This is a genomic window from Allomuricauda sp. CP2A (assembly GCF_001683915.1).
Taxonomy (GTDB): domain Bacteria; phylum Bacteroidota; class Bacteroidia; order Flavobacteriales; family Flavobacteriaceae; genus Flagellimonas.
The window spans coordinates 1-57,671 of sequence record NZ_LXTT01000143.1 but is presented as its reverse complement, the minus strand read 5'-3'; the positions used below and the strand labels follow the sequence as shown (position 1 = coordinate 57,671).

The 57,671-nt window shown below is 43.2% G+C and carries 53 protein-coding genes; 12 read left to right on the top strand and 41 right to left on the bottom strand.

Annotation, left to right across the window (positions count from 1 at the left end):
• Window positions 1-6: 6 nt before the first annotated feature.
• From A7D14_RS17310 to A7D14_RS17255, 12 genes are all read right to left on the bottom strand, one after another.
• Window positions 7-381 carry a hypothetical protein gene (locus A7D14_RS17310; protein WP_067037412.1) on the bottom strand — a complete coding sequence of 125 codons (375 nt, stop codon included), beginning with the start codon at window positions 379-381 and terminating at the stop codon, window positions 7-9.
• Window positions 382-447: 66 nt separating this feature from the next.
• Window positions 448-1,821 carry a 30S ribosomal protein S6--L-glutamate ligase gene (gene rimK, locus A7D14_RS17305; RefSeq protein ID WP_218058550.1) on the bottom strand — a complete coding sequence of 458 codons (1,374 nt, stop codon included), beginning with the start codon at window positions 1,819-1,821 and terminating at the stop codon, window positions 448-450.
• Between the two features lie 11 nt (window positions 1,822-1,832).
• A complete protein-coding gene (locus A7D14_RS17300) occupies window positions 1,833-2,618 on the bottom strand; it encodes an RMD1 family protein (protein ID WP_067037410.1) in 786 nt (261 codons plus the stop codon).
• A gap of 3 nt (window positions 2,619-2,621) precedes the next feature.
• Window positions 2,622-3,038, bottom strand: coding sequence for a VOC family protein (locus A7D14_RS17295; RefSeq protein WP_067037408.1), 417 nt, complete (start codon window positions 3,036-3,038; stop codon window positions 2,622-2,624).
• Window positions 3,004-3,456, bottom strand: a complete 453-nt coding sequence (locus A7D14_RS17290) for an NUDIX hydrolase (RefSeq protein WP_067037407.1) — start codon at window positions 3,454-3,456, stop codon at window positions 3,004-3,006. The genes A7D14_RS17295 and A7D14_RS17290 overlap by 35 nt, the downstream gene beginning before the upstream one ends.
• A 52-nt stretch (window positions 3,457-3,508) precedes the next feature.
• Window positions 3,509-3,820 (bottom strand): hypothetical protein, encoded by a 312-nt coding sequence (locus tag A7D14_RS17285; RefSeq protein ID WP_067037405.1) that lies wholly within the window; start codon window positions 3,818-3,820, stop codon window positions 3,509-3,511.
• A gap of 50 nt (window positions 3,821-3,870) precedes the next feature.
• A complete protein-coding gene (locus tag A7D14_RS17280; RefSeq protein WP_083158148.1) occupies window positions 3,871-4,185 on the bottom strand; it encodes a hypothetical protein in 315 nt (104 codons plus the stop codon).
• Window positions 4,186-4,187: 2 nt separating this feature from the next.
• Complete coding sequence (locus A7D14_RS17275) at window positions 4,188-5,162, bottom strand: deoxyhypusine synthase family protein (RefSeq protein ID WP_067037403.1); 975 nt, start codon at window positions 5,160-5,162, stop codon at window positions 4,188-4,190.
• Window positions 5,155-6,093, bottom strand: a complete 939-nt coding sequence (gene speB, locus A7D14_RS17270) for an agmatinase (RefSeq protein ID WP_067037401.1) — start codon at window positions 6,091-6,093, stop codon at window positions 5,155-5,157. The genes A7D14_RS17275 and speB overlap by 8 nt, the downstream gene beginning before the upstream one ends.
• A 19-nt stretch (window positions 6,094-6,112) precedes the next feature.
• On the bottom strand, window positions 6,113-7,567 hold the full coding sequence (locus A7D14_RS17265) for an arginine decarboxylase (protein ID WP_067037399.1): 1,455 nt from the start codon (window positions 7,565-7,567) through the stop codon (window positions 6,113-6,115).
• Between the two features lie 485 nt (window positions 7,568-8,052).
• Window positions 8,053-10,257 carry a xanthine dehydrogenase family protein molybdopterin-binding subunit gene (locus A7D14_RS17260; protein WP_067037398.1) on the bottom strand — a complete coding sequence of 735 codons (2,205 nt, stop codon included), beginning with the start codon at window positions 10,255-10,257 and terminating at the stop codon, window positions 8,053-8,055.
• A 23-nt stretch (window positions 10,258-10,280) separates the two neighbouring features.
• A complete protein-coding gene (locus A7D14_RS17255; RefSeq protein ID WP_067037396.1) occupies window positions 10,281-10,736 on the bottom strand; it encodes a (2Fe-2S)-binding protein in 456 nt (151 codons plus the stop codon).
• 204 nt (window positions 10,737-10,940) lie between these two features.
• Here A7D14_RS17255 and A7D14_RS17250 point away from each other — a divergent pair, with 204 nt between their 5' ends.
• The 9 genes from A7D14_RS17250 to A7D14_RS17210 all read left to right on the top strand — a co-directional run bounded on the left by A7D14_RS17250 (window position 10,941) and on the right by A7D14_RS17210 (window position 17,147).
• Window positions 10,941-11,792: a bifunctional helix-turn-helix domain-containing protein/methylated-DNA--[protein]-cysteine S-methyltransferase gene (locus A7D14_RS17250; RefSeq protein WP_067037394.1), complete on the top strand. Its 852-nt coding sequence runs from the start codon at window positions 10,941-10,943 to the stop codon at window positions 11,790-11,792.
• 12 nt (window positions 11,793-11,804) lie between these two features.
• Window positions 11,805-12,518, top strand: a complete 714-nt coding sequence (locus A7D14_RS17245) for a 2OG-Fe(II) oxygenase (protein ID WP_067037447.1) — start codon at window positions 11,805-11,807, stop codon at window positions 12,516-12,518.
• A gap of 1 nt (window position 12,519) precedes the next feature.
• Window positions 12,520-12,768 carry an Ada metal-binding domain-containing protein gene (locus A7D14_RS17240; RefSeq protein ID WP_067037392.1) on the top strand — a complete coding sequence of 83 codons (249 nt, stop codon included), beginning with the start codon at window positions 12,520-12,522 and terminating at the stop codon, window positions 12,766-12,768.
• On the top strand, window positions 12,752-13,363 hold the full coding sequence (locus A7D14_RS17235; RefSeq protein WP_067037390.1) for an alpha-ketoglutarate-dependent dioxygenase AlkB family protein: 612 nt from the start codon (window positions 12,752-12,754) through the stop codon (window positions 13,361-13,363). The genes A7D14_RS17240 and A7D14_RS17235 overlap by 17 nt, the downstream gene beginning before the upstream one ends.
• Window positions 13,364-13,589: 226 nt before the next feature.
• A complete protein-coding gene (locus tag A7D14_RS17230; protein ID WP_218058549.1) occupies window positions 13,590-14,603 on the top strand; it encodes a transporter in 1,014 nt (337 codons plus the stop codon).
• The gene (locus tag A7D14_RS17225) at window positions 14,593-16,134 is read left to right on the top strand and encodes a phosphatase PAP2 family protein (protein WP_067037387.1); all 1,542 of its coding nucleotides are present in this window, start codon (window positions 14,593-14,595) and stop codon (window positions 16,132-16,134) included. Before A7D14_RS17230 ends, A7D14_RS17225 begins: the two co-directional genes overlap by 11 nt.
• A 121-nt stretch (window positions 16,135-16,255) precedes the next feature.
• Window positions 16,256-16,591: a YtxH domain-containing protein gene (locus tag A7D14_RS17220; protein WP_067037385.1), complete on the top strand. Its 336-nt coding sequence runs from the start codon at window positions 16,256-16,258 to the stop codon at window positions 16,589-16,591.
• A complete protein-coding gene (locus A7D14_RS17215) occupies window positions 16,592-16,948 on the top strand; it encodes a hypothetical protein (protein ID WP_067037383.1) in 357 nt (118 codons plus the stop codon).
• A complete protein-coding gene (locus A7D14_RS17210; RefSeq protein ID WP_067037381.1) occupies window positions 16,941-17,147 on the top strand; it encodes a hypothetical protein in 207 nt (68 codons plus the stop codon). Before A7D14_RS17215 ends, A7D14_RS17210 begins: the two co-directional genes overlap by 8 nt.
• Window positions 17,148-17,166: 19 nt before the next feature.
• Here A7D14_RS17210 and A7D14_RS17205 read toward each other — a convergent pair whose 3' ends face one another.
• The 14 genes from A7D14_RS17205 to A7D14_RS17140 form a co-directional block, all read right to left on the bottom strand.
• On the bottom strand, window positions 17,167-19,572 hold the full coding sequence (locus A7D14_RS17205; protein ID WP_067037379.1) for a hybrid sensor histidine kinase/response regulator: 2,406 nt from the start codon (window positions 19,570-19,572) through the stop codon (window positions 17,167-17,169).
• A gap of 313 nt (window positions 19,573-19,885) precedes the next feature.
• Window positions 19,886-20,512: a hypothetical protein gene (locus A7D14_RS17200; RefSeq protein WP_067037377.1), complete on the bottom strand. Its 627-nt coding sequence runs from the start codon at window positions 20,510-20,512 to the stop codon at window positions 19,886-19,888.
• 113 nt (window positions 20,513-20,625) lie between these two features.
• Window positions 20,626-22,785 (bottom strand): TonB-dependent receptor, encoded by a 2,160-nt coding sequence (locus tag A7D14_RS17195; RefSeq protein ID WP_067037375.1) that lies wholly within the window; start codon window positions 22,783-22,785, stop codon window positions 20,626-20,628.
• 128 nt (window positions 22,786-22,913) lie between these two features.
• Entirely contained in the window at window positions 22,914-23,276 is a 363-nt protein-coding gene (locus A7D14_RS17190) for a transmembrane 220 family protein (protein ID WP_067037373.1), read from the bottom strand.
• Between the two features lie 2 nt (window positions 23,277-23,278).
• Window positions 23,279-24,652 (bottom strand): alkaline phosphatase family protein, encoded by a 1,374-nt coding sequence (locus A7D14_RS17185; protein WP_067037371.1) that lies wholly within the window; start codon window positions 24,650-24,652, stop codon window positions 23,279-23,281.
• The gene (gene eboE, locus A7D14_RS17180) at window positions 24,649-25,839 is read right to left on the bottom strand and encodes a metabolite traffic protein EboE (RefSeq protein ID WP_067037369.1); all 1,191 of its coding nucleotides are present in this window, start codon (window positions 25,837-25,839) and stop codon (window positions 24,649-24,651) included. The genes A7D14_RS17185 and eboE overlap by 4 nt, the downstream gene beginning before the upstream one ends.
• The gene (locus A7D14_RS17175) at window positions 25,836-27,005 is read right to left on the bottom strand and encodes a 3-dehydroquinate synthase (RefSeq protein WP_067037367.1); all 1,170 of its coding nucleotides are present in this window, start codon (window positions 27,003-27,005) and stop codon (window positions 25,836-25,838) included. The genes eboE and A7D14_RS17175 overlap by 4 nt, the downstream gene beginning before the upstream one ends.
• Window positions 27,006-27,008: 3 nt before the next feature.
• Window positions 27,009-27,908: a UbiA-like protein EboC gene (gene eboC / locus A7D14_RS17170; RefSeq protein WP_067037364.1), complete on the bottom strand. Its 900-nt coding sequence runs from the start codon at window positions 27,906-27,908 to the stop codon at window positions 27,009-27,011.
• Window positions 27,908-28,816, bottom strand: coding sequence for a TatD family hydrolase (locus A7D14_RS17165; protein WP_083158145.1), 909 nt, complete (start codon window positions 28,814-28,816; stop codon window positions 27,908-27,910). Before A7D14_RS17165 ends, eboC begins: the two co-directional genes overlap by 1 nt.
• Before the next feature lie 4 nt (window positions 28,817-28,820).
• Entirely contained in the window at window positions 28,821-29,666 is an 846-nt protein-coding gene (locus A7D14_RS17160) for an EboA domain-containing protein (protein ID WP_067037360.1), read from the bottom strand.
• Window positions 29,667-29,954: 288 nt separating this feature from the next.
• Window positions 29,955-32,216, bottom strand: coding sequence for a xanthine dehydrogenase family protein molybdopterin-binding subunit (locus A7D14_RS17155; protein WP_067037444.1), 2,262 nt, complete (start codon window positions 32,214-32,216; stop codon window positions 29,955-29,957).
• A gap of 20 nt (window positions 32,217-32,236) precedes the next feature.
• Window positions 32,237-32,698, bottom strand: coding sequence for a (2Fe-2S)-binding protein (locus A7D14_RS17150; protein WP_067037358.1), 462 nt, complete (start codon window positions 32,696-32,698; stop codon window positions 32,237-32,239).
• 64 nt (window positions 32,699-32,762) lie between these two features.
• Window positions 32,763-33,215 (bottom strand): nuclear transport factor 2 family protein, encoded by a 453-nt coding sequence (locus A7D14_RS17145; RefSeq protein ID WP_141673434.1) that lies wholly within the window; start codon window positions 33,213-33,215, stop codon window positions 32,763-32,765.
• 15 nt (window positions 33,216-33,230) lie between these two features.
• On the bottom strand, window positions 33,231-33,683 hold the full coding sequence (locus A7D14_RS17140; RefSeq protein WP_067037438.1) for a nuclear transport factor 2 family protein: 453 nt from the start codon (window positions 33,681-33,683) through the stop codon (window positions 33,231-33,233).
• A 168-nt stretch (window positions 33,684-33,851) separates the two neighbouring features.
• On the opposite strand from A7D14_RS17140, the gene A7D14_RS17135 reads away from it, so the two are divergent.
• Both A7D14_RS17135 and A7D14_RS17130 read left to right on the top strand, forming a co-directional pair.
• On the top strand, window positions 33,852-34,763 hold the full coding sequence (locus A7D14_RS17135) for a helix-turn-helix domain-containing protein (RefSeq protein WP_067037436.1): 912 nt from the start codon (window positions 33,852-33,854) through the stop codon (window positions 34,761-34,763).
• A gap of 20 nt (window positions 34,764-34,783) precedes the next feature.
• Window positions 34,784-35,212: a putative quinol monooxygenase gene (locus A7D14_RS17130; RefSeq protein ID WP_067037356.1), complete on the top strand. Its 429-nt coding sequence runs from the start codon at window positions 34,784-34,786 to the stop codon at window positions 35,210-35,212.
• A gap of 183 nt (window positions 35,213-35,395) precedes the next feature.
• Here A7D14_RS17130 and A7D14_RS17125 read toward each other — a convergent pair whose 3' ends face one another.
• Genes A7D14_RS17125 through A7D14_RS17100 form a run of 6 tightly spaced genes read right to left on the bottom strand, consistent with a single transcriptional unit; the run spans window position 35,396 to window position 45,009 of the window.
• Entirely contained in the window at window positions 35,396-38,110 is a 2,715-nt protein-coding gene (locus A7D14_RS17125) for an alpha/beta hydrolase-fold protein (RefSeq protein WP_083158144.1), read from the bottom strand.
• Between the two features lie 32 nt (window positions 38,111-38,142).
• The gene (locus A7D14_RS17120; protein ID WP_067037354.1) at window positions 38,143-39,891 is read right to left on the bottom strand and encodes a glycoside hydrolase family 43 protein; all 1,749 of its coding nucleotides are present in this window, start codon (window positions 39,889-39,891) and stop codon (window positions 38,143-38,145) included.
• Window positions 39,892-39,918: 27 nt separating this feature from the next.
• Entirely contained in the window at window positions 39,919-41,478 is a 1,560-nt protein-coding gene (locus tag A7D14_RS17115; RefSeq protein WP_067037352.1) for a carboxylesterase/lipase family protein, read from the bottom strand.
• 24 nt (window positions 41,479-41,502) lie between these two features.
• On the bottom strand, window positions 41,503-42,696 hold the full coding sequence (locus A7D14_RS17110) for an esterase (protein ID WP_067037350.1): 1,194 nt from the start codon (window positions 42,694-42,696) through the stop codon (window positions 41,503-41,505).
• Between the two features lie 32 nt (window positions 42,697-42,728).
• Window positions 42,729-43,868: an alpha/beta hydrolase-fold protein gene (locus tag A7D14_RS17105; protein ID WP_067037348.1), complete on the bottom strand. Its 1,140-nt coding sequence runs from the start codon at window positions 43,866-43,868 to the stop codon at window positions 42,729-42,731.
• A 25-nt stretch (window positions 43,869-43,893) separates the two neighbouring features.
• Window positions 43,894-45,009 (bottom strand): alpha/beta hydrolase-fold protein, encoded by a 1,116-nt coding sequence (locus tag A7D14_RS17100; protein WP_067037346.1) that lies wholly within the window; start codon window positions 45,007-45,009, stop codon window positions 43,894-43,896.
• Window positions 45,010-46,227: 1,218 nt separating this feature from the next.
• Here A7D14_RS17100 and A7D14_RS17095 point away from each other — a divergent pair.
• A complete protein-coding gene (locus A7D14_RS17095; protein WP_067037344.1) occupies window positions 46,228-47,070 on the top strand; it encodes a helix-turn-helix domain-containing protein in 843 nt (280 codons plus the stop codon).
• 16 nt (window positions 47,071-47,086) lie between these two features.
• Here A7D14_RS17095 and A7D14_RS17090 read toward each other — a convergent pair whose 3' ends face one another.
• From A7D14_RS17090 to A7D14_RS17050, 9 genes are read right to left on the bottom strand one after another with little or no spacing between them, the layout of a single operon-like run.
• Window positions 47,087-48,589: an FGGY family carbohydrate kinase gene (locus tag A7D14_RS17090; RefSeq protein WP_067037342.1), complete on the bottom strand. Its 1,503-nt coding sequence runs from the start codon at window positions 48,587-48,589 to the stop codon at window positions 47,087-47,089.
• A 28-nt stretch (window positions 48,590-48,617) separates the two neighbouring features.
• A complete protein-coding gene (locus A7D14_RS17085) occupies window positions 48,618-49,589 on the bottom strand; it encodes an ABC transporter permease (RefSeq protein ID WP_067037340.1) in 972 nt (323 codons plus the stop codon).
• 34 nt (window positions 49,590-49,623) lie between these two features.
• Window positions 49,624-51,144 carry a sugar ABC transporter ATP-binding protein gene (locus A7D14_RS17080; protein WP_067037338.1) on the bottom strand — a complete coding sequence of 507 codons (1,521 nt, stop codon included), beginning with the start codon at window positions 51,142-51,144 and terminating at the stop codon, window positions 49,624-49,626.
• Between the two features lies 1 nt (window position 51,145).
• Window positions 51,146-51,763, bottom strand: a complete 618-nt coding sequence (locus A7D14_RS17075) for a DUF2291 family protein (RefSeq protein WP_067037336.1) — start codon at window positions 51,761-51,763, stop codon at window positions 51,146-51,148.
• A gap of 2 nt (window positions 51,764-51,765) precedes the next feature.
• The gene (locus A7D14_RS17070; protein ID WP_067037334.1) at window positions 51,766-52,713 is read right to left on the bottom strand and encodes a D-ribose ABC transporter substrate-binding protein; all 948 of its coding nucleotides are present in this window, start codon (window positions 52,711-52,713) and stop codon (window positions 51,766-51,768) included.
• Window positions 52,710-54,149, bottom strand: coding sequence for a DUF1593 domain-containing protein (locus A7D14_RS17065; RefSeq protein WP_067037332.1), 1,440 nt, complete (start codon window positions 54,147-54,149; stop codon window positions 52,710-52,712). The genes A7D14_RS17070 and A7D14_RS17065 overlap by 4 nt, the downstream gene beginning before the upstream one ends.
• Before the next feature lie 4 nt (window positions 54,150-54,153).
• The gene (locus A7D14_RS17060) at window positions 54,154-55,131 is read right to left on the bottom strand and encodes a transketolase family protein (RefSeq protein ID WP_067037330.1); all 978 of its coding nucleotides are present in this window, start codon (window positions 55,129-55,131) and stop codon (window positions 54,154-54,156) included.
• 6 nt (window positions 55,132-55,137) lie between these two features.
• Window positions 55,138-55,962, bottom strand: a complete 825-nt coding sequence (locus tag A7D14_RS17055; protein ID WP_067037328.1) for a transketolase — start codon at window positions 55,960-55,962, stop codon at window positions 55,138-55,140.
• 8 nt (window positions 55,963-55,970) lie between these two features.
• A complete protein-coding gene (locus A7D14_RS17050; RefSeq protein ID WP_067037326.1) occupies window positions 55,971-57,380 on the bottom strand; it encodes an L-fucose/L-arabinose isomerase family protein in 1,410 nt (469 codons plus the stop codon).
• Window positions 57,381-57,671 lie beyond the last annotated feature (291 nt).

Below are 57,671 nucleotides of genomic sequence, written 5' to 3'. Positions count from 1 at the left end.
CCAATGTTATATCCTGATAGGCTCTTTACTGGTCAAATTTACATCTTTGAGAAGTGTGTCGGTAAATTTGAAATGCCCTTTGGTGGTAATGATCTTAAACCGGTTAGAACGTAAACGTGCCACAGTATCCAAGAGCAGCCATTTTGACTTCAACTTACTTGGGTCAAATGATTTAAGGCTAATGTCAAAGAAATACTTTCTACCATTCTTATGTGCAGATATATCGGCCGAAAGATTGGTTCCACCCTTCTTTTTCACAAAGGTCTTGGGTGATTCGTATCCCGGCAAATCTGTTTTGATATTGGTAAACCCTCTTTCCTTGAGGTAGTTTATTGCTCTTTCCAAAAAATCTTTATGTTCGTCTATTTCTTTTCCAACCATACCTTGTAATATAAAAGAAAAAATCAGAAAAGCAAATTATTTAACAAGAAATACCTTCGGTATCAATCAATTATGGTATTTCAACTTTCGTTCTATGGTCTCGATCATGACATTGGCAATATCCATCCCGGTTGTGTTTTCAATACCTTCCAAGCCCGGAGATGAATTTACTTCCAAAAGCAAAGGCCCCCTATTAGATCGGATGATGTCTACCCCGGCAACATCCAAATTAAGGACCTTGGCAGATTTTACGGCCAACTTACGTTCCTCAGGTGTTATTTTAATCTTGGATGCTGCGCCCCCTTGATGAATGTTTGCCCTGAATTCCCCTTTCTGTGCCTGACGCTGCATGGAAGCCACCACTTTGCCGTTCACCACAAAACAGCGAATGTCCTGCCCATTGGCTTCTTTGATAAATTCCTGCACCAAAATATTGGTCTGTACACTTTTAAAGGCATTGATCACACTTTCCGCCGCCTTATTGGTCTCGGCCAGAACCACTCCTTTGCCCTGGGTACTCTCCAATAATTTTATGATCAATGGGGAACCATTGACCATCCGTATGAGGTCCTTGGTGTCCATGGGAGACTTGGCAAAGCCTGTAATGGGAATATGGATATCGTTCTTGGAAAACAGTTGCGAGGCAAAGAGCTTGTCCCGCGACTTGCTAATGGAATCGGCGGAATTAAGGCAGTACACGCCCAACGTATCAAATTGCCGCAATAAGGCACAACCATAAAATGTGACGGCTGGCTTTATTCGGGGAATCACCGCATCAAACTTGTCCAAGACATTCCCTCCACGGTACCGGATTTCCGGAGAACTTGCATCCAGTTTCATGTACGCATTCTCCACATTCAAAAAGACCACTTTGTGGCCCCGCATCTCCCCGGCCTCTATGATTCGTTTATTGCTGTACAATTCAGGGTTACTGGCCAAAAGCCCCAAGGTCAACCCCGATTTCTCACTCATATAGGGTTTGTACTTTTTGGAAATCTCTTCGGTGGAAATATCTCCCTGACAAAAACTCTGGGCTGGATCTACCAAATATCTGTCATTGATGGCTTCCCTGCCCAAAAGCATTCGGTATTCCATGGTGTCCCTATTGGCCAAGGTCAACTCTATATCAAAGGTCTTGCGGCCAATGGTGACCGGTGTCTTGATCACAGGGCGCTCCTCCGATATACCTTGCGAGCTCTTCACGCTTCTTACATCAAACAATTTGGCTTGACACAGAATGGAAATGCTACGGTTATCTTGAATGGGATTGACCTCAAAACGCACCCAATCCTCTAATCCCTTGGTAAAAATCTTTACTTTGCTGGCCTGAATGGAAGAGGTTTTTGCCCCTGAATCGACCCGGGCTTTGATAGCAGGAATGCCCATTTCCTCCAAACGGCACCACTCTTCGCTGCCCAATATTTTAGTACTGTCCAAAATAAACTATATAATTAATTGATCAATCGCATAATAAACAGGTCCACTACCTCAACCAAGATCAAGATAATGATGATCCACTCCAATCTACTGCTCTCCCGGTGATCCATAATGTCCTTAAAAAGGCTCAGGTTTTCTTTTATAATGTACCCTTGCTCTTTAATGGTACGATATCGTTCCTTCAAATCAAAGATTTGCTTCAAGTTTTTGTCCAATCGGTCCAAATCCTCATCTTCCCAGACCACCTCGTGCGAATCAAAAATATAGAGGTTCTCTGAAATCTGGTTGTTGATGTTCAGCACCCTGCCGATGTGTTTTTTTAGTCTTCTGCCTCCAAGATCTAATTTTCCCTTCACTTCCAAATGGTTGGTGTGTTGACGGGTCTCCTTCATGATCTGTTCCGAAAGTCCTGAAAAATAATCCAATGCCACGGATTGGGACAAATGGAGCAATGTTAATCGCATGGCCTCAATATCGGATTCGGGCAAAATGATCTTATTATTGGTGACCTTGGGCTTGGCATTGCCCGGCAAGAGTTCTATATCTATTTCCTCAGTGAGTTCAGACTGCTGCCATCCTTCGCAAAAGGGCTTGATTTCTTCGGTAGTGGCCGCAATGGATGCCTCATCAAACCCAAAAAAGGACACAATACCGTACCTGAAAATATATACGTATCCTCCCTCATCGGCATAAAACAGTTCATCCCGATCTCCAAACAATAATTTTTTGTGAAACGCCTGTCTACAACCAAAAATATCAATGTTTCCGGCAAGATGAAGCGCTATGGCCTTAAAGTCCATTCATTACTCTGTTGCAAAAATCTCAGTGGTCTCCTTAAAGCTTTTGAATTCCACCATATAGCCATTGGGATCCTGTATAAAAAAGGAAAGGTGCTCCCCAATTTTATCCTGCATAAAAGTGGCCTCGGTGGTAATTTCCAAATCCATTTGGAACAATCTTGTGTAAAGTTCGCCCCAAACATCCACGGGTACAATGATCCCAAAGTGGAACGACGGCAAGATATAATCCTCCAAACGGTAGTTCTTAAAATCGAAATTAAAATTTCCCGATTGCGTAAACGTCAATTGATGACCAAAAAGGTCAACGTCCAACCATTTTTCAGCATGTCTGCCCAAATTGGCCTGGATGACCTCTTGATAGAAGGTCCGGGTCTCTTCTATGTCCTTACATGGCAAGGCGAGATGAAATTTGACCTCCATTTTTTCTGTTTTTCTTTGTTTTTCTTCCAAAACTTTTAAAATATGATCTTACTGCCAACCTGTCCGATTTGTCCATAAAGGGCAGGGCTTCTTTCCAATCTACCCAAAAGGCCGCTTCAAACTTGTGCTTTTCCTTGACCTTGATGGCCGATGGTTTCAAGTGGATCAGAAAATAATTTTTAATAATGGGCTTGATTCTGCCTTTTTTGATGTGGGACAGATAGAACTGGACCTCGCCGGGCGACAGTCTTAATTTTATTTCCTCCCCCACTTCCCTGATCAGGGTCTCTTCCTCCGTCTCCTTCTTTTTCTTTACGCCCCCGGGCAAGGTGTACCGAAGCGGTCTACCCACTTTTTGCAGCACCAATACCTTGTCCTTGTGCAAGGCGATAAGACGTGATTTGACCAATCTTTTCATATTGGCTAAGTTACTATGTAAAAGGGGCAGGGGTCGCCTGCCCTTTCCATAATTAATTCCTTAGTTCTAAATCCACTATGACATAAATGTCATATTCATCATCATTCTCATCAAATGCTGTGTCGATGGTGTAGGTGACCGTAAAGTCTTTCCCTACAAAATCCTCAGCATCCAAATCGTACTTCTTTGCTGCTTCTGAATCAATCTCGGAAAATTCATAGACCGAACCATCTGCATCAACAAATGTGTAGTTGCCCCCCACGTAACCGTTGTAGGTAGCTTCCACCACAAGATCAGCGTCCTGTGTGGCAGGTACTTCCAAAAATGCCGCTAAGGACAAGAACATGAAAAAAACAATTTTCATACTCTGGAAATTTGATTGTTGTTATGTGTGTTTGGACATTTATGGCCAAATCATTCCTCTTCGGAACTTTCCAACCCATCCGTATCCAGGGATGTTTCTTCGTCGCTATCGTCACCATCATCATTAACATCAAAGTCTTCCATTGCCATGACCAAGCGTTTGCTCACCTTGATGAGATATGCGGTATCCTCAGTGCGTACCTCTATACACTCCACCACTTCATTGCTGGCGTTTCGGTAGGTGACGATATCATCATCATCGTACCCATCTGGATATTTTTCCACCAAGAGGTTGAGCATGTGGTTGTCCAACTTCTTGTAATCCACGATTACGCGTTTCAGCGCCAATGATTGTCTGTTTTTCATCATTACATGTTTAGGAGGTAAGCAAAAATCAACGGTGCTACAATGGTCGCGTCGGATTCTATAATGAACTTAGGGGTGTGGATGTCCAGTTTTCCCCAAGTGATCTTTTCATTGGGCACCGCGCCGGAATAGGACCCAAAACTTGTTGTGGAATCACTGATTTGGCAGAAATAAGACCAAAAAGGGATGTCGGTCATCTCCATATCTTGGTACAACATCGGCACTACACAAATGGGAAAATCACCGGCTATGCCTCCTCCAATTTGAAAAAAGCCGATACCGTTATCAGAGTTTTTGCTGTACCAATCCGCCAAAAAGGTCATGTACTCAATTCCGGATTTAACGGTACTGGCCTTTAATTCCCCTTTAATGACATAGCTGGCAAAAATGTTGCCCATGGTGCTGTCTTCCCATCCAGGAACCACAATTGGGAGGTTTTTTTGCGCCGCAGCATACATCCATGAATCCTTAATATCGATTTCATAGTACTCTTCCAAAACCCCGGACAACAAAAGTTGGTACATATATTCATGCGGAAAATAGCGTTTACCTTCCTCTTCGGCATTTTTCCAAAGTTTGAAGATGTGCTTTTGCAAGCGACGGAATGCTTCTTCCTCCGGAATACAGGTATCGGTTACGCGGTTCAATCCCTTTTCCAACAATTCCCATTCATCCTGGGGAGTTAAATCCCTGTAATTGGGTACCCGTTTGTAGTGCGAGTGCGCCACAAGGTTCATCAGATCCTCTTCCAAGTTGGCCCCGGTACAGGAAACAATGTGCACTTTATCGGTACGTATGATTTCTGAAAAAATCTTGCCCAATTCGGCAGTGCTCATGGCCCCCGCCAAGGAAACCAACATTTTGGAACCCTGGTTCAACTGTGCTTCATATCCTTTTGCGGCATCCACTAGGGAAGCTGCATTGAAATGAAGGAAGTATTTTTCAATAAATTGTGTTATTTCTCCTTTGTCACTCATCGTAATCATCCATTATTGAATTGGATTTCTTGAAATCTTCGTCTCCTTCAACAAATCCATCTTCGATATATTCATTTTCATCGGCGTACTTATAGCTCAACATTTTGTAATACAGCTTGGCTGCCAGAAAATCTGAAGAGCGCTCATTTTTATTGGGACACAGTTCAACAATGTCAAAGCCCACCACATTCTTTTCTTCAAAGACCCGCTTTAAAAAATCCAGGGTTTCATACCAGAGCAGTCCGCCTGGCTCGGGAGTCCCTGTCGATGGCATTATCGAGGGGTCAAATGCATCCAAATCAAAAGTAATGTACACATTGTCCGTCATTAATTCTATTGCATTGTCCATCCAGAAATCATCCGTTACCATTTCATGGGCAAAAAACACCCTGTCCCGGTCCATGACCAAGGTTTCGGCATGGTCCATACTGCGTATGCCCACTTGCACCAAATTTGTGGTCTCATTGGCCTCGTAAAGGGCACAGGCATGATTGTATTTTGAGCCATTGTATTCTTTTCTGAGGTCGGCATGCGCATCAATCTGGAGTACTGTAAGGTCTTCAAAACATTCGTTGAATGCTCTGATCGCCCCAATGGAAATGGAATGCTCCCCACCTACCATAGTCACCAGTTTGTTCCGATTAATGAACTCCTTCACGGTTTTGTGCACCGCATCAACCATGGTGTCCGGTGATTCAAAATCATCCACGGCATCTGCCAAGTAAATCCCTTGTTTATACACTTCGCTATCTGTTTCAATATCGTAAACCTCCATATTTTCCGAGGCTTCCAAAAAAGCCTCCGGACCTTTGTCAGCTCCTTTTCCCCACGTACTTGTACCATCGTAGGGAACCGGCAACAACACCACTTTTGCCTTTTCAGGCGACCCGTATTCCTTGGGAATACCAGCATACATTCTATTCGTTTTCATTTTAATTAATAATTCGTAATCAGTTTTTGCTGGAAACCAGCAGTTTTTTGGGGTCTAAAAGACCATTTTCATCTTTTTTTGGACCATACCCTAAAATGGACAAGAAATCTTCGGCGGTTTGCTGTTCAGCGAACACCGTGGTTTTCAAATTCCCTTTCTCATCTTTATTAATGAGTATGTGTTTGGGGTGGGGAATGAGACAGTGCTGCAATCCCCCAAAACCTCCAATGGTTTCTTGGTAGGCCCCAGTATTGAAAAAACCGATATAAAGTGGCTTGTCCTTTTTATACTTGGGCATGTAGATGGCGTTCATGTGTTGCTCGGAGTTGTAATAGTCGTCACTGTCACAGGTAAGCCCACCCAATAAAACACGCTCATACTCTTCGTTCCATCGGTTAATGGCCAATGTGATAAACCGTTTGCTGATCGCCCATGAATCTGGCATGGTGGTTATGAATGATGAATTGATCATATTCCATTTTTCACGGTCGTTCTGCTGTTTTTGGTATAAAACTTCATAAATGGTGCCACCACTTTCGCCAACCGTGAAGCTTCCAAATTCGGTGAAGATATGGGGGACATCCACTTCGGCCTCGTCACAGGCTTGTTTGATCTGATGGATGATCTCATCGACCATATACTCGTAATCGTACTCAAAGGCCAATGAGTTTTTAATGGGAAATCCTCCACCTATATTAAGGCTGTCCAAGGTTGGGCACACCTTTTTAAGGCTGATATAAACCTTTAAGCACTTTAAAAGTTCGTTCCAATAATAGGCTGTGTCCCTAATCCCCGTATTAATGAAAAAGTGCAACATCTTCAATTCTACTTTTTCATTGGTTTTTATGGATTGGTTGTAAAACGGAACAATATTTTTGTACCCAATACCCAATCTTGAGGTGTAGAACTCAAATTTTGGCTCTTCTTCCGAAGCAATTCGGATGCCCACTTTGTATTTTCCGTCAATAGCACTGCTCAACAATTCAATTTCCTCGTAATTGTCAATGATCGGAATACAATTGGTGTGTCCTTCATTGATCAGTTTGGCAATGTTCCGCACATACTGGTCCCTTTTAAACCCATTGCAGATAACATAGGTATTCTTGGAAATTTTGCCTTTCTTCTTTAAGTGTTCAACAATATTGATATCAAAGGCCGACGAGGTCTCTATATGAATATCGTTTTTGAGCGCTTCATTCAAAACATGCTCAAAATGGGAGCTTTTGGTGCAATAGCAATAATGGTAAGACCCCGCATAACCATGCTTGGCCATGGCTGCGCCAAACCATTCTTTTGCCCGTTGTATGTTTTTGGATATTTTGGGCAGGTATGTGAACTTCAAAGGGGTTCCATAGCGTTGGACCAGATTATATAGGTCTACACCGTGGAACTGTAACTTGTTGTCCTTTAATTGAAATTCCTCTTGGGGAAAATCATAAGTCTGCTCGATCAAGTCGATGTATTTCGTTTTCATTTGAATTTCGCTGTTTTATTAAAAGATAGTGAGAAAAATAGAAGTCTGGAAATTAAAATTTCTCAGATGCGAAATTCAAATACGGTATAGGCCACAAAGAATGGACTCCGTGAGAAATCACGGATTACGGAGTGCACTTCGGAAGTCAGCCCTACTATTCGGTGTCTTAATCGTAAGACGGCTTTTTGGGTAGACTTCCTTATTCCCAAAAGCCCGAACATGAAAAAAGTTTTCAACGCTATAGGCAATGCGTCCTTTTAGAGGGACTCATTCATGGGGTAAACATAAACAAAAAATAAATACGCCAACTTTTTTAACGAAAAATTATTTTCGCTCACAATATGTTGCAAATCAACAATTTAATGTCAAAAAATCACACCATGCCACAAAGAGTCTTTTATGGGAACCTGAGAAAAACTGCTACAAAACTTCTATTGCATTGCGGATTATTCGTCCAAACACAGATCCCAAACCAACACCCTTCTTTATCCTACCAATGGGGGCTTGTCATTGATCAAAGGCTGATTGTAATGACGTCTTCCCGTTGCCTTGTACATTGCATTGGACAAAGCTCCCACAATTGGTGGCAATGACGGTTCGCCCAAACCTGTCGGGTCAATGCCGTTGTCCACAAAAAAGGTTTCTATTTCCTTGGGCGCCTCCATATTTCGAATTAGGCGGTATGTATCAAAATTGGATTGTTCCGGTACTCCATCCTTGAAGGTCAACGCGCTATAGGTAGCATGACCGATACCATCCACAATTCCACCTTCAATTTGGTTTTTTGCACTCAATGGGTTGATCACGATTCCACAATCCACGGCACACCAAACTTTGTCCACGTTGGGCGTATTGCCGTTCATGGTCAAGTCCAGCACTTGGGCCACATAGGAATTGTGGCAATAGTAGGCCGAGACACCTCTGGATTTTCCGTTGTCTCCATTGGTCCAATTGGATTTCTCTTTCACCAATTTCAACACACCCGCGTAGCGTTCTGGGTCATAATCATTTTGTTCGGGATCGCCAACAGGGTTTGATATGGCCCGATCAAACAACTCCAAACGGAATTCAATGGGATCCTTACCGGCGGCTTCTGCCACCTCATCCATAAAGGCCTGCTCCGCACCAGCAATGAAATTGGAACGGGGAGCGCGCCAAGCCCCAGTGGTCACATTGGTCTGTAAACTGTGTTTTTCTGCCAAGTAATTGTCCACGGCACCTGCAGGGAAACGGTTTTCAAAAACGAGGTCGTCATTGGTTCCTGCTCCACGAACATGCCATGCAATCAAATTGCCGTTTTCATCCAGACCGGCCTTATATTTTACCTTGTAGGAGGGTCTATAGGTTCCCTGGGTCATATCATCCTCTCGGGTATACACCAATTTAATGGGAGCACCCATCTTTTGGGAAATCATCGCGGCTTCCACCGCAAAAGTTCCATACAAACGACGGCCAAAGCCTCCCCCCATTCGGGTCATCATTATATCTATTTTCTCTTTGGGCATGCCCAAGACCGAAGCTAAGGTCATTTCCAAGAACTCTGGGGTCTGGACAGGGCCCAATAACTCCGCCTTTTCTGAAGTTACGTGTGCAAAAAAGTTCATGGGCTCCATGGTATTGTGCGCCAAAAAGGGTGCACTATAGGTACTTTCCACAATTTTCGCAGCCTTTTTGAATGCGGCGTCCACATCTCCATCTTTACGGGCAGCTTCTTTCGGGGCCGTGTTGACCAATTCGGTCAATGTTTCATCATGGTATGCACTGCTTTCCAATTTGGAATCTTCTTCCCACTGTACCTGCAAAGCCTTTTTGGCTTGCATGCACTCCCACGTACTATTCCCGACAACAACGGCCAACTCTGCAATGGCTCCACCATCAGACCATTGTTTTTCCGCATCTTCAGGATAGACCACGATGGGGAATACATCTTTGATTCCCGGCATGGATTTTACGGATTCGGCATCCATATCCTTCAATTTCATACCAAAGGCAGGCGGGTGCACGATCATGGCGATGAGCATTCCCTCGCGTTGAACGTCCAAGCCAAACAGTGGTTTTCCCGTCACAATTTTTTCACCGTCCACATTCTTGCGGTCGGTACCGATGATTTTAAAATCTTTTTGTTCCTTGAGTTCGACTTCTTCGGGCACTTCAATTCCGGCTGCCGCAGAGGCCATTTCTCCATATCCGGCAGATTTGCCACTCGCTTCATGGGTCAGCATTCCTTCGGAAGTAATAATTTCACCCACAGGAACCTGCCATGCTTGGGCAGCGGCCTCCTTCAACATTTGTCGGGCTGTGGCCCCGGCCATACGGAGACCTTCCCAGCCTTGGCGAATGGATTGGCTTCCTCCTGCCAATTGACGTGTGAATATATCGGTGTTCAACGGAGCTTGTTCCACGATGACATCTTTCCAAGCCACATCCAACTCCTCGGCCACGATCATGGGCATGGCTGTTTTTACGTTTTGTCCTATTTCTGGGTTGGGCGACATGATGGTCACCAAACCGTTGTCCCCTATTTTCAAAAACCCATTGAGTTCAAACCACTCTTTGGGCATACTGTTGACTTGCTCCGGGGTCATCTTACAGGAAGCCAACCAACTGAATCCGAGAACGAGCCCACCTCCGGCCAAACCTGTATTTCGTATGAAAGCACGTCGTCCTATTTTTGTCTTTACAAGCGTCATTGTTGTATGTTTTTAAAGGATGGTTATGATTGTGATGCTGTTTTAACAGCTTTCCTTATTCTTAGATATGTTCCGCAACGGCAGATGTTACCGTTCATGGCGGTCTCTATTTCCTCATCCGTAGGGTTTGGATTCTGTTCCAAAAGTGCGGAGGCCGTCATGATCTGCCCTGCTTGGCAATAGCCACACTGGGGCACATCCACTTCCAACCACGCTTTCTGTACGGGATGATCGCCATTTTCCGAAAGTCCCTCAATTGTTGTGATTTTCTTATCGCCGATACTGGATACCGGCAAAGCGCACGATCTTGTGGCCGTACCATCCAGATGAATGGTACAGGCACCGCATTGTGCAATACCACAACCGTATTTTGTCCCTACTAATTTTAAATGATCTCGCAAAACCCAAAGTATGGGCGTGGAAGGATCTGCATCCACTTCTTGCGTTTTTCCGTTGATGTTGAGTGTAAATGTTGCCATATTGTCTAAAATTCCATTGAATTTATGGCTTTTTTAGTAAAGACCCATTCCAAATTAGGGCATCTTGAAAAAAATTAACATTATGTTCTTAAATTCTTCATAAATGCTACAACTTGCACCTTACTTTAAAAGAAAGATGAGCAAGATTCGGGTTTCATTGCCTTGATGGACCACATACTTTTGTTATCAAATAATTTGTAAGCCATGACAGCACAAGCCACATACAATTACAACAGGATAGCAAAGGCCATTGAATTCATTGCCACAAACTTTAAAGAGCAACCTTCCTTAAATGAGATTGCCGAATCGGTTCATTTGAGTCCGTACCATTTTCAACGCCTGTTCACGGATTGGGCGGGGGTAAGTCCTAAAAAGTTTATGCAGTACATCAGCATTGAATATGCCAAACAATTGCTGAAGGAAAGACAGGCCACTTTGTTCGATACCGCCCAGGAAATGGGTTTTTCAGGGACAAGCCGGCTTCATGATCTTTTCATCACCATAGAGGGAATGACCCCGGGGGAATATAAAAATGGCGGCGGGAACCTTAAAATCAACTACAGTTTTGCCGAAAGTCCCTTTGGCAACTTGATCGTGGCCTCCACCCCAAAAGGAATCTGCCACATGTCTTTTATTGATGATGAACAGAAGGGATTGGAAGATTTAAAACTCCGTTTTCCCAATGCGCAGTACCATCAACTATTGGACAAAAACCAACAGGATGGATTGTTTATTTTTCAGCACGATTGGGCCAAATTGGATCAAATAAAATTGCACCTGAGCGGCACACCCTTTCAACTGAAAGTCTGGGAAACCCTCCTCAAAATACCCCAAGGAAGTTTGACCACCTACGGCTCCATTGCCCAAAAAATTGATAGCCCAAAAGCATCCAGGGCAGTGGGTACGGCCATTGGGAACAACCCTGTTGCCTTTTTGATTCCCTGTCACAGGGTGATTCAATCCTCTGGTAAACTAGGCGGGTACATGTGGGGCAATACTCGGAAGAATGCCATTATTGGATGGGAAGCCGCACAAATGGATTCGGGGCAATACTAAATTATGGAAAAGATGGAAGAAACCTCATCCCAATTGAAACCTTTGAGTTGGTCTTTGGTTCACGAGGACCTACATGAAAAAGGATATGCGACTGTTCCCGGTTTTCTAAGCCCATCGGAATGTGAGGAGTTGATACAGCTTTATCAAAAACCCAATGGGTATAGAAAAACGGTGGTCATGGAGCGCTACCGATTTGGTCTGGGTGAATACAAGTATTTTGATTATCCGCTTCCGGAGAAAATTCAAACGCTGCGAACTGAGCTTTACCCGCATTTGGTTCCTGTGGCCAATCTTTGGATGAAGGCCTTGAAAATTGATACGGTTTTCCCCGAGACACATCAAAAATTATTGGAACAGTGCAAAGAGAAAGGTCAGCTGAAACCCACTCCACTGATACTCAAATACGGCGAAGGCGGATTCAATACCTTGCACCAAGACCTCTATGGAGACATCTACTTTCCCATGCAAGCTTTGCTTGTGTTGAGCGAGCCAGAGGTGGACTTTTCCGGAGGCGAGTTTGTGATGACCCAACAAATCCCAAGGGCACAATCCAAAGCCATTGTGCTAAAACCCAAACAGGGCGATTTAGTGTTCTTTACCACCAATTTTAGGCCTATGAAAGGAAAAAAAGGGTACTACCGTGTGAACATGAAGCATGGGGTAAGTGAGGTTACCCATGGAAATCGATATGCGATGGGCATTATTTTCCACGACGCGGTCAGCTGATATGGAGCAGCATTCATTGATTAGTGATTTAGCAGTCAAAAAGGGAATCAAAAAAGGAAGAATCCTCTTCGCTGGAAATAAAAATCTAAAGATTTATGGTACCTTGAAATGTGCTTCGGGCAAACGCATGAAACGTGAAAACCGTGTATTTTTCGGTTCGGAAGAAGAAGCACTTTCAATGGGATACAGACCCTGCGGGCATTGCATGAAGACGACTTATCAAAAATGGAAAAATGGATTTGTTCAGTAGCCAAATAGACTCTAACAAAAACTGGTTGCCTTGTGATGGCATTGTCAATTACCATGGCCCAATTTTGGATTATGACGAAGCGAATGCGTATTATGACAACTTATTGAATACCATCGCTTGGAAAAATGATGTGGCCATAATTTATGGAAAGCGGATTGAAACCAAACGAAAGGTGGCCTGGTACGGAGACCGCCCTTTTGAATACACCTACTCCAATACCACCAAAGAGGCCTTGCCGTGGACCAAAGATTTATTGGAGTTGAAACGATTGGTGGAAAAACAAAGTGGGGAAACCTATAATTCGTGTTTGCTCAACCTGTACCATTCTGGGGAAGAAGGCATGGCATGGCACAGTGATGCCGAAAAAGACCTCAAAAAAGATGGTGCCATCGGTTCGCTGAGTTTTGGGGCCGAGCGACGATTTTCCTTTAAACACAAAAAGACCAAAGAAAAAGTAAACCTACTTTTGGAACATGGCAGTCTGTTGGTCATGAAGGGTACCACGCAAACCCATTGGTTACATCGACTCCCTCCTACCAAAGTCGTACATAAACCACGGGTAAACCTCACTTTTAGAACCATAGAATCCTTTTAAGAAAAGTGATACAACACTTTATTATTAATGCATTAAGCATAGACCAACCCATTTTAGCCTTTTCTTAGCTTCATTATCCTTTGCCTAGTTTTTCTTAGTCTTTCCTTAATCCACTTGTTTTAGGCATACATCTATTTTAGCCCGCATCTTTGGCATTGCAGAAGCAAATCTCTCAATGCAATGAAAAATCAATCTATTAAAAACCAATTTCAATCAAACTTTAAACATGATTCAAACGAAGAATGTCTGCAAACCTATACGCAGGCACAAAATTGGCTTCTTCGGGACTTGTACGTTTCTACTTCAAGTCCTATTGTATGTTGCTCCAACAGCATCCCTTGAAGCACAGACACCCAGCGACGCCCTTATGATGCCATCCAAGAACATCTGTGTCTTGTTTGCCTATGACATGGGTTCTTTTGACCGATATTGGGAGGGTGATTATTTAAGGTCCAACGAGACCATCGCAACCGTTGACCGCAATACGGTGCTTCCCATGGCCGCCATTGGCATTTTGGATGACCTCAATTTTTATATTGCGCTGCCCTTTATAAGAACCGAATCATCGGAGCCCAATGGAGGAAAGTTTACGGGGGCCCGTGGTTTTCAGGACCTGGGCTTGGCCGTTAAATATCGAGCCATTCAAGAAACTGTGGTCAATGGGGAACTTACAGCCTTTGCCACTGCCAGTTTCTCCACCCCTTTCACCAATTATCTTTCAGATTACATGCCCTATAGCATAGGTTCTGGTGCTCCTGAATTCGCCCTGCGGGCCATTAGTCAATATCAATGGAATAACGGATTTTATATTCGAGGTTCCATTGCCCATTTGTGGCGCGGCTATACCGAAGCGGAACGCGATTATTATTATGCTGATGGCAGTTATTACACGGCATGGATGGACGTGCCCAATGCATGGACCTATGATGGCGTAGTAGGAAAATGGCTGTTCGATTATTCCCTGAAACTTGAGTTCAGCTATACAGGATTGGCCTCAACCAGCGGAGATGATATCAGGGCCTACAATGCGGCTCAACCCACAAACAGGGTGAAATTTGACCGAATTGGCTTTTCCGCCCAGTACTATTTTAAATCATTGAAAGGTTTGGGCGTTGTGGCTTACCATAATAGAATTATTGACGGACGCAACATGGCCAAGCTAAGCAACACCGGTTTTGGTGTCACCTATCAGTTCAACCCATTCAAGAAATCAATCCAAGTAGAAGAAAATGAACAATAAAATATATACACTGTTATTGGCCATGGGGCTTACCATTTTAGCTTCATGTGAAAAAGATACACCAAGGTACCTTCCTTATGAGGGGTATGCCTTCACCGAACTTGATGAGAACGGAGGGGATTGGACCCCGGTTTTATTGGATGCCGGGGATGCCATTGACATCAATGCTCCAGACGCTACAGATTCCCAAGCGTATCAAGATGAGCTTGATGCTGCAAAAACGGCCATGCTGGGCATGACATCCGAACAAAGGAATGCCGTAAAATATTGGACCAATAATCCCACTGTGCGTTGGAACGAGATCGCACTGGAACTCATTGCCAAATACAACCTAATTCCAGGTCCCAATGCAGATGGCACCTACACCTTGCCCAATCCTGCAAATCCGGAAGGCCCACCGGCATTTCCATTTGCGCATCCACCGTATGCATGCAGGGCGTTGGCGTATATGTCAGTGGCCCAGTTTGATGGCCTTATCAGTGCTTGGCATTACAAGTACCAATACAATAGGGCTGCCCCTTATCAAGTGGATGAAAGCATCAAGTATGCCTATGAAGAAAATGACATTCCTTCCTATCCTTCGGATGGGGCAGTAATTGCAAGAGCTTCGCGCAATATCTTAACCGCCATGTTTCCATTGGAAGCAGAATATCTACAAAATTTAGAAGAGGAACATTTGGAAAGCCTTATACTCTCCGGCGGAAATGTACAGAGTGACATTACAGCAGGGGTCACCATCGGTGATGCCGTATCGGCCATGGGGCTCTCCCGTGCCAGCAACGACGGAATGAAGAATGCACAAACTCCCAAAGCAGTTTCCGATTCCATCAAACAAGCTGCCCTTGATCGATTTGGTTGGGCTTGGGACAACCTTGAAATTCCTGAACGTCCAGTAGGGTTAACTCCGTTCTTCAGTAAAGTGACCATGTGGAGCATAGACGATGTGGAGAGTGTTCGGCCTATCCCGCCGCCCGCATTGGATTCCCAGGAATTCTTGGATGATGTGGAGGTATTGAAGGATCATGCCCGCAACATGACCGATGAAAAACGAAGGATTGCCAACTTTTGGCAAGACGGCTTGGGTACCTATACCCCGCCCGGACATTGGAACCGAATCGCCAATGAATTTATTGTGGAATATCGTCTCAACCCATTGCAAACTGCCCGAACCTTGGCCTATATGAACATGGCCATCATGGATGGTGGTATCAGCTGTTGGGATGCCAAATATTACTACCACTATCCAAGGCCCATTCAACTCATTGAAGGATTTGAAACTATAGCTGGGACCCCAAATTTCCCAAGCTATACTTCAGGGCACAGTGTGTTTTCCGCTGCGGCATCCGAAGTACTGGCCTATATTTTCCCAGAGGAGGCATCAACAGTAAGGGCATGGGCCGAGGAAGCCGCAGTATCACGTGTTTATGGTGGAATCCATTGGAGTTTTGATGCTACCGTAGGTACAGATCAAGGTAGAGAGGTTGCCCAATATACCATTGACCGAGCAAGGGCAGATGGAGCAGACAATTAATGTAGTGCTGTACAAAATCAGTAAACCCTAAAATTGGATTGAGTCAATCATTAATTGCATTGCACTAATACATCGCTCAGAAAGCTCATAGTTTTGTTATGAATCAATAAAACAATACAACATGAGCGATAGTAGTAATACAATTTTAGGAATACTGGCCGGTACGGCCATAGGAGCAACCTTAGGGATATTGTTCGCTCCGGATAAAGGAACGGCAACACGCAAAAAATTGGTGGAACAATCCAATAGCTTGGTAGATGATGTTACGCAAAGTACCACACAATTGAAAAACCAAGTCGTGGATAAATTTAGTTCCAAGACCAGTTCTTTAGAGGACGAAGTGGAATCCTTGGTCACCTCCGCAAGCTATAAGGCAGATGATGTAATCTCAACATTGGAAGCTAAGCTAAAGGAGCTCAAGGCCAAAAACAAGAAACTTCAAACCGCCTCTAAATAGATGAGTTCCCTAAAAAAAATAGGCTCAGTTACAGCTGAATCCATAGATAACTCCCAGGAATACCTGAAACATTCTTGGGAGTATTACAAGTTAAAGCTGTTCATGCACACCGCCGAGCTCAGCATCGGTAGCGTGAAACTGGTTTTTTTCTCGATTTTGGGAATGATGGCATTGGGACTCTTCTCCATTGCCCTGGCCATTTATCTGGGAGATGTGCTGGAAAATTTGGCACTGGGCTATGTGCTCACGGGTGCATTGTATATCCTGTTGATGTTCGTTGCCTATGCCCTATTTAGAAAGAAAATTGAAAAAAGAATCATCAAGAAACTCTCAAAAACCATTTTAAGGGATGAATAAGACCGATTTTGCATCCATGAAGGAAATAAAACAAGAGTTGAAAATCTTACGGCTCAAGAAAGACATCAACTTGGAGGCACTTAAATCCAATAAGAACACATTTGAGGGCTTTTTGCAACCCTTGACCGTTGCCAACCGAATTCTTGGCCCTTTGAAGGGCTTTGTATTCGCCTATCTTCTTAAAAGATTGTTCCGTTAAATAAGGATGACGTCCATTCTTAAGCCACTTTGACAGCTTTGGGAAGATTCTTATTGATTTTTGAAAACAGCAATTCGCCGTTAACAGGCTTTGTAATAAGATCATTCGCCCCCAACCTAAAGATTTCTTTCCGTGTTTTGCTGGTGTTATCGGCAGTAAGCACAAGTATTGGTATATCGGGAGAACAATTGGCTCTTCCGCCCCGAATCATGGAAGTGGCCTCAAAACCGTCCATTTCTGGCATTTGAAGATCCATCAATACTAGGTCAAAAATTTCTTTTTCCATAATTTCCAGTGCCTCCTTTCCATGATTGGCAATGGTTAAACTCACATTTTCCCATTTTTTGAACAACAACTTCACCACGGTTTGGTTCATTTTGTTGTCCTCGACCAAAAGAATGCGACTTGGCTCCAAACCATCCCCTATCATTTGGGAGGACTGCACATTCTCGGTGAGTTCCGTATTATTTTCCTCCACTTCAAACCCAAGGCTCAACATACAAGTTGTTCCCTGTTGGGGATTGTTTTTGATATCGATGGTGCCACTTTGCAGGTCCACATACGTTTTAACAATATAGAGTCCCAATCCCAAACCACTGAATTCCCGCTTGTCCATAAAGGATTTTTTGGTGAAAGACTCATAAATAGTGCTCATTTTCTCCTTGGAAATCCCAATGCCCGTATCCTTTATCTCAAATTCAAGATTAACACGATCATCACCTTTTCGTTTGGAATGGATTTTAACCTCTACACACCCTTGGTTGGTGAATTTGATGGCATTGTCCAACAAATGGTTCAAAATCTGGACTAATTTTCCCTTGTCCCCAACAATTCTGGTGGGCAATGCATCAGGAAGCACAAAATTGAAAGTCAAGTTTTTGGCTTCAGCTTTTGCCTGTTGCACCTTTTTGACCTTTTCCAAGGTTGATGGAAGATCAAAAGAGACTTCTTTTAATTCTTGATTGCCTTTTTCAATGACGGTAAAGTCAAGAATATCCTCAATATAGCCCAATAGGTTCTTTGACGAACTCAAGATAAGCTTGCATTTCTCTTCCAAATCCACCTCTTCCTTATTTTGCTGTAGCGAAGTGGCCACTCCCATAATCAGATTCAATGGTGTTCGGAGTTCATGGCTGATATTGGACAGAAAAGATGATTTTATCTCGTTCATATCCTCTGCCCGTTGAAGGGCGAGCAACTGATTTTTCTCATTTTCCATCCGCAGATTCCGGATTCTATTGCTCATGGAGATGGACAGGAAGATAATCTCCAATCCAATACCAAATTTTGCCCCATTATTGGTGAAAAATGAATTTTCAATGGTATTGAAGTTATTAAGGATAAAGACCACAAATCCAAAAACCAAAAAAGAAATACCAATAACAAAATAAGGGTCCACTTTCACTTTTTTGCTCTTGACCACTGCAATGGAAGCAATCATGTGTACCAAGACCAGAATACCAATTGCGTTGGCCAGTGGGTAACAATACTCCAACAAAGGTGGTACGGCAACCAACAAAAATGTCCCAAAGGCAATACCTATGCCCAGAGCTTTACTGGAGGCATGCAAAAATGTACTGTGCTCCCTTAAATTCAGGAATTTATCCCCGTACTTTCCAAAGAAGAAAAGCGAAATGAAGGCTGTGAGCAATACCGCCCTGTCTGAAAGCCAACCAGCTTGCGGGGTAAAGTACTGGTGAAAAAAACCGTCCAACGAAAACTGCATCAGGGCAATGAAAAGCACATAAAGCCCATAGTAGATAAAGGCACTGTCCTTCAGCGCAAAAAAGAAAAAGAGATAGATGATACAGGCCAAGATCAAGATGCCGTAAAAGAATCCATAAAAAACCTGTTCCTTATAGGTCAAATTAAAGAATTGATCTTTTTGATACAGTTTTAAGGGCAACATCACCACTTCCCCGTCGCTTTTCATATGAATGAATGCCTCCACTTTTTCATTTGGCTTCATCTGTATATCAAAAATGGACTTTCTATGCTGCACCGTCTTTTGGGCAAATGGAATCTTATCACCGCTATGCTGTTGTTTCACTTTTCCATCATCACTGACCAAATACAGATCAACAATATCCGTGATGGGTCTTGCGGTTTCCAGATAGTAGTGAACAGACTCAGAAGTTGGGTTTTCCAAGGAGAATGTCAACCAATAATTGTCGCTGGAGAAACCCACATTTTCCTCAACACTTGAAAGTGGAACAAACGATAGGTTTGGATTATTTTGGATTTCCTCAAAATCATAGTTGTTCTGACCCGCCAATAGGACAGATGCTCGGGAGCGGATGGAAATCGAGTTGGAAACACTATGGTCTTGTTGCGCTTGGGCATGTACTGCAGCTGAAGACAACAATACAACAGCTTGCAAAAAAATACCCACTGCCAAATTTAACAGCGTAGTTGCGTGGTGCATAAAGTAGGCTTTGTCAATACCACCCTTTGGGAAAGTGGAATTGTGTTTACTTTAACCCAAATGGTTCTCATTTGAGTTATGACTTAAAGATGGCAAAACCCTTAGAAAAGGGCAATATCTGGGGATGTTTGGCAATTTAACTCGATGTACTGTAGTTCCATGCCCTTATTTATCTTATAAAATAAGGCTTAATCCATCATATACCATGAGCTTCCCGTTGCACCTACTTGGCAGGCTTCATTAAAAAAGCAGGCTAACCGTTGCTATGGAATAGCGACGCTTGCCTGCCAAGTTTTTTTAGATCTCCCTACAACTAGGACTTACATTGCGACAATACCTGTTTGGCCCTGTCTTCTCCCCAATTGGGATAAAATGGTGTCTCTTTGGGTTCAGTGGTGGCAAAAAGTTCAATAGCTCTTTCCACATCTTTGCAGTACGGTGTGGTATCCTTGCCAAAGTATTGGGCCGAGCCCATATCCCATTCTGCTCTGGAAAATATCACACGGGGATTATTGGGTGCTAGTTCAATGGCCTCGTTGTACAGTTTTGTATTCTTCCCCGATAATGTCATGCCGTAGGTTGCTCCATCAAAAGCAATCCAAGCTGTGTTCATCATGGCCTCCACTATCAATATCTCGGGGTTTTTGGGTGATATGTTTTTGGCCACATCGATAAATTCTTTGGCCTTGTTCAATTGTTGGGACAGTTTTGTTTCATCCTTCACGCCAAAAGAAGCTGTGGTATTTACGAGGGCCACATAATAATAGGGCAACCAATTGTCCGGTTCGGCCATGGCAATGCGCTCAAAAAGATTGGAAGCTTCCGTTATCTTTTGTTCCCCCCAAAGTTGCATGCCTTTGGACATGCCTTGGATATATTTATCTTGTGCGGAAGTTGTAAATGATACGGCGATAAAAATTATGGCTACAAGTTTTTTCATTTTTTTGGATTTTGTGTTGTTTTATGAATGATTTAATGTGATTCAAAGATGTAGTACTGAGCACTTTTTTGAAATCTTAGCTTACCGAGTTGTGAAGTTTTACAGATGAATTGTCAAAGATTGTCCAATTGGTTGCTTTTCGTATTGGTGCTGATGGTCCAAAAGAACCCCACAAAAAAGAAACTGTCCGCCGGGGGTGTAATTTCCCTTCGGGGATAAAAGCCGCCATCATTGGGGACATTGGCATATTGATAGTTGCTCACATTGTTAAAGCCCAAGACATTGCTCACCGAAAAGAAGAGTATTTTTTGCTGGTCAATCAGATAGGCCATATTAAGGCTTAGGTTGTTATAGGGTTTGGTTTTCCCATCCATAAAATTCTTGGAATTGGGATTGTTATAAGGCCTTCCCGAGCCAAAGGAATAGGAAACCCCCACTTGGCTGCGTAGTTTTTCAACCCAATATTTGGTGACGATTGAAAAATTGTGCTTCGGGGCAAAATTTGGTGTTGCGGTTTCGGTAAAATTTCGATAGTCTCGTTTGGTATTCAAATAACTGTACGATACCCAGTAGTCAAGGTTGCTGATGCTCTTATTATCCCTCCAGAAAACATCGATGCCCGTGGCGTAGCCCTTTCCCAAATTGGAATATTCCGAATTGAAGCTTGGAAGTTCCGTATCAAACTTTACCAAGTCATCATAATCTTTGTAATACGCCTCCGCCCTAAATGTCTTACCATTATCCAGGTATTGGTAATTTAGAATGTAGTGCGATGTTTTTTCCAAATCCAAGCTTTGATCAAACTTGATGGACTCGGTCAACGGTTTTTGATAAAAATCGCCATAAGCCAATGAAAACTGACCATTTTCACTGGATTTATAGGCCAAGGACAATCGCGGCGAAATGGAAAACTGATCCAGCACATTCGAGTGTTCCGCCCTGGCTCCTAATTTTAGTGCCAAATTCTGGCTGAAAAATAGATCTCCCTCCAAAAAACCGGCTACCAACACATCATCATAGCCACCATCAAAGGTAAATCCATCTGGGTCTTGATAGGTTTCATCGTATTTTGTACTGAATAATTCGACCCCCGTGTTCAACTCAAATCGGTTGGAAAATCCTTTTTTGACCTTGACTTTTATGTGCGAATTGACTTCTTCGGTATCTATGGCATCTTCGATAATTGCAATCTCATTTACATCATTTGAAACACTGGCTCCTGAAAAAAGGCTCCAATTGTTCCCGAAAAAGTGTTTGTACGATGTGTTGAAATACAGATTCCGATTCTTAAGTTGAAAACGGACCAAATCCTCAAAATTGATGTCTTCTTGGTTGATATCCAGCGTTGCTTGGTTAAATCCCGTATAAAACTTAAACATACTCCGGTCTCCTTTGACCCTAAAAACACCCTCACCCGAAATGGATTCATAAGGGTCGTTCCATTCCATTCCTTGAGTGGAGGGAATCAAGGCTTCATAGGGGGCAAGGTTGATATAGCTGGTATTTATGCTCAAAGAGGTATTGCCCCAAATCTCGGTATGCCCCACTCCACTTCCTACGGACATCACTTGAATATCGGTCTTTTCCTCATCGGGTTCATCCGTAGTGTTCAACAACAAAACACTGGAAAGGGCCTGACCGTATTCCGCTGAATATCCGCCAGTGCTGAATGTAATGCCCTTGAACAAAAATGGGGAAAAACGGCCCCGGGTAGGGACATTGTTGGTGGTGGCATTGAAAGGCTGGAACACCCGAAGCCCATCGATGAACACCTGGGTCTCTTCCGCACTGCCCCCACGAACAAACAAGCGACCATCTTCGTTGACCGTTGTTGTACCGGGCAAGGTTTGCAAGGCCGCCACAAAATCACCTGCCGCTCCGGCTGTGGTGACAATGTCCAATGGTTTCAAGACGGATACTTTCGAATTGTCACCGGCTTCAAAGGTTCCTGCGGAAAGGGTTACCCCAGTCAGCTGATTGATGGCCTCGGTCAGTCTTATTTTAAGGTTTTTCAAATAGGAAACCTCCCCCACCTCATAATGAGGGTCATACGCTATTGCTGAAATAACAAGGGTTTGTGTACCGGTTTCAGAAGTTTGGAAATTAAAATTGCCCTCTTCGTCTGTTGAGGTGCCATCATACGTGCCTTCTAAATAGACATTGGCCCCAACAATGGGATTGCCAGATTTGTCAATGACATTGCCGCTTATGGTTTCTTGGGCCGAAGATGTCCCCATAAGGGCTAAAAATAGGACCAGTAAAAACGATTTCATTGCTGTTTGCTTTTTGGTTGATGCCCAAAAATCTTACAGCTAGCCAAAAAGGCACAAAAAGAATAACCGAACTGTTATTTTCGGTTTATGAACCGTAGTATGCTACTTGCTCCTCTCCTAAAAATGGTTTAGACTTTCGATTTATTCAGGAAACGGGTTCTCAATCCATACACCAACATCACGATTGCTGCAATCAAAGATCCCAAGGATTCCCTTCCTTCTTCAATATTTACAGTTTTCATTCCGTGGTCCAACTGGACGCCTTCATAGGTTTCTGGCCAATAGATTACGAACAGCACCAAAAAGAAGGCCATGAGAATGAAGTAGATAACTGATTTTAGTTTTTTCAACAGGAATAAAACGGAAGCTACTGCTGCCGTCAAATAAATCAATATCCATTTGAGTGCATCTGGATCATTGAACTGTACCACGATGGCATACCCGAACAAAAGCGCAAAAACAACTGCAAAAATTTTGAAAAACGTTTCCATATTTATTGAATTACATGATTTTTTAGCACTCCGTAAACTTCTGTGGCAAGCAATTCTTGTTGGGGCAGATTGCTTTCACTATTGGTCACTAAAATGGGCCAATCTTCCTTGTCCTCTGGAATTCTTCCGTGAGACCCTCTCACCAATTCAGCCTTTAAGGGAATTACATCCATAACCGTTCTAAAGCCCAGTTTCTTTTTTAAGAGTTTCCATATCACCTTGGGCATAACCAATTTATCCGAGGGGTCAGTAAACATTTCTACGGGGTCGTAACCCGGTTTTTTGTGGATATCCACCATACGGGCATAATCGGGCGCCACGGCGTCATCTTCCCAAAAATAATAGGTGAACCAACTATCCTTATCTGCCACAAGCACAAAATCGCCTGCTCGCTCGTGATCTATATGATGGGCTTCCCGTTCGTTCTTTGGGATAACTTTTTCAATTCCAGGAATTGTTTTTAGGTATTCATGTAGCTTCTCATAATCCGTGGAATCTTTGGCATAAACGTGCGCTATTTGATGATCGGCAACCGCAAAAGCTTTGCTTGCGCCTGCATCCAAAAGTTCCAGTCCTCTTTCAATCCGAATCCCCAAATACCCTTTCTTTCTTAAATAACGGTTAATGTGGATGGGGTTGGACACGTTGGTGATGCCATACTCTGACAACAAAACAATATTGGCTGATTGTGCTTCATAATACTCCACCAAATCCTTGACCACAGCATCAATCTCGTTCAAATCCTTTTGGAGGATATCAAAGTCCAGTCCATGGCGTTGGGTGTTATAATCCAAGTGGGGCAAATAGACCAAGGTCAGGGTCGGATTGTTTTCCTTATCCATTTCCATCGCGGCATCGGCAATCCATCTACTGGATGCTATGGATGTTTTGGGTCCCCAAAATTTAAACAATGGGAAGGTCCCTAATTTTGCTTGAAGCATATCCCGCAAGTTGGTCGGATAGGTGTATATGTCCGGGATTTTTCTACCATCCGCCAGATAATTGGGGCGTGGCGTGGCGCTAAAATCCACAGTGCTGTACATATTGTACCACCAGAACATATTGGCACAGGTAAAATCTGGATGCATCGCTTTCAATTCATCCCAAATTTTGTTGGATTGCACCAAGGGATTTCCCTGCCGCCAAAATTTGACTTCCAATTCTTCTTTAAAGAACCATCCATTCCCGACAATACCGTGTTCTGTTGGCCACTTGCCCGTTAGGTAAGTACTTTGTGCCGAACAGGTGACAGCTGGCAAAACAGGCTTCACTACGCTGCCCTTCCCTTTTTCCAGAAAAGTTTTTATAAAGGGGGTGTGTTTGCCAATCAACCTATTGGTAAGTCCCACAATGTTGATTACAACGGTCTTCTTCATTTTAATCTTGATTTCATCCAGTCCAGTTCCCGGGCAATGGACTCTGTAATCGGCACTTTGAGTTCATTGGGCAAAACATCCCAGGTATAGGTTTCCACCTCAATATGATTGCTTACAAAATTGTTCTCCAAATAATCCAATACTTTTACAATCTGATCTTGCGTGGATTGAAGCAACCCATAATCCTTCAAAAATATGGGCACGTGAAAATGGGAACGCAACTCTTTAAAAGGTGCTTTTTTTTCCAAAACAATGGGCAAATCGTTATATGTTTTCACTTTTCCATCCACTATTTCCGTAACCTGATGCAAATACACGGACTCGTTGAATTGGGCCAAGGTGTTCCACAACTCCTCTTCCTTATCGTTGTCATACATTATTTTGAGGGCCGCACTCACTTGAATCTTACCTACATAAATGTTAGCCGCCTTGAACTTTTCAAAAGTCAAATTTGGGGCTTCATAGGCCAATGCGAAATGACACACATCATAACATACCGTAATATATCTTTTGAGCAGTTCCTCTGTTTTTTCCGCACTGAATTGAAACGGTTCAAAAGCCTTGATGGCCTCGGGAACCAAATAATCTTGGTAGTAATCAATTACTTCTTGGGTGTTTTCCAAAAAACCGTCGGGTTCTGGTTCCACATCCAAATGCATGTACCTGCCCGATGCTTTTTCTATTTTGTAGAGTTCCAACGCCACCTTGACCATATTTTCTGCTCCTTTGGCAAAGGCTTGTCGTTTTTTAGATTCACTATCAAACCAATGCTTATAGGAAACGGGGGATGTAGAAATACCACATTCCATGCCTTCTGGGGCCAAAAAGTCCAATTGTTTGAACAATCGCAAGGTATACTCCAACCGTTCATTTGTGGTCCAATCGGGCACATGAACTTGGTCTTTTACGGGTTCTCCATGGAAATTCCCGTAGGGAAATCCGTTCATCGTAAAAACGTAACAGTCATTTTCGGATAGCCAATCTTTGAAGCCCTGAAGCTGCCCATCGTCCAGTTCCAAACTGGCCGTGTTGCCCAATCGAAGCCCCAAACCAAACGCCTTGTTTGGAGAAACGGATTTCTTGATTTTTGGTAAATGTTGCTTTAGGCTGGTAAAGGTTTCTTCCCAATCTCCACCTGCGTGGATATTGGTGCAATAGGTCAGGTGATATTTGTCCTTGATCCTCATAGAGAGTTTTGCGGCTTGTACATAAAGCTTCGCACTGCTTTTTCCATTAATTTATAGTCGATACTGTGGACATCTGTTTTGGTTCCGATTTTGGGAATTAAGGGAATGGTAAGTTCGCCTCCCAAATGCTCCCGGAACTCTTCGATTCCGTTGAGGAGTTCTTTGATTTCTGCATCTTTTTCCAAAGGAACCTCCAAGTTAAAGCCTACTTTTCTCATGACCGAAAGCACTCGCTCCAAATCATCTTGTAACACACCGACCAAACTGGAGTACACCATGTCTATGGCCATACCTATCGCCACTGCTTCACCGTGTCTGAGGCTGTACCCTGTCATATATTCCAATTTGTGGGCCGACCAATGGCCAAAATCCAAAGGTCTGGAAGAACCATTTTCAAAAGGATCACCACCTTTGGCTATATGCTCCATATGCAATTCTGCGCAACGGTGAATCAGATAGGCCATGGGCTCCATTTCCCGGTTGGCCAGTGCTTCTGCATTGGATTCGATGTATTCAAAGAATTGTTTGTCCTTGATCAAGGCCACTTTGATGGCCTCTGCTACTCCCGCCACCCAGTCACGCTGTTCCAAGGTCTTTATAAACTCCAAGTCGTTGATGATAGCGTAGGGAACCGAAAAAGTACCCAAGAAGTTTTTCTTATCAAAAGCATTTACGCTATTCTTTACCCCTACCGCCGCATCGTTTTGAGCCAAAACGGTGGTTGGAATTCGGATGAGTTGTACCCCCCTATGAGCAATAGTGGCGGCATAACCCACCATATCAACTATTGCACCACCTCCAATAGCTACCACAAATGAATGTCTACAAATAGCATTATCATTGATGGCTTTAAGGCATTTGTCCAAGCTGGACTGGTCTTTTTTACTCTGTTCCCCACCTGGAACGGCGATAAGTTCAGTAAATTGGATTTGATTCTTGAAGTGATTGCAGTATTCTTCGATTTCCTTTCCTAGATTCGGATGATGGTCCAACACTCCTTGATCTACCACGAAAAGACATTTGATAGCATGGTTTGGGCGATAGTCGGCCAGTACATTTTTGAACAAAGGATTCTTTACCGCAAATAAATGCTGGGTAAAAAGCAATTGATATGTATACCGTACTTGAAACTCTTGTCGAATCGTAGGTAGCGTATTTTTATTCATAAGCTAGGTAACTGCAAATTGTTTGGCCAAATACATGGATAATGGCAACAGTAAGAGCATCAATACTCCTATAATTAAATTGGCGTGTGCAACCGCCATAGCGGCATCCAACAAAATTATGGACAGCACACCGGACTTTACAGCCTTCTTTATATTTTCTGGTGTATTATGTTGATATGCCTTGATCAAAGGTTTAAAAACCATAAAAGCAAAAAGCCCCAAAAACAATAGATACCAAAGGTCGCCATTTGCATACACTTGATGCAAATAAAACACGCCCGACAGTACTGCAACGTACAACAAACCCGCTAGCAGTATATTGCCCTTGTTCTTTCCGTGCACCTCTCCCCTGCTGATCATGGTCACGGCAAAAATAAATACGATGGGAACCAAAACATAGGGCCAGTTTTCCATTGAATTCAGTAAAGATATACCCATTAAAAGGTTAAGTCCCCTACAAACACCCATATTGAGCGGACCAAAAAATGCATGATGTTTTGCAAATTTGTCATAGGTCAAAATGGCCAAAGCCAAAAAAATGGAAATGATACCACTATCAATATTGGCCAAAAAAGCAAAGTAAATCCCCACCAAAAGCAAACCAAAACCAAATGACCTCGCTTTGCCCAACGGAACTATCCCACTTGGAATTGGCCTTTCGGGACGCTCCACTTTATCAATTTCAATATCAAAAACATCGTTGAGTACCACACCGCCAGCATATAAAAACACAGAGGCCATGATCAACATAAAAGCTGGATAAAAATCAACTGCCGGTATATCAAAAGCGTCCAATCCAGCAAATAAACCTGCAATGGATATTCCTGCTAAAATATCGGCTGCTGCTGTTGGTAGATTGGCAGGCCTGCACAGTTGAAGATATGCCTTTACACGTGGCCCCATTAAACGATGTTGTTGTCCTCTACCTTTGGCTCCTGACCACGAAGTACACTATTGTCATTAAATAGTTTTCTTTGGTCGATGGCCTCTGGATTCAACCAATGCTCTTCTTTCATTTTTCCAGACCTACCAAAAAAGTCCAAAGCATTTTGGTAGCACGTTTTAACCACATCTTCACGGGAAACTCCGTTTTGAAGCATCAAATTTGCTGTCTTTGGAACAGCCAATGGGTCGCTTACGCCCCAATCGGCAGAGCTATCCACGATAATATTGTCGCTACCGAACTTTTTCACCACTTCTACCATTCGTTGGTTGCCCATTTTGGTTTTTGGGTAAATTGTGAATGCCGCAATAAAACCTCGGTCCAGCACATCCTTAACGGTTTCTTCGTTGTTGTGATCTATCACCACCATTCCCGGGTCTATACCATGTTCCAGACAGACTTCCATACTTTTGATGGTTCCTGCTTTTTTATCCCTGTGCGGGGTATGTACCTGAACCATCATGTTAAAGGCCTTGGCCAGTTCCAATTGCTCCCGGAAGAAGCGGTCTTCGGCCTCAGTTTGGTCATCGTAACCGATCTCACCAATGGCCACAACGTTCTCTTTATGTAAATACAGTGGCAACAATTCCATCACCTCTTCGGCCAAGGGCACATTGTTGGCTTCTTTTGAATTGAGCCCGATTGTACAGTAGTGTTTTATCCCAAACTGTGAGGCCCTGAACGGCTCCCATCCCACAAGACTGCTAAAATAGTCTTGAAATGAGCCTACCTGAGTCCTAGGCTGACCCAACCAAAAAGATGGCTCTATCAAAGCCACAACCCCAGCCGCTGCCATGGCCTCATAATCATCGGTTGTTCTTGAGGTCATGTGAACGTGCGGGTCTATTATCATTAATGTATCATCCATGATCTTATAAATTTTTCCAGGTTATTTCACCCTTTTCTACTTTTTGTAGGTGGGTATCATAGGTTTTGAGTAATTTTTTCGCTTCATCAGAGTTTGAATGGAAACAAACCAAGGTTGCTGCCTTTTGTTCCCTTTCCGTATCACTTTTAAACAAACGTTCTATGTCATCAATTAGATTACCTTCCAGAAAATTGGATACGGGTCGCCAAAACATCGGGTCAATAACTCTGGAAGCGGCCCATCTTTCATGTGCATAATCGGAGATAATCCGCGCCAAATCCTTGTTGGCCATTTTCTCAACTTTAGGTATCTTCTTCAAATCTTGCTGCATAAAAGCGGCCTTGAGATACATTTGGTTCCACTCAGCCGTCGTAAAATATTGGGATGGGTATGGATTGTATTGGGATATGGCATTAAAAACCGTGGCGATGTTGGTCCGTAGTGCTTCTACGGCAGCAAACTTGAAGCTTTCTGGTTCTGGCAACAAAACCAAATATTTTAGAAAGGTTTCCAATTCGGTTTTATCCGCAACCTGAATCAATTGCTGTACGGGTTGTAAAAATTCTCCGCTAGCTTCCAGCACGGAAGAAAGCACAAATATTCTGGAAATCTCCAAGGTCGATGCCTTTTGAGTCTCCAAATAGCTTTTCCATTCGTACTCCTGAGGGCCGAAATCGGTAATGGGCGTATCTTGGATTTTGGTAGTGCACAGACTATAGGTAATATAAAGATCTTTTCGGCTTTTGGCTTTTGAGATTTGCACCACAGCACCTGTCAACCATTGGAATTCTAATTCGTTTAAATTTAATTGCAGAATATCGGAGAGATAATCTTTAGAGGTTTTGGCCATAAGATATAGACTAGAATCTGTTGGTTTTACAAATATAACGAGGGTTCAGCGAATTTATTTAATCCCTTCAATTTATCTTTGCCCAAAATTTGCAGTCCAAAGTCTTTTCGGATATGTTCAGTAAAATCAGGGATAGACGGTGTCTTTATGTTTGTTTTGATTCAAAAGAGCATGCCAAGGTTTGACCCCTCATCTATTTAATTTTAGCTAAACAACCCGTAAAAAAGCCAGAATGTTGTAGTTATGATGGTGTTTCCAGATTCCGATTTCAATTAAAAACCTTAAATATCAGCCCACCAATGGCGGCCTGTCCGAAATAAAAGGCTGCTTGTAGTACCTTCTACCTGTGGCTTTGTAAAGCGCATTGGCCAATGCCCCAAAGACTGGGGGGAAAGGTGGCTCTCCCAGACCCGTAGGGTCTATTTTATTTTGAACAAAGTGCACTTCTATGTTTTTTGGTGCCTCAGTATGACGAACAATGCGGTAGCGATCAAAATTGTGTTGTTGTGGTTGACCATCCCTAAATGTTAATTCACCATACATGGCATTGCCAATACCGTCAATTATGGCACCTTCGGCCATATTTGCTGCTGCATCAGGATTGATGACGATACCACAATCTATTGCACACACTACGTTTGTTACTTTAGGCTGACCATCCTCCAAAACAATATCCAACACATGGGCAGCATAACTGTTATGACAAAAGTATGCCGACACCCCTCTATGCACACCCGAAGGGGTTTGGCCCCAATTCGATTTCTCTCGGACCAGTTTCAAAACACCTGCCAAGCGGTCTGGATCATAGTCATTTTCTTCACCCACAGGGTTGCTTTTGGCTCTTTCCAACAATTCCAGCCGGAAATCAATCGGGTCTTTTCCCGCTGCTTCGGCCACTTCGTCCAAGAACGATTGTTCCGCCCCGGCCATAAAGTTCGAGCGGGGCGCCCTAAATGCACCAATGGTGATATTGGAATTGATTTCCCATTGTTGTGCCAAATAATTATCGACGGCCCCGGCGGGGAAACGGTTGGCAAAAAGAGGGGTTTCGGGAATTCCACCGGCTTTGACATGAAAGGCCACCAAATTGTTCTTTTCATCCAGGGCGGCTTTATATGATGCCATGTAGGATGGACGGTAAATCCCACAGCTCATATCATCTTCCCTGGTATAGACCAATTTTACAGGAGCTTTTGCCTCTCTGGATATCAATGCGGCTTCCACGGCATAGTGCCCATAAGCTCGTCTCCCAAATCCCCCACCCATTCGAGTGAGTTCAATGTCAATTTTTTCCACAGGTATGCCCAATCTAGCTGCAACGGTTGGAGCAGTTAAAACTGGAGCTTGTAAAGGACCTGCTAGTTTTGCCCCTTCGTCGGTCACATGAGCAAAAAAGTTCATGGGTTCCATGCAGTTGTGTGCCAGGAACGGACAGCTATAGGAACGCTCAATGGTCTTTGCGGCGATTTTGAACACTTCCTCTGGATTACCGTCCTTGCGGGTAGTGGTCGCTGACTTTGCCGCCATTTCATTCATTTGGGCATAGTGGTCTTCCGTACTCTCCAGACCGCTGGGGACATCAACCTCCATTTCGGTACCGAACCGATCCATTTTAAACTTGGAATCTGCAATAGGTTCCCATTCGACCTCCAATTGTTTTTTGGCGTTCATGACCTCCCATGTAGATTTGCCCACAATGGCAACCAGATCCGTAAACGCATTGGTATCGAAATAACCCCGGGTGAAGCTGTCTTCCAGTGTCTTTATTTTAAACACATCCACAATCCCCGGCATGGTTTTGATTTGGGAACCATCAAAAGATTTTAGTTGCAGGCCAAATGCTGGAGGATGTACCACCATGGCCGTTAAAGCTCCATCAAACTGATAGTCAATGCCAAACAAGGGCTTTCCGGTGACAATTTTATGGTTTTCAACACTTTTTTTGGATGTTCCGATAATGGTAAAATCCTTGACCTCCTTCAAGGGCACTTCTTCTGGCACTTCCAAATTGGCCGCTATGGATGCCATTTCTCCAAACCCTGCAGATTTGTTGGTAGCGGTATGACTTAAAACACCTTTGGCAACTGTGATTTCAGCAACGGGCACTTGCCAGGTTTGGGCAGCAGCCTCTTTCAACATTTGTTTTGCGGTGGCCCCGGCCATACGCAATCCTTCCCACCTTCTTCGGATACCTTGGCTACCTCCGGTAAACTGCCAACCGTAGTCCTCTTGGTCAAAATTAGCCTGCTCCACCAAAACATTTTTCCAATCAACATCGAGTTCATCGGCCACGATCATGGGCATGGAGGTGATCACCCCTTGGCCAAATTCAGGATTCGGAGCCATAATGGTTACCAATCCATTATCACCGATTTTCAGATAGGCATTGATTTCAAACCACTCCTCGGGCATTTCGAGGGCGGCCAGTTTTTCGGCATCCTTGGACTTACAGGAGTTCAATATGCTAAAACCAAGTACCAGCCCTCCACTGGCCAAACTGGTGTTCCGTATAAATGCCCTTCTTCCTATTTGTGTTTTAATCAGTGTCATGTTATCTTTTTTGGGTTGATTCAAGAATTGTTTTCCGCAGCCAATTTCACGGCTTTTTTGATCCGTAAATACGTCCCGCAACGGCAGATGTTGCCGTTCATGGCCATTTCAATCTCCTCATCCGTTGGATCGGGGTTTTTCTTCAACAGGGCGGATGCCGTCATGATTTGTCCTGCCTGACAATAGCCACATTGTGGCACATCAACCTCCAACCAGGCTCTTTGTACGGGATGGTCCCCATCTTCCGAAAGCCCTTCGATAGTGGTGATCTCTTGGTTACCCACGGAAGAAACGGTCAACATGCAGGAACGTGTTGCGATATCCCCAAGATGCACGGTACAGGCCCCACATTGGGCGATACCACAGCCATACTTGGTCCCGACCAAATTCAAATGGTCTCGCAATACCCAGAGCAAGGGGGTGTTGGGATCTACATCCACTTCAATATTCTTCCCGTTAATTTTTAGATTGAAAGCTGCCATGATGAAGTTTTATTCTTATTAAAGTTATTAAAATATCTTCTTGATTTTAAGGTGTTTGAAGACATTAACGTTCTGGCTCAAGCAACTTGCTAAAGGTCAGATCCGCCAATTTCCATGTATTATCCTCTTTTGTATAGACCTCCGTCACCATAAATGGGTTGCTTACCTCGTTTGGTCCCACAACGGCCAAAAGCGTAATCCGGTTCCAAAGAATTGCAGTATTATCATTGAGTACCTCCACCATGACCTCATGGACATCGGCCTTTTTATAATGGATGAAGCCTTCCCTGATAATATCCACTTCCCGCTCCTTGCCCCAAGTACCGCCCATATGGACAAACTTGGCCTTGTCATGGAAAAGTTCGACAAGCTTATCGGCATTTTTGTTAGCCATCCATTGCCATTTTTGTTTGGAGAGCTCCGTGATTTCCTGTTCAATATCCGTTGATTGTGCCAAGACTGTATGGGCATTGATAAGGACAAGTAAAAAGCTAAAAATCGTTGTTTTTATATTCATTTTTCATCTGATTTGTCAGTGTTCTATTTTGTGCGTATCACGTACACTGCTAAAGGTGAGATCCAACAGTTTCCAATCATCGCCTTCTTTTTTGTAGAATTCGGTCACTGTAAACTCATTTGATACGTCACTGCCACGAACATGGGCCATGAGGGTAATGCGGTTCCAAAGTACAGCGGTATCATCACCAAAAACCTCAACGGCCACATCATGTACATCCGCTTGCTTGTACCAAATACTTCCGTTTTCAATGATTTCTAGTTCCCTGTCCTTTTTCCAAGAACCGCTCATGTGCACAAATTTGGCTTTGTCATGAAAAAGAGTTGCCAATTCGTCCACATTTTTATCGGCCATCCATTGCCATTTCTTTTGTGAAAGTTCTCTTATTTCTTTTTCAACCGAAGCGTTTTGGGCAGAAATTGGAGCAGCAATAAAAAGTGTAACTATTCCAAGGATCAATTTTTTCATATTATCAAGTTTTAATGAAAAGTGCATATTTCTTCAAAAATACAATCCTTAAATACCAATGTACCTACCCATATTACGGGTTTACCTACCCTATTTACGGATTTTGGGGTTGTTGTTTTACAAACTGACTATCAATGCCTTATCTTTAACATTAAATTGTGTGGGTTCATGAAAAACAGGAAGGACATCAATACCGTAGGTGATTATCTGGCAATACGAAAACAGGAGGTCTTACATCCGTTGGTGGGCATTGTTGATTTTGAGCATGTGGTTGATGAAGGAAAAATGATTCCGACCTATAATGCCATGCATTTTAATTGCTATGCCATTTTCTTGAAGGATGCAAAGGGTTGTAAGCTTAAATATGGTGGTAAGCCGTATGATTATGACGAAGGAACCCTTGTTTTTGTGGCACCGAACCAAACTTTGGAATTAGGGGGGTATGAGCCTGATTACGTACCCAAAGGGTATGCTATCTTATTTCATCCTGATATTTTGTTGGGCACCAGTTTAGCTAAAAAGATGCATAGCTATAGTTTTTTCTCCTATTCAAGTACCGAAGCACTGCACCTCTCTGCAAAAGAGAGGAAGATTCTATTGAGTTTGGTTGAAAAAATACAGTTCGAGTTGGAACAAAACCTGGATAAGCACAGTAAAAAATTGATTGTGTCCAATATTGAGCTGTTTTTGGATTATTGCCTCCGGTTTTATGACCGACAGTTTCTTACCAGGGAAACCATGCATCAAAGTTCCCTCCAAAAGTTTGATGTTCTTTTGAATGAATATTTGAGTTCGGACAAACCCAAGGTGATCGGCCTTCCCTCTGTCTCCTATTTTGCGGAACAATTGCATTTATCCCCCAACTATTTTGGTGATTTGGTGAAAAAGGAAACCGGCTATTCCGCGCAGGAATACATCCAGAACAAACTTATTGATGTAGCCAAGGAAAAGGTGTTCGACCCCAGTAAATCGGTCAGTGAGATTGCCTATGAACTCGGTTTCAAATATCCGCAACACTTTAGCCGGCTTTTTAAACAACGGGTGGGGCATACACCCAATGCGTTTAGGATGTTGAATTGATCGGAACAATAGTATACGACATGAATAACTATTTATCAAAGCTTGTCTTCTTGGTAATTCCATTGATTTTTATCTCATGCAACAAGAAGAATGTAAATTCAAAACATACTGCATATGGGAATATGATGGTCCGTATGGCCGAAATTGAGGTAGAACCTGAATTTATGGAAGATTATTTGGCAATTCTCAAAGTAGAATCGGAAGCTTCGGTTAGGTTGGAACCCGGTGTCATTTGTATTTATCCCATGTATCAACAAGACCATCCAAATCAAATCAAGCTTTTGGAAATTTATGCCGATAAAGAAGCTTACAAATCACATTTACAAACTCCACACTTCAAGCATTATAAAAAAACTACTTTGCACATGGTCAAATCATTACAATTGCTGGATATGAAGGCCATTGACCCAGAGACAATGCCAAAAATATTTTTAAAACTGACCCGGTGACTCCTATATCTTTCTACTTTTGGGTGGTAAAGGGTATCTCCCCCTGAGAAGTTTTTGGCTATAAAGGGCTGATAAATGTGACGTTCACATACACCCCCGTCAGCCACTCCGTTTATGACCTGGGTTTCAGTTATGGATTGACCAAAAAACGGCTCAACAGCTTAATGTTTTACCTCATCCTTATTATTCAGCAAAGAGCAATTGCGCAAAATTATATAGGTCATGGCGCCAAACAGGCCACGTATGGCCTCCAGGGTATTCGCTATAATCGTACTCAATGCCCATTTCATCAAATTTTCTCATCATCACCTGACAGTTTTTATAGGCAATGTCCTCTGGACCTCCCATTGAAATAAAGAAATTTTTGAGGTTGTTGTTTATGGTAGCTACATTGTCTTGCATGTACTCATACTGTAGCCCCGATAATTCATCATTGTTGGCGAACCAGCCCGAACTGAACACCCCTAAATGGGAAAACATATCCGTATTGTGAACCCCGGCATGCAAGGTTTGCAAACCACCCATCGACAGTCCGGCCAAAGCCCTGTTCTTGGCACCGGTCTTTACCCGATACTTTTGCTCAACAAAGGGGATTGCCCCTTGTTTGAGCTCATTCTCAAAGGCCACAAGTGCATTTTCATTGAATCCAGCAACTCCACCAGGACTGGAGACATTACCGTCCAACATAGCTATGATCATGGGTTCAGCTTTGTTTTCAGCAATCAGATTATCCAAAATTAAGTTTGTTTTGCCCTGATTGGCCCAACCGCGTTGGTCTTCCCCGCCTCCATGCAAAAGGTAAAGTACGGGATAGTCTTCCGAAGAGTTGTCATACCCTGGCGGGGTATAGACGTACATTTCGCGCCATGTACCCGAGGCCGCTGAAAAATATTTATTGATTCTGATATCACCATGGGGCACCTCCTTCAGGCTATAATAGCCATCTCCCTTAAACGGAATCTCAATACCACTTGCCATGCGTCCCATACCATAAAATGTCTCACTGGCGGGGTCCGCCACAGCAACACCATCAATAAGTAAGGAATAATAATGAAACCCTTCGCTGATGGAGTCGGTGGTTACCGTCCAGAATCCTTCATCATCGATTTCCATATCGTATTTTTTACCGAGGTCTATCTGTAGCTGTTTTGCTTCAGGGGCCTTTGTCTTAAAAATCACCCTACTATCGGGTAGAATTTGCGGATATTGGGCGCGCCTTACATTGGTACTGGCCGGCATTCCCAAAACACTGTATTTATTGAGAATCGATTTATCCACGGGTTTAAAAAGCAATTGCGAGAACATATAAAGGTCATTTTTCCATACCTCAAAATCATGTCCTCCGGGTTCCACGTAGAAAATATGGGGCACATCGTGATCTCGGAGATAATCGCTGGTCCGTTTGCTAAAAGGCATCAAGCCATCTGCATCCCCGCAGGAAATCCAAAGTAATTCCAATGTTTTGGCTTTTTCAGGGTCTGGAAGCAATTCTTGGGGCACTTTGGTATTGGGAGCAGATGAAAATGCCCCGACCCAAGCAAATGTATCCAAATTGCCAAGACCAAAATTCAAGGTCTGTCCGCCACCCATGGAAAGCCCGGATATCGCCCTATGTTCCCTATCCTTGTATACCTTAAAATTCTTCTCAATAAATGGGATCAAATCGTTTAAAAGGTCATTTTCAAAAGTAGCGAACGCCTCTACCCTTTCCTTACTGAAAATATTTCCCTCCACCCGGTCATTCTTCATGGCCCGTCCATTGGGCATCACCACAATCATTGGTTCCAATTTTCCGTCTGCATACAGGTTGTCAAATATTACTTGCGGAGTGCCGTGGGTAAGCCATTCCTTTTCGTCACCCCCTATACCGTGCAATAGGTACAACACCGGATATCTTTTTGATTTGCTAAAACCCGGAGGTGTATAAATCATTGCCTTTCGCTCGGTGCCCACGGTCTTTGACCTGTACATTATACTGTCTATTCTACCTTTTGGTATTCCATTTCTAACTGTATCAAATCCTTCGGGAGCATGTTTTTGGGCTACCGGGTCATTAGCTTGATTGCGCAGCACATTGAGCAGCTTTATGGCATATCTTCTGCCAAGCATGCGATACCCTTCAGCATTAAAATGAAGGTTGTCCTTGGCGTCAGGACATCCTTTAGAGGAAACGATATGCGCATTGGGAATGGTTTCTGGCAATGTGGCCACAATTTTGTTCATGCTGGCACATATTCCTCCCTGATCTGCGTGTACCATTTCCCCGGCAAGCAAAGGCGTTTTTGAGGCCTCTAAATCCAAATCTTCAAGAATGTTGTCATACACTATTTTGACTTTTTTGGGCCAAAGGGTGTCCCCAGTGTTTGATTCTCCCTGATGCAATAGAATTCCCTTGATCACACCGTCTTTTTGGGCAATCTTTGCCATTTCAACAAGGCGACCATATGGATTGCCATCATATTCCGCCACCATGTTCTTTAACCAATCCGGTGCGGTTGACACGTATTCCTTGTAATTGTCTTTGTCAAAAAGTTCAATTTTACAGCCCCCTACAGCCACGTTGATCACACCAACTTTTATGCTGTCCGGAAGTTTTTCCACCAGTGTCCTTCCAAAATAATCAGTGGGGGTCAATCCTGTTTTACACCTACTTAAGGGAGGTACTGCGGTGTACCATTTTCCCTTTTCCCTATTCAGGTCAGGACAGTCAACTGCTTGCAATACCTTAAAACGGTCATTTATGTCAACGGTGTCCTGTGCCTCTATTCGGGCGTTCCCTTCCATATTTGACTGCCCCAAGCTTAAATAAATATGAAAATTGGGGTCCTGTGCCATAATGTTTCCGGTGCACATGAGCATTGCCGCCAACATACAAAAGTGTATCACTGATTTTTTCATGGGTCTATTTTTTCCTGATGGTTTGGTTGTTGTTATTGTGGTACGATGTCATTCGCCTTAGTGGCATACAGCCCCAAAAGAGCACCGGTAAATCCACCGGCCACATCGGTGGAAAGTATATCGCCCGAAACCACTCCACCGACTGTTGTGAATTCAGTGCCATCTGCCGAGTAGGCAAACTCATACTTATCACCATTTGCCTTTATTTGAAGATGTATAGGTGCTTTAAGGTCTACTTTTTCACTTGCAATAATCTCTGAAACGGTTCCACCCCTACGATTGGGCCGTGCGTTTTTCTCCAGCACCAAAAAATAATCATCTCCTTTCTTGGTCACCCCAAATACATAATTGGAGCCTTCATTCTGAAAGGCGGTCACACCAGCCAAATCAGTTTCAGATTTGGGTTGATACTCCAGGGTGGTTGTAAAGGAAAAACTATCGTGTTGCTGACGATAGAAAAGGGTCGATGTGGGTTTTAATTCTTCTATGTGGGTATCGAATGGGGTAATCTCCAAACCTTTTTTGGTTTGCTTCATAAAAGCTTCACGGGGTCCACGAAGACCTATCCATCTATAATCCAGCTTTTCTGAAGAGAAATTTTCGGTATAGGTAAAGTTTCCATTGGGAAAGAACCCTTCCTGTCCCATTTTGTTCTCGACCCCTTCGGGCATCTTCAGCTTTGGCTCCATGGGGATCAATCCGTTTTCAAAAACGGGAAACGTACCCGACCAATCCACGGGCAAAATAAACGTTTCCCTTCCCGTGTTCACCCTATTCTCCTCGTTGGGCCTAACCGCCAGAAAAACACCGTAATATTTATCATCTGGTCCCAAGACCAAATCGGCATGGCCTGCCCAATCCACTTTGTTCTCTCTTTCCTTGGGAAAATAGCGCTGGGTAAGGATGGGATTGCTCGGAGCGGGCACAAAAGGGCCTGTGGGACTGTCACTGATAAAAATCACTTCACTGTGCCATCCCCCTGTGCCACCCTCAGCGCACATGAGGTAATATTTTCCATCTTTTTTATAAATATGTGGTGCTTCAATCCAGATGGGCTTATCGGCCAAATCCACCCCTCCATCAACGATGATTTTATCGGTACCGGAAATGACTTGGTCCTTTTCCACATCATATTCCCAAATTTTGATGACCCTGTGTCCGCTGTAGAGTTCCTTGCCCTCGTCTGGAGCATCATTATGCACTACATAGGCTTTCCCATCATCATCAAAAAACAGTGATGGGTCAATACCATTGAATTTCAGGTGGTACGGATCGCTCCAACCTGCCTTGGGGTCTTTGGTCTTCACCACAATGTTCCCCGCTCCCCCGGCAAAGGCGGTAGTGATCATATAGAAGGTATCATTGTTTGGGTTATAGGTGATCCCTGGGGCATATACCCCTTGACTTATTCCTGTATCATGGACATCCAATTGCGAAACCCGATCCAGCACATGGCCAATCTGGGTCCAGTTCACCAAATCCTTGGAATGAAAAATAGGCACTCCCGGAAACATGGCAAATGAGGAACATACCAAATAGTAATCGTCTCCCTTTCTGGTGATGGCCGGATCGGGGTAACAGCCCTGAAGGATGGGGTTATAGAACTCATCAGCTTCCAAGGGATAATCCTTATACACTTGATCATTGCCCTGGTACACCACTTTTGTGAACACGGGTGTATTCTTTGGGGCCGGATAATCATGGTTTTCGATACCGTTGAAACCTACCAGCGCAAATAACGCTAGAAGAATGGTCATTAAAGGGATGTTCTTTTTATTCATTATATACTTTTTAAATTTTTTAAATCACTACTTGGCCCACTCCTTTCCTTCGGGCGTTCTCCTCCATTCAAAATAATTGTCAAGGACTTCCAGGGAAGCCTCACTGGGAACAGTTCCAATAACTGGTTTTTGCCGAAAATACATGACTTCCTTGGTTTCATTGTTGAAAGCTGGCCAATTGGGCACTCCTTCGCCATTGGGGTCCCCATATTTGGTAAAATTGGTCCAATACGTCCCCATGGCTTCTGAAATTTCCGTATCCGATTCACTTATGTCAGGGTTATCCAGATTAAGGAAGACGTAAGCGACTTCTTGGCCGTGAGGCGACCCGTATCCATAGTTGGGAGAATCCTCGGGGTAGTCTGGATGTTGGTCAAAATAATAATAAAACACCTTTGAATCCCCGGTTTTGGCCTGAAGCCTCGCCCAACTCCACGTTTGCCATCCAAAGGCGGCATCACGGGCCAAATCGCGGGCCGTCTTGGTCACCGCATTCTCTTCCAAAGGATATGCTGTTAAAAGGGAGTCTGCGTAAGGCCCATACCGAAGATGCACACTCTCTGTATGCTTTTCCGGGTCTTTTTCCCGAGAAAAACTGGCTCCTTCATCAGAATTGTAACCGATCAATACCGGCACATCATTGTACTTGCCCGATTCATAAAGCACAAATTGATCATCTGGAATTACATAGCCGTCAATAATGGGCCATGCGCCTCCCATCCCCATTCCCATGGGAAGTTTTTCCGCAGGAATGTCCCTTAAATCTTCCAAACTGGATGCTCCTGCTTTTTCTGCATAGGAAACTCCATCTTGTTCTGCCACATCCAAGGTTTTCATATTTTCACCCGGATAGGTTGTTGGCCTTGGCGGCCCGAATGAACCCCCACTTTGGGAAATAGCTCCATGAAACAGTCCTTTGGCCAATGGAGAAGCGCATAACATGCTGACGGCGATACCTCCCGCCGACTCTCCAAAAATGGTGACTTTGCCCGGGTCGCCACCAAAGGCTGAAATGTTTTCCTGTATCCATTGCAGTCCGGCAATCATATCCAACAAGCCATAGTTTCCAGAAACATTGTTGGGATTCTCTGCACTTAATTCAGGATGCGCCAAAAAGCCCAATTGGCCCACCCGGTAGGGAATACTGACCAGTACCACCCCTTTTTTGGCCAAATTGGTGCCATCATACACGGGTTCTGAAGTTGACCCAAAACTAAACCCACCTCCATAGATCCAAACCAAAACCGGAATTTTTTCGTCCGGGGATTTTGCCGGACTCCAGATATTAAGATACAGACAGTCCTCGCTTTTTCCTGAAGGCGGATTTCCTCCCTGCATGGGAGCAGGTCCAAATTCGGTGGTCTGCTTTACGCCTTCCCATTCATCGGCGGGTTCTGGGGCCTTCCACCTGAGGTCTCCCACCGGAGGTGCGGCAAATGGAATTCCCTTAAATACGGTCAAGTCGTCTTCAATGGTTCCTTGTACTATTCCATGCTTAATCTTTACCTGGCCGGGTTCCAATGGTTTGGTGCAGGAACCCAGAGAAATTATGGCTAATGAAAACAATACTAAACTTATATTCTTCATCACTAATGTTTTGGGTTGGTTGTTCTAATTCTGCCAAAGGTTGGGCAAGAACCTAAAGTACAAAAGATGGCGCCAGGTAGACCAGTCGTGCCCCCCGTTTCCACCTACGTAGTATTCGTGTTCTATATCATGTTTATTTAATGCCTCGATGAGACCCTGAACCCTTGCATTAAAAAAACCTTCCGCTTCCTTGGTACCCTGGCCCACAAAAAGATAATCTATCTTATTATTTACTTCTGGGTCATTTAAAAAATGGGACAACGTGGTTTCCGCAGTGGTATCTCCAGCACTAAGAATACCAAAATTCGCAAATAAATCGAGCGAGCGGAAACCGATAAACATACTATGCCGACCTCCCATGGACAAACCGGAGATTGCCCTTCCTTTGGGGTTCGGGATCGTGCTATAATTTGCATCGACCACCGGAATGACATGGTTTCTAAGTTCTTTCTCAAAAATATCGAAAGTGAGTTCAGAATGCTGTGGATGGTTTCTGTGTATGATCTGATTATTGGGGATGGCAATTATCATGGGCTTGGCTTTATTTTCTGCCAAAAGATTGTCCATGATTAGATTCGCTCTGCCGTCATATACCCAATTTGAAGGCAGTTCGCCACTTCCACCCAATAAATAGAGAACGGGATATTTTTTTTCAGGGTCGTATCCGGGCGGGGTGTACACGTACAGTTCACGTTCGCCTTGGGTCACATTAGAATGATAAATGTGACGGGTGACATTTCCATGAGGCACCTCTTTTGCATCATAATATGCCGGACTATCTCCATGTACGATCAATTCGCTATAGGGAGGCATGGCAGTAAATGCCGCATACGTGTTATTTGGATCGGCCATTTGAACGCCATCAACCCGCAAATGGTATGCGTACATATCAGGAGGTAGTGGCCCAATGGTCAATGTCCAAATACTATCCTTTCCTTTGGTAAAAGGAATGGGTTCCCTGCCCTTACCCAAAGCTGTGTTAATGGCGCCTGGATTTAATTCCACTGTTTGCGCATGGGGAGCCTTCAAACGAAACGTAACGGTTTGGTCGTCATGTACTTCGGGAGAGTTTACCTGTGCACTAAAGGGGATGAGCCCTTCCGTATCTTTCTGGGGGTTGTAGTCCAGATTTACATTTGCCTGTTGACCAAAACCTAAGGTCGATATAAACAGAAATGCAAATGCGAAAATTGTATAAAATAAGCGTGTAAAAATCATTTCAGAAGTGTTAAGAATTCAGTGTTGATACTTCAATTTTTAAAAAGCAGTTGTGCATATTCATATAGACTTCTCCGCCAGGTCAACCATTCGTGGGCGGTGTCCTCTGATTCATAAAAAGTATAGTCGATACCCTGTTTTTTCAGCATATTTTTGAAGGCACCCACGGTTTTCATGAAAATATCCGGCTCTTTGGTTCCCAGCCCGAGCCAAAAAACGTTGATCTGTTCATTCACCGCATCGCCATCATGAAACTTTCCGTCCAAAAATGTGGCAGTGTCAATCTCATCACTGTTGGGATAGTTTGATGTACCACTAAAACCTCCGTAAGAAGCAAACTTGTCCAGATGGTTCATGATGATGCGCATGGTCTGGTTGGCGCCCATAGAAAGTCCGGCAATGGCCCTGTGCTCCCTATCAGATTTTGTTCGGTATTCTGTATCGATCAATGGGATGACCTCATTGATCAAAACCTCCTCAAACACCGATTGCGGTCGTGCACTACCCTCCGATGGCCTATAAGCATAGCCGTTATCCATGACAACAATCATGGGAACCGCTTTATTTGCCGCAATCAGGTTGTCCAAAATAAGATTGGCTTTTCCTTGTTCGGCCCAGCCTGTTTCATCCTCAAAACTACCATGTTGAAGGTACAGTACTGGGTATTCGGTTGTAGTGTCTTTGTTGTACCCCGGAGGGGTGTATACAAAACATCTTCTCCAGGCCTGGGTTATGTTGGAAAAATAGAGCTGCTCGGAAACCTTGCCATGGGGAACGTCCTTCAGGGCATATTTTTCTTTATCCTTGGCGGGGACTTCGATACCACTCCCCCATCTACCAGCACCATAGTAGTATTTGGTGCCAGGGTCGGGAACCGAAGCGCCATCAATGTTCAACTGATAATAGTGAAAGCCTTCATCCTGCGGAGCTGATTCGCCTGTCCAGACCCCTTCGCTGTCCTTGGTCAAATCGTATTTAACACCGCCGATGTCCAATTGTACTTTTTTGGCTTCCGGGGCAAGGATGCTGACCTTGACACGTCCTTCAGAATTGACTTTGGGATATTCTTTCCCCGGTTGGTTGGTCTCTGAAGGTTCATAATTTGATTGTGCCACACATGTAATCTGTGCCGTAAAAAAAAGTATCGCTACAATAGAAAATGCATGTTTCATGATGCTTTCTTTTTGCCTGATCAGATTAGTTGAAAAGAAGCGGGGCAAGTTCATGCAGGCTACGTCTCCAAGTCTGGAATTCGTGGGCAGTTCCTTCGGAAATATAGGAAACGGCATTTATCCCGGCCTCTTTTAATGCGGTGGCGGCACTCTTGACAGCTTCGGGTCTTTCCTTGCTCCCACAGCTCAAGAATATCAGTTTTACATCTGCATTTTCCTTGATGTCCTCGGGGCTATAGGTGCCTCCGCTAAGAAGTCCGTAGTACGAAAAGACCTCGGGCTTGTTGAGCGTGATCATTTTTGTCTCCATCCCGCCCATGGAAAGGCCGGCCATGGCCCTGTGCGACTTATCGGCCATGGTACGGAAATTGGCATCGATGTAGGGAATCAATTCGTCCACCAAAACGGTTTGAAATGGGGTAATATCAAAATTCCTAAGACCACCAAATTTGATTTCATTGGTCATTCCATACGTCATCACAATAATGAAAGGTTCAATTTTTCCCTCGGCTATAAGATTGTCCATGATAAGGTTGGCATGTCCTTGGTTGCTCCATGCGGTTTCATCCTCGCCCCATCCGTGCTGCAGATACAATACGGGATATTTTTTAGATTGATTTTCAGTATACCCTGGAGGGGTGTACACAAAAGCCCTTCGGGAAGTGTTGGTGCTTTCCGAAGGAAAAAGAACTTGTTCAACCTTACCGTGTGGCACATTCTTCAATGCATAAAAATCCTGATCATGGGCCGGTATCTCTATGCCACTTTCCCAACGCACAGATCCATAGAAATTCAGGGCGCCCGGATCATTAAAGGTACCACCATCAACATTTACATGGTAATAATGGAACCCTTCGTCCATAGGACCCTCGGTTGTGCCCATCCAAAAACCATCTTCGGTCTTGGTCAGTTTTGTTCCGCCCCTTCCGCCAAGTCCAAGGCTTACCCTTACGCTGTCTGCTGCGGGTGCCTCTATCTTGAAACGGGCATATCCCTGTGAATTGACTTGGGGATATTCTTTCCCGGGTTGGTTTAATGTAGAGGGCTTAAAATCCTCGATTATGTTTTGTTGGTCGGTTTGGGACATAGCTGTGGCACAACATGCCAATGCTATAGCCAGCGTTACAGAAAAAAGTTTCATACTTGTTTGTTTTTAGTTAACTGTTGTTAGATTTTGCTTGTTAGCTGATGTTCTTTAATTGATTAAATTATACACAACCCTCCCTATTTTAATTCTATGGTGCAGCAGCCGTAAGTAAAGGCCCATAAAATAAAGGAAAGCGCATACTATTACTTTTTGTCGATTCCCACTCTGCTCCAGAACAATTTGTAAAAAGGGAAATGACCCAAACATCCTGAAACAGTTTTTTTAAAATTTTGACATCAGGGCTTTCGAGTATTTAACATGGAGTCTTCCCTTTTTCAAGTTAGAAATCCATACCGTTACCTTATTCCATCACTTGACGTTACAGGAACACAACTGAAATACGCTCTGATTCACAAAATAAGTGTTAATTCAACACATTACAAGCGAATATACTATAAATTCTCTAAAAAATTACAGGGAAACTTATGATTCTTTTTTAAAATTATACGTGTTTCGAGGTAAGTGAAGAGATTGGAACAGCTCTATCAATTCAGCAATTGAATTGATTTTACACGTTGTTTATCAATACATTGGGATATTATCAAACAGCATCTAAGCGATGACACTAGCGTTATTTGAAAATAATTTTAGTGTGAAGAAGGAAGGTTCAATTGGTTTGAAATGAATGCGAAAAAAAACAAAAAGCACTGTCAATCAGTCAGTTGACAGTGCTTTGATACCGCCTATTTAGTGGTTCGTCGGGATAATCGAAAGAAAACTCTAATTTCAACAAACTCACAATCAATGCTTTATTCTATTTCCAAAACTGATTAACCGAACTCTAAACTGCATTCAAAACGGTACATTCAGAGGCAAAACTTATAGGTGTTTTGCAATATAAGTTTAATGAAGTTTCTTAAAATATGGTTTGCTATTAACCGCTATCTAAACTTTTTTATAAAAATTTGTGCCGTAAAATGGCCTTTATATACAACTGTCGCATGTGGTAGTTATCCTAATGGTACTATTGCTATTTTGAAAAGACCATAAATATGCGGGGCATTGTACTAAACCTTTTGGACAGGTAAAATATAACTCAAGGGGTAACCTTCCCTAACATGAAATTCCATACTGTTATCCAAATTTCGGTAGTATAATCTACTAATAGAAATTAAGTCGCTCTTCATATTCGTTTGAACTATAGTCATCTATTATTACTAGTATTTAAGTAGATAAAACTTATATTTGCATTATAATCTATCGTTTTCCGATATGCTAAAGAAATTCGATGAAAACAGGCAGGACTTAAAGCCATACGGCTTGACATGTGAGTTATGGCAGCCCAAGTTAATGGAAAGGCCGGATAGACATAATGAGATTGAAATCAACTACTTACCTGAAGGATCATTGACTTATTTGATTCATGACCAAAAATTTAAGATCAAAAAAGGTAGGATGATTGTTTTTTGGGCATTGTTTCCACATCAGATTGTTGATTTTTCCGAAGATGCCCCTTATCACGTAATTACAATTCCTTTTTCCACATTGCTCAGTTGGAATCTCCCAAAGCAATTTTTGGACATGCTCTTTCGAGGCGAACTCAAAGCTACGACTTACAAACCTTCAAACCCTGTTTTAGCAAATCAAATATTCGAACGTTGGGCCGATGAACTTAATAGGGACACTGAGGTTCTGAAGGAAATTTGTAGTCTGGAAATCGAGGCGTATTTAAAACGGTTTGCTTACAGAACAATGAATGCCACTTCTTCTATCGAAAAGGTTGAGCCGCTTCCGATAAATTTGGTCGAAAAAATAGCTGTCTATATCGCCAAAAACTTTAATAGTCCAATTAAAGTCGTAGATGTAGCTAAGGCCGTGGAATTACACCCAGACTACGCTAACGTTATATTCAAAAAAGCATTTGGTTATACTATTTCTGATTATTTACTGGAACAAAGGCTGTTGTATGCCAAACGAAAGTTAAGCATTACCCAAGATTCGATAACTTCAATTGCCTATGAGTCCGGGTTTAACTCAATTAGTAGATTCAACGCAACTTTTAGAAAATTTAGCGGTATGACCCCAAGGGATTTTCGGAAGGAGCTTAGTATATAGTTTTTGAAAAGATAAACTATATCGCCAATTTTCTCTCGTTCAGTATTTTTAGCCAACCTTCATAGCTCTTTTTTACGAGATCATTTTTTGATGAAGGTTTATAAACCTGTAAATTTTCCATTGGTTTGGGTAAATCGTCTAAGTCTTTCCAGAGTCCCGCACCCAAGCCGGCAATAAAGGCCACCCCTAATGCCGAAACATCTGCAATACCAATATTGACCACCTTAGTTCCTAATAGGTCGGTCAAGAATTGCATAAGAAAAGTATTGGCCGAAATACCTCCGTCAACATTTAATTCGTTTAGTTCAATATTGCTCTCTGCTTCCATTACGGATATAACATCCTTAATCTGGTAGGTAATGGATTCCAATGCGGCGCGTACAAAATGGGTTTTGTCCGTTTTGAAGGTAATCCCATGAATTGAAGCTTTCCAATCCATTTGCCAGTGTGGTGCCCCAAGGCCGCTAAAGGCTGGAATCAAATAAACTCCTTCATTACTGGTCAAGCTGGTGGCCATCTGTCCCGTCTCAACGCTGTCCTCAAAAAGTTCCAATTGATTTTTAAGCCATTCAATGGTAGCCCCGCAGCTCACGATCACACCCTCTAAGGCATAGTCGACTCTACCCTCTATACTCCAGCAGATGGTGGTAACCATTCCTTTTTCCGACCGTACTAGGTTGTTCCCAGTATTCCATAAAACGGACGAACCTGTTCCCATTGTAGCCTTTGCGGTTCCCGGGCTAAAGCACCTTTCTCCGAATGCTGCGGCATGGGAGTCGCCCATAAGTCCTGTTATAGGAATCCCTTCTGTAAAATGACCGTCTAAAGTAGTAGTACCAAATTGTGCTGAGGAGCACTTTATTTCTGGCATTTTTAATTTCGAAAGACCAAAACTTTCCAGTATCACGGTATCCCATTTCAGATCCGAAATATTAAAAAGTAAGGTGCGAGAAGCATTGGTCATATCAGTCGCGTACATCGTACCATTGGTAAGTTTGTAAAGCAGCCATGTATCGACTGTTCCGAAATGGCATCGCCCTTCATCAATGGCTCGTTGTACTGTTTTGTTGTTCTTATAGAGCCAAATGAGCTTGGTTCCAGAAAAATAGGGGTCAATTTTTAATCCGGTTCTGGTCGTTATTTCGGCTTCCATTCCTTCTTCCTGAAGTCCATTGCAAATTGCAATAGAGCGTTTGCATTGCCAGACCACGGCATTGCACAAAGGATGGCCATGTTCATCCCAAAGTACAAAGGTCTCTCTTTGGTTCGATATGCCACAGCTAATTATTCTTTCTTTATGCCCTGGATATTGTTGCTCAAATTCATGAAGACAATGAGCAACCGCATCGATCACATTTTGATAAATTTCCTCAGGATCTTGTTCAACAAATTCGGGTTTTGGATAATAGGAAGTCAAAGGCACGCTGGCCTTGGTAACAAGTTTCCCTTTTTGATCAAAAATAATCGCTTTAGTTCCGCTAGTACCTTGGTCAATTGCTAAAATATAAGATGTTGTCATATTGGTTAAAACGCTGTTTTTTGATTGACTAATCTTCGTTCGGATGGTTTAAACGATCCATGATCACTGCCAATAATATGACAAATCCTTTGATGATTTGTTGCCAAAAGGGGGATACGTTCAACAAAACCAAACCACTATTCAAAACCCCAATGATCAAAGCCCCTTGCACGGTGCCCGTAATGGAACCCCTGCCTCCCGATAATGAAGTGCCCCCAATGACCACAGCGGCAATAGAATCGAGTTCGTAACTCATACCGGCATTGGGTTGGGCCGAATCTAATCGAGAAACGAGAATGATACCGCCAACAGCAGACAAAATACCTGCGATGGCGTACACCCAGACTTTTACCTTATTGATATTGATACCCGATAAACGTGCGGCACTTTCATTGCCCCCAACGGCATAAATATGCCTGCCGAAGACGGTTTTTCTAGTTATTACCATTGCAATGGCCACCACGACCGCCATAATCCAGACCGGCATGGGAATGCCCAAAAACCAACCCGTACCAATAAAGGCAAAGGTGTCACCAAAACCGGTAATGGGAAAACCTCCTGTCCACAACATTGTGGCTCCCCTGGCAATGGTCAACATCGACAGGGTCGCTACAAAAGGGGGAACCTTAAATCTTGTGATCATCCACCCATTAAAGGTTCCAAGCCCACCTCCAACTATTAACCCGGCGAAAATGGCTCCGAAAACCGTAAACTCCAACAAGATGTTCATCGATGGAATCTCTATTCCGTTTTGTAGTAAACCCGCGGTTATCGCTCCTGCAAAAGCTAGCATAGATCCTACGGAAAGGTCGATGCCTTTGGTAAGGATTACCAATGTCATCCCTACCGAAATACAGACATTGATTGAAATTTGCCGCATGATATTCCATCCGTTCTCGGGAGTCAAAAACTTATCGGACAGTAGGGTCAGAACAACACACAACACCACAAGGGCGATGATGGACTGAAATTTCAACAAGGTGCTTTTAATATTGGTCATTTTGGTGGTATTCTAGCTTGTTCTTTATGATTCTTTATAATATTGCAGCTTGCATAATCAATTCTTCATTGGTATTTTCTTGATTGAATTCGGCATTTATTTTCGTATCACTTAAGACCAAAATGCGATCGGCAATAGCCAAGATTTCCGGTAGTTCAGAAGAAACGACAACAAGACCCAAGCCCTTTTTTGCCAACGAATTTATCAGGTGGTAGATTTCATTTTTGGCATTCACATCGATTCCTCTTGTAGGCTCATCAAGAAACAGGACTTTAGGATTCGTCGCCAACCATTTTGCAAGCACTACTTTCTGCTGATTCCCACCACTTAAGTTTTTTGCAAACTGCTTTTCCGAAGGGGTCTTTATTTTTAGAGCCTCAATATATTTCTTTGACAAACTGGCTTCTGATTTTGAACTCAATAATCCGTTCTTTACGACTTGCCCAACGCTTGCCATACTTATATTCTTGGTTATTTCCATCTGCAAGACCAGACCATCTTCCTTTCTGTCTTCGGGCACCAGGCCCATTCCATTTCTAATGGCATCCATGACGGATCGTATCTTAACTTCTTTGTTTTCAATATATACGGTGCCCGACATTACCTTGGGGTGCAACCCAAAAATGGTTTCCAAAAGCTCGGTTCTCCCTGCCCCCATCAGTCCGAAAATTCCGAGGACTTCCCCCTTTTTTACACTAAAATCGATATCCTTAAAGACATAGCTCGATTTATCAAACTTCCTTGGCAGGCTCATTTTTTCAACTCGTAGCACTTCTTCCCCAAAGGGTACTTTCTCTTTTTGAAACACATCTTTAATATCACGCCCTACCATCAAACGAATGAGGTCATCCTTTTTGGCCTCGGCGGAACTTTCAATAGTGCCTACCATTTTTCCATCCCTCAGCCCAATGAAGCGGTCTGCGATCAATAAGAGCTCATCCAATTTGTGGGAGATATATAAAATGGCCACGTTTTGCTCTTTCAAGGAGGCAATAATTTTGAACAACGACTCGACCTCCGAGTCGGAAATGGCCGATGTTGGCTCATCCATAATCACGACTTTTGCCTCACCGAGTAGGGCCTTTGCTATTTCAACCAATTGTTGTTCGCCCACCCTTAGTTCGGAAACTAATGTGCTTGGGTTTAAATCGCAATTCAACCGTGTCAAAAGTTCCTTGGTTTTGTTGCGCATCAATTTCGAATCGAGAAGCCCAAATGCATTTCGGACCTCCCTGCCTAAAAAGATATTCTGTGTGATGGTCAAATATGGAATCAGGTTCAATTCTTGATGGATAATGGCAATGCCTTTTTGCATAGCCTCTTTCGGATTATTGAAATGAACCTCTTCATTGTTGAAAAGGAGCTTGCCCTCATAGTCAGGATACACTCCTGACAAAATCTTCATTAAAGTAGATTTACCGGCACCATTTTCGCCAACAATGACATTGACCTTGCCTGTGTGCACTTTCAGATTAACATTATCCAATGCGGTAACCCCACCGAATTTTTTGGTAATGCCTTGGGCCTCAAATAATATGTCGGATAGATTCTCCAATTTAGTCGTTGAATTTAATGATCAGGGGAATCACTTTAATCCCATTTATTTGTGGGTCTGCAATATCAATTGTGACGGCTCCCTTAAAATATAGGGCATCGCCAATTTTAGCATTCTTCTTAAAAGGCGGCACAACGGTTTCACGGACAATATTGTTCAATTCAACGGAAATGGAGTTGAAATCCATCGTATTTTGATAATCATTGATATTGGCCATTCCGCTGCCATCGCGAATGGCATTACCAAATATAAATTCGGTCGCAATCCTCAGTTCTTGGTTTTCTTCGAGCAGAACCGTAATGTACTCCTCTTCGATAGCGGCTATCCTTGCTTCACCCTCAATGATAAAATTATACTCATCGCTGATGCCCAGTTTTTTCCCTTTCTGTTCAGTATAATTTTCAAGTTCATCGGAGATATTGCCCAAAAAATCGGAAGCATTGATCGCTGGAAGCGTTTCGATTTTGTTCGCCATAAAATCGCTGGCATAGGATGCTGCATTGAATGTCAAATCACTTTTGCTCTTTTTGATTTCATCCAGCGGTTTAATGTTAACGGAAGCGTATAAGGCAAGTCCGAGAACCACAACCAGAATGCTATACTTTAATACTTTATTCATAATCAGTTATCTGAACCATAAGCTCCAAACTCATCGATATTTTCTTGGGTAACTACTTTTACCTGTAGAGGCGTTTTTTTGCTGAAATCCCGTTTCCCCTTTAAGAATTCATCTGCCATTTCCGCTGCGGCTCGCGCCATTTGCCTGGGCGATTGCATAGCAGTGGCCGATATTTTTTTATCCTTTATGGCATCCATGACATCTTTAGCACCGTCAAATCCGAAAACCATTACACTATCCGCTTTTCCAGCCGCCACCAAAGCCTGATAGGCACCCATGGCCATGGCATCGTTTCCGCAGAATACCGCATCAATATCAGGATTCGATTGCATCACGGATTCCAACACTTCCATCGCCTTGCTCCGGTCAAAATCGGCACTTTGCTGCGCAACCATTTCAAGTTCGGGAAAATGATCTACCACACTATGAAAGCCTTTAGACCGGTTCCAGGTATTGTTGTCGCCGACCAAACCCAAAAGCTCTACGTATTTCCCTTTTTTGTTCAGTTTTCGAACAAAATATTCCCCGAGTGAAACACATCCTGAAAAATTATCGGAGGTTATTTGAGAGGTGGCCACATCCAACGAATTAATTTCCCTGTCCATACAAAAAGTGGGCAAATTTGCTTGTTTTGCCCGTTTTACATTGGAAACGGAACCTTCGGAATCGGTGGGATTAAACAAAATCGCATCAAAACCGGCCGCTATCAGATTTTCAAAATGTTCGGCTTCTTTTGAGGTGTTGTTCTGCGAATCAAAAATTGTGGCTTCATAGCCTAATTCCTGGGCCCTTTCTGCGGCTGATTCCCCCAATACCACAAACCATGGATTATTCAAGGTGGAAATGACCACTGCCATTTTTTTAGGTTCGTGTTCCTTTTCATTTCGGGAATTGCATCCAGAAAGAACCAATACCAAGGTTACTACTATATGAAATACGACTTTTCTCATTCTTCTTTGGGTAATACATTGACGATAACCCTCTGGTATCGGGTCAAATTTGGCACTCCATTATCTGTAACTTGAAGGATAAGATGTACGGTCTTTGCCTTGTCCGTTTTTGGAGCTACAAAACTTGTTGTGGACGCTTTGGCATTTTCAAGTTTTATATTGCCCCTATTAATATTGAGCGTGCCAACCTCATTGTATACTATCCATTCGTATGTCAGGGTATCACCGTCAGGATCAGAAGAACCCGTCCCACTTAAGGTTACTTTGTCGCCGGAACGCACGAGCAACTCGTTTGGATGGTCCAATTTTGCGCCCGGGGGATGGTTGGCTTCACCGTATTCAGCTGTATTGCTCCAATCGATACGCGCGGCGAAATCATTTTGATAAGCCTTTCTCCACCGCCAAATAGTTGCTTGATTGCTCGTATGATAAGATTCAGTAATTGGGCTGTACACCTCGTCATCGGCATCTGTCCAGATTGGGCGCAATTCAGGTTCGTACATATATTTCTTGAATTGAGGAACATAGAGTTCATACCTGCCGCCCCAACCGCCATAGTTTGGCTGTTCGGGATTGTTGAGACCATTGTTGACCAGGCCAAGAAACGAAGGAGTGTCACCTTCCATCAAATATTCCGTATGTGGATGCTCCGCGCCTAAGGGCCCGTGGTTATTTCTAATATGTTCATCAAGCCACGGATTGTCAACAATCGAAAAATCAGGGCCTATGAAACGCCCATGGAATTTATCCCCAGAAATCCCTGTCCATGTAGCGAGATGATATTGTCCCCCTCCATTTTCCTCATACCCTGGACTTACAACATAGAATATGTTCTGAAAATTATTTCGGATCCATGGTCCTGAGTCATCCTGGTCCGAAATGGTGTACACCCTGATTTTTGAAATGATCTTGTCCAGTTCTGATTTGGTCTTGGTACGTTCCATTTTCCAGAGTGCCTGTGCCAAAACATTGGCACCGCCCCACGCTTGAACGTATAGCGGACGGTCATCATCCTTTTCCAATGCTTTTATCAACCACTCCGATCCTTCTGAATCCTGACCTTCGCCAACCCCGGTCATCCCAAATTTTGAAACTCCTACCTTTATGATTCCTTTGAGGTATTCATATTCAGGATATCCCGATTCATGTTTTTCCAGATTGTCTCTTATCTTTCCATAGGCATCCACAATTTCATGAATACGCCATTCCGCCGTTTTATCCCTTTGCCAACAAGAGGTAGTTGCAACTATTCCCTCAACATCCCACATATTGGAATATGTCAAAAACCGCACTAAGGACTGGGCATCGTCTGGTTCATTTTCTATATCAGTGAGAACAAATACCCTTGGTTTTTCGGTAAAATACTGTGACTGTACGGGTAGTATTCCCAACATTAAAATGAAAAGCACAACGGCTTTTAGTTTGATATTTTTCATCCAGTTATTTTTTACTGTTAAATAGTTCTAATGCAAAGTCCTTCAATCCAGAGCCTGAAATACCATAGTGATTAAAGATTTCAACTTGTGATCCTGTTACGGTATATTCATCTGGAATACCCACAATCTTAAATGGATTTTTAAATCCGTTTTGGAATAAGAATGAGGCACAGGCCTCACCCAAACCTCCGTTTACCATATGTTCCTCAACAGTTAGTATAGGCCTACCGTTCGCGGCAATATCTTCCAATAAATCGGTATCCAAGGGCTTTATGGTATGCATACTTACCACCGTGGTTTTTATTCCGTGTTCTTCCTCCAAGGCTTTTCCTGCCAACCATGCCGGATATACCGTTTCTCCGTTGGCGATAATGGCCAAATCTTCGCCGGCTCGCACCACACGTCCTTTTCCGAACTCAAAACTTTGGTCCGCTTCGTTCAAAAATGGCATTGGCTTTTTTCCAAGGCGGAGGTATATGGGTTTTTTGAACTCCACCGCTTTACGCACCGCTTGTTCGGTTTCAAAATTATCGGCAGGTGCAACAATTGTCAGGTTGTTAATAGCACGTAGAACAGCAAAATCATGTAAACTATGATGTGTGGTACCCAATGCACCATAGCTTACTCCAGCACTTATACCCACTAATTTCACGGGATTGTCTGAATAGGCAATATCATTTTTTATCTGCTCCAAGGCCCTGGCGCTTAAAAAGCAGGCAGGAGATACGGCAAATGCCTTCTTGCCTGCCGAGGCCAAACCAGCTGCTACACCAACAAGATTTTGCTCCGCAATGCCCACTTCCACAATTTGTTTCGGGTATTTTTCAGCAAATGGCACCAATTTGCCAGAGCCACGTGAATCACTGGTCACTACTAGAATGGCCTTATCGTTAGCTGCTAATTCTTCAAGGGTTTTTGCAAAAACCACCTGATTGGCCAAGCCCATTTTCAAATCCCTTTCCTCTATATTGTCTAACTGCATAGTTCTCTAGATTTCAGCTTCCGCTTCTGTTAACTCCGATTGAGCCAATTCATACTCCTCCGGACTGGGCACACCATGATGCCATTTCAAATTGCTTTCCATATAGCTTACTCCTTTGCCTTTGGTGGTGTGGGCTATTATGAAGTTTGGTTTTCCTGTTTCAAAAGGTCCGTTGTTCAAGGCTTCCTCCAATTCCTTAAGATTATGTCCATCGACTTCTTTTACTGACCAGCCAAAAGTTTCCAATTTATCACGAACGGAACCCGTGTTCATCACCTCCTCGTTCGACCCTGTAATCTGTTGCTTATTGTAATCCAGAATGGCGTACAGGTTATCCAATTTATAGTGGGAAGCGGATAAAAAGGCCTCCCAGTTGGAACCTTCGGGCAATTCCCCATCTCCCAACAAGGTAAATACCCGATGTGTTTTGTTATCCAGTTTAGCGGCAATTGCTTCCCCTACACAGATCGGTAGTCCGTGGCCCAAGGCACCGGTATTTTGTTCAACCCCGTTTACTTTTTTCGTCGGATGTCCTATATAATGCGATTGATATTGGCATAGTGTTTCCAGATCTGATTCTGGAAAGAAGCCACGATCTGCCAAGGTCACAAAAAGTGCTTCCACACAATGCCCTTTGCTTTGAATATAGCGATCCCGATCGGGATTTTTGAAATTCTTCGGATCAACGTTCAAAACACGGTTGTAAAGTACATTGAGAATATCGGTACACGAAAGACTACCGCCCGTATGGCCCGCCTTAGCCTTATAGATGTACTTGAGAAGGCTTTTTCTCAGGTATATGGATTTCAACTTCATTTCTCTATCAGTCATATCTTAAACTATTTGTGATTGTACACTTCCCAGCCCATATAATTTCCTAAGGCTTCGTTCAATATTGCACCGGTCTTGGATGCATTCATGACAACATGGTGCTCAAAGCCATTCTTGCAGATATAATTCATCAATCCTTGAAGGTCTCCAATTTTGGCCACCGCCCTATTACCAAAGGTTTTTAGCGGATCGTCTGTCAGCTCGCCTTCCCCGATATAGGCCTTTATAATACCTTTTGGGTCATCAGTACTTATTCTACCGTAAGTCAGTGGATTTGCAGGGGTACGCCCATCCAATGCTCCATAGGTGTTTTCTACCCCAACAGAAGTTCCTAGAATTGGTGCATTGCTGATTTCGATATCGGGCAAGAACGATTTTGCCCAATTGCCACAATGAAATAACACACATTTATTGGGGTCATCGGCGTAGTTATTGTTCCAATCGACCAAAGCACTTGGCGAACCGGAAGCCAGCTGCATGGCATACATACTCAAGGTTCCTGTTACATCGACTTCACAGGCCGATGGCAGCATGTTCTCTGACATAATGCTCATACTGGTACATACATTGCATCCAAAATTCTGTTGCAATGATGTCCAGCATTGTATTGCCGTAGCATCCAGTGCATATTCTTCTACAAACTGATTGAGCACAACGTCCAATTTCGCCATTTGGATCATGGCAGCATCGGGGGTTTTACCTTTCGGGGCATAAGCATTTATAGTCTCCAAATGTTGTTTGACGGCAGCATCATCCTTTGTGAGTCTGTCCGCTTTACCGAGAATTTCTGATAAGTCTACCGTAGTAACGGTAATACCATTTCTTTGTAAAATTTTTTCTGAATAGCGAACCGTGTTGAATGCGCCAGGTCTTGCACCCACGGCTCCAATGCGAACATTTCGTAGTCCTTTTACCACTCGACAGACCGCCACGAAATCCATTAAATCTTTTTGGAACAGTTCTTCGGAAGGCGACATAACATGTTTGCTGGTCAAAGAATATTTGATGCCATACTGATATAAGTTGTTGCAGACCGAGATTTTACCACACCAGGAATCACGTCTATTGACAACGTTCATTTTAGAAAGCTCATCTGGATATGCTTGAATAAGAACAGGAACATTCAAGTTTGCCAGTTTCAAGGTATCGGCCACTCCCTTTTCATCTCCAAAATTGGGCAATAAGACCAATACCCCTGCAATTTCTTCACTCTGCCTTTTGAACAGTTCCGCACACTTTTGGGCATCTTTAAAAGTTTCAACACCTGCAAGTTTGGTGTCCGTGGTGTCCAACAAGACTGATTTAAGGTTGAGTTTTTTGAAAACGTCAAGAATTTCAATTCTTGCTTTTTCCACCAAACTGTCCGGAAAAAAATCTCTATTTCCTATTATTATACCAAGTGTAATTGTTTTACCCATATTTTGTTTTCCATTAATTGATAAAATCTCTGCGTAAAGAGGTTATATAGACCAGGTTAAAAATTCAACAGCACAAAGTACTACTAGCATTCAAACAAAAACAAGTGGCATTTTCGTTTAATTTTATCATATTCCGATGTTCATAATCATGGCGAATAATTTTAATTGAAGCGAACAGAGCTTTTAAGTACTCCTAACTAAAGACCCGTCTTGAGTTCTTGCTTAAGGGATTTTTAAATAATCTATAAACCTCGGAATTCAACTAGTTTAATTCCTTATATAGATATTTTT

What these genes read in the sequence shown, in the direction of transcription:
- A7D14_RS17310 (WP_067037412.1), bottom strand. Translation starts at nt 381, where the DNA reads ATGGTTGGAAAAGAAATAGACGAACATAAAGATTTTTTGGAAAGAGCA.
- A7D14_RS17300 (WP_067037410.1), bottom strand. Translation starts at nt 2,618, where the DNA reads ATGGACTTTAAGGCCATAGCGCTTCATCTTGCCGGAAACATTGATATT.
- A7D14_RS17295 (WP_067037408.1), bottom strand. Translation starts at nt 3,038, where the DNA reads ATGGAGGTCAAATTTCATCTCGCCTTGCCATGTAAGGACATAGAAGAG.
- A7D14_RS17290 (WP_067037407.1), bottom strand. Translation starts at nt 3,456, where the DNA reads ATGAAAAGATTGGTCAAATCACGTCTTATCGCCTTGCACAAGGACAAG.
- A7D14_RS17285 (WP_067037405.1), bottom strand. Translation starts at nt 3,820, where the DNA reads ATGAAAATTGTTTTTTTCATGTTCTTGTCCTTAGCGGCATTTTTGGAA.
- A7D14_RS17280 (WP_083158148.1), bottom strand. Translation starts at nt 4,185, where the DNA reads ATGAAAAACAGACAATCATTGGCGCTGAAACGCGTAATCGTGGATTAC.
- A7D14_RS17275 (WP_067037403.1), bottom strand. Translation starts at nt 5,162, where the DNA reads ATGAGTGACAAAGGAGAAATAACACAATTTATTGAAAAATACTTCCTT.
- speB (WP_067037401.1), bottom strand. Translation starts at nt 6,093, where the DNA reads ATGAAAACGAATAGAATGTATGCTGGTATTCCCAAGGAATACGGGTCG.
- A7D14_RS17265 (WP_067037399.1), bottom strand. Translation starts at nt 7,567, where the DNA reads ATGAAAACGAAATACATCGACTTGATCGAGCAGACTTATGATTTTCCC.
- A7D14_RS17260 (WP_067037398.1), bottom strand. Translation starts at nt 10,257, where the DNA reads ATGACGCTTGTAAAGACAAAAATAGGACGACGTGCTTTCATACGAAAT.
- A7D14_RS17255 (WP_067037396.1), bottom strand. Translation starts at nt 10,736, where the DNA reads ATGGCAACATTTACACTCAACATCAACGGAAAAACGCAAGAAGTGGAT.
- A7D14_RS17250 (WP_067037394.1), top strand. Translation starts at nt 10,941, where the DNA reads ATGACAGCACAAGCCACATACAATTACAACAGGATAGCAAAGGCCATT.
- A7D14_RS17245 (WP_067037447.1), top strand. Translation starts at nt 11,805, where the DNA reads ATGGAAGAAACCTCATCCCAATTGAAACCTTTGAGTTGGTCTTTGGTT.
- A7D14_RS17240 (WP_067037392.1), top strand. Translation starts at nt 12,520, where the DNA reads ATGGAGCAGCATTCATTGATTAGTGATTTAGCAGTCAAAAAGGGAATC.
- A7D14_RS17235 (WP_067037390.1), top strand. Translation starts at nt 12,752, where the DNA reads ATGGATTTGTTCAGTAGCCAAATAGACTCTAACAAAAACTGGTTGCCT.
- A7D14_RS17230 (WP_218058549.1), top strand. Translation starts at nt 13,590, where the DNA reads ATGATTCAAACGAAGAATGTCTGCAAACCTATACGCAGGCACAAAATT.
- A7D14_RS17225 (WP_067037387.1), top strand. Translation starts at nt 14,593, where the DNA reads ATGAACAATAAAATATATACACTGTTATTGGCCATGGGGCTTACCATT.
- A7D14_RS17220 (WP_067037385.1), top strand. Translation starts at nt 16,256, where the DNA reads ATGAGCGATAGTAGTAATACAATTTTAGGAATACTGGCCGGTACGGCC.
- A7D14_RS17215 (WP_067037383.1), top strand. Translation starts at nt 16,592, where the DNA reads ATGAGTTCCCTAAAAAAAATAGGCTCAGTTACAGCTGAATCCATAGAT.
- A7D14_RS17210 (WP_067037381.1), top strand. Translation starts at nt 16,941, where the DNA reads ATGAATAAGACCGATTTTGCATCCATGAAGGAAATAAAACAAGAGTTG.
- A7D14_RS17205 (WP_067037379.1), bottom strand. Translation starts at nt 19,572, where the DNA reads ATGCACCACGCAACTACGCTGTTAAATTTGGCAGTGGGTATTTTTTTG.
- A7D14_RS17200 (WP_067037377.1), bottom strand. Translation starts at nt 20,512, where the DNA reads ATGAAAAAACTTGTAGCCATAATTTTTATCGCCGTATCATTTACAACT.
- A7D14_RS17195 (WP_067037375.1), bottom strand. Translation starts at nt 22,785, where the DNA reads ATGAAATCGTTTTTACTGGTCCTATTTTTAGCCCTTATGGGGACATCT.
- A7D14_RS17190 (WP_067037373.1), bottom strand. Translation starts at nt 23,276, where the DNA reads ATGGAAACGTTTTTCAAAATTTTTGCAGTTGTTTTTGCGCTTTTGTTC.
- A7D14_RS17185 (WP_067037371.1), bottom strand. Translation starts at nt 24,652, where the DNA reads ATGAAGAAGACCGTTGTAATCAACATTGTGGGACTTACCAATAGGTTG.
- eboE (WP_067037369.1), bottom strand. Translation starts at nt 25,839, where the DNA reads ATGAGGATCAAGGACAAATATCACCTGACCTATTGCACCAATATCCAC.
- A7D14_RS17175 (WP_067037367.1), bottom strand. Translation starts at nt 27,005, where the DNA reads ATGAATAAAAATACGCTACCTACGATTCGACAAGAGTTTCAAGTACGG.
- eboC (WP_067037364.1), bottom strand. Translation starts at nt 27,908, where the DNA reads ATGGGGCCACGTGTAAAGGCATATCTTCAACTGTGCAGGCCTGCCAAT.
- A7D14_RS17165 (WP_083158145.1), bottom strand. Translation starts at nt 28,816, where the DNA reads ATGGATGATACATTAATGATAATAGACCCGCACGTTCACATGACCTCA.
- A7D14_RS17160 (WP_067037360.1), bottom strand. Translation starts at nt 29,666, where the DNA reads ATGGCCAAAACCTCTAAAGATTATCTCTCCGATATTCTGCAATTAAAT.
- A7D14_RS17155 (WP_067037444.1), bottom strand. Translation starts at nt 32,216, where the DNA reads ATGACACTGATTAAAACACAAATAGGAAGAAGGGCATTTATACGGAAC.
- A7D14_RS17150 (WP_067037358.1), bottom strand. Translation starts at nt 32,698, where the DNA reads ATGGCAGCTTTCAATCTAAAAATTAACGGGAAGAATATTGAAGTGGAT.
- A7D14_RS17145 (WP_141673434.1), bottom strand. Translation starts at nt 33,215, where the DNA reads ATGAATATAAAAACAACGATTTTTAGCTTTTTACTTGTCCTTATCAAT.
- A7D14_RS17140 (WP_067037438.1), bottom strand. Translation starts at nt 33,683, where the DNA reads ATGAAAAAATTGATCCTTGGAATAGTTACACTTTTTATTGCTGCTCCA.
- A7D14_RS17135 (WP_067037436.1), top strand. Translation starts at nt 33,852, where the DNA reads ATGAAAAACAGGAAGGACATCAATACCGTAGGTGATTATCTGGCAATA.
- A7D14_RS17130 (WP_067037356.1), top strand. Translation starts at nt 34,784, where the DNA reads ATGAATAACTATTTATCAAAGCTTGTCTTCTTGGTAATTCCATTGATT.
- A7D14_RS17125 (WP_083158144.1), bottom strand. Translation starts at nt 38,110, where the DNA reads ATGAAAAAATCAGTGATACACTTTTGTATGTTGGCGGCAATGCTCATG.
- A7D14_RS17120 (WP_067037354.1), bottom strand. Translation starts at nt 39,891, where the DNA reads ATGAATAAAAAGAACATCCCTTTAATGACCATTCTTCTAGCGTTATTT.
- A7D14_RS17115 (WP_067037352.1), bottom strand. Translation starts at nt 41,478, where the DNA reads ATGAAGAATATAAGTTTAGTATTGTTTTCATTAGCCATAATTTCTCTG.
- A7D14_RS17110 (WP_067037350.1), bottom strand. Translation starts at nt 42,696, where the DNA reads ATGATTTTTACACGCTTATTTTATACAATTTTCGCATTTGCATTTCTG.
- A7D14_RS17105 (WP_067037348.1), bottom strand. Translation starts at nt 43,868, where the DNA reads ATGAAACATGCATTTTCTATTGTAGCGATACTTTTTTTTACGGCACAG.
- A7D14_RS17100 (WP_067037346.1), bottom strand. Translation starts at nt 45,009, where the DNA reads ATGAAACTTTTTTCTGTAACGCTGGCTATAGCATTGGCATGTTGTGCC.
- A7D14_RS17095 (WP_067037344.1), top strand. Translation starts at nt 46,228, where the DNA reads ATGCTAAAGAAATTCGATGAAAACAGGCAGGACTTAAAGCCATACGGC.
- A7D14_RS17090 (WP_067037342.1), bottom strand. Translation starts at nt 48,589, where the DNA reads ATGACAACATCTTATATTTTAGCAATTGACCAAGGTACTAGCGGAACT.
- A7D14_RS17085 (WP_067037340.1), bottom strand. Translation starts at nt 49,589, where the DNA reads ATGACCAATATTAAAAGCACCTTGTTGAAATTTCAGTCCATCATCGCC.
- A7D14_RS17075 (WP_067037336.1), bottom strand. Translation starts at nt 51,763, where the DNA reads ATGAATAAAGTATTAAAGTATAGCATTCTGGTTGTGGTTCTCGGACTT.
- A7D14_RS17070 (WP_067037334.1), bottom strand. Translation starts at nt 52,713, where the DNA reads ATGAGAAAAGTCGTATTTCATATAGTAGTAACCTTGGTATTGGTTCTT.
- A7D14_RS17065 (WP_067037332.1), bottom strand. Translation starts at nt 54,149, where the DNA reads ATGAAAAATATCAAACTAAAAGCCGTTGTGCTTTTCATTTTAATGTTG.
- A7D14_RS17060 (WP_067037330.1), bottom strand. Translation starts at nt 55,131, where the DNA reads ATGCAGTTAGACAATATAGAGGAAAGGGATTTGAAAATGGGCTTGGCC.
- A7D14_RS17055 (WP_067037328.1), bottom strand. Translation starts at nt 55,962, where the DNA reads ATGACTGATAGAGAAATGAAGTTGAAATCCATATACCTGAGAAAAAGC.
- A7D14_RS17050 (WP_067037326.1), bottom strand. Translation starts at nt 57,380, where the DNA reads ATGGGTAAAACAATTACACTTGGTATAATAATAGGAAATAGAGATTTT.